The organism is Candidatus Rubrimentiphilum sp., from assembly GCA_035710515.1.
In the GTDB taxonomy this organism is placed as follows: domain Bacteria; phylum Vulcanimicrobiota; class Vulcanimicrobiia; order Vulcanimicrobiales; family Vulcanimicrobiaceae; genus Rubrimentiphilum.
The window spans coordinates 170111-227180 of record DASTDE010000003.1 but is presented as its reverse complement, the minus strand read 5'-3'; the positions used below and the strand labels follow the sequence as shown (position 1 = coordinate 227180).

General features: G+C 62.3%; 59 protein-coding genes (2 of these 59 cut by a window edge). 42 read left to right on the top strand and 17 right to left on the bottom strand.

The features are described from left to right. The 8 genes from VFO29_08445 to VFO29_08410 form a co-directional block, all read left to right on the top strand. Nucleotides 1–613, top strand: the 3' portion of a protein-coding gene (locus VFO29_08445) for an FhaA domain-containing protein (GenBank protein HET9393527.1). 56 nt of this gene lie to the left of the window's left edge; only the last 613 of its 669 coding nucleotides appear in the window; its start codon lies off the left edge, out of view; it ends in the stop codon at nt 611–613. Next, nucleotides 610–1038, top strand: coding sequence for an FHA domain-containing protein (locus VFO29_08440; GenBank protein ID HET9393526.1), 429 nt, complete (start codon nt 610–612; stop codon nt 1036–1038). The genes VFO29_08445 and VFO29_08440 overlap by 4 nt, the downstream gene beginning before the upstream one ends. Beyond that, entirely contained in the window at nt 1029–1712 is a 684-nt protein-coding gene (locus VFO29_08435) for a hypothetical protein (protein HET9393525.1), read from the top strand. The genes VFO29_08440 and VFO29_08435 overlap by 10 nt, the downstream gene beginning before the upstream one ends. Nucleotides 1713–1738: 26 nt before the next feature. Then, complete coding sequence (locus VFO29_08430; GenBank protein ID HET9393524.1) at nt 1739–2947, top strand: FtsW/RodA/SpoVE family cell cycle protein; 1209 nt, start codon at nt 1739–1741, stop codon at nt 2945–2947. A gap of 65 nt (nt 2948–3012) precedes the next feature. Then, nucleotides 3013–4137, top strand: coding sequence for a diguanylate cyclase (locus VFO29_08425; GenBank protein ID HET9393523.1), 1125 nt, complete (start codon nt 3013–3015; stop codon nt 4135–4137). Between the two features lie 11 nt (nt 4138–4148). Then, on the top strand, nt 4149–4598 hold the full coding sequence (locus VFO29_08420; GenBank protein HET9393522.1) for a cytochrome c: 450 nt from the start codon (nt 4149–4151) through the stop codon (nt 4596–4598). Nucleotides 4599–4679: 81 nt separating this feature from the next. Beyond that, nucleotides 4680–5231 (top strand): hypothetical protein, encoded by a 552-nt coding sequence (locus VFO29_08415; GenBank protein HET9393521.1) that lies wholly within the window; start codon nt 4680–4682, stop codon nt 5229–5231. 37 nt (nt 5232–5268) lie between these two features. After that, nucleotides 5269–6141 (top strand): DUF5996 family protein, encoded by an 873-nt coding sequence (locus VFO29_08410; GenBank protein HET9393520.1) that lies wholly within the window; start codon nt 5269–5271, stop codon nt 6139–6141. Nucleotides 6142–6145: 4 nt separating this feature from the next. On the opposite strand, the gene VFO29_08405 is transcribed toward VFO29_08410, so the two are convergent. The 4 genes from VFO29_08405 to VFO29_08390 all read right to left on the bottom strand — a co-directional run bounded on the left by VFO29_08405 (nt 6146) and on the right by VFO29_08390 (nt 8701). Then, nucleotides 6146–6724 carry a hypothetical protein gene (locus tag VFO29_08405; protein HET9393519.1) on the bottom strand — a complete coding sequence of 193 codons (579 nt, stop codon included), beginning with the start codon at nt 6722–6724 and terminating at the stop codon, nt 6146–6148. Between the two features lie 83 nt (nt 6725–6807). Beyond that, on the bottom strand, nt 6808–7293 hold the full coding sequence (locus VFO29_08400) for a hypothetical protein (GenBank protein ID HET9393518.1): 486 nt from the start codon (nt 7291–7293) through the stop codon (nt 6808–6810). A 95-nt stretch (nt 7294–7388) separates the two neighbouring features. Further along, complete coding sequence (locus VFO29_08395) at nt 7389–7961, bottom strand: dihydrofolate reductase family protein (GenBank protein ID HET9393517.1); 573 nt, start codon at nt 7959–7961, stop codon at nt 7389–7391. Next, nucleotides 7949–8701 carry a hypothetical protein gene (locus VFO29_08390; protein ID HET9393516.1) on the bottom strand — a complete coding sequence of 251 codons (753 nt, stop codon included), beginning with the start codon at nt 8699–8701 and terminating at the stop codon, nt 7949–7951. Before VFO29_08390 ends, VFO29_08395 begins: the two co-directional genes overlap by 13 nt. A 34-nt stretch (nt 8702–8735) precedes the next feature. On the opposite strand from VFO29_08390, the gene VFO29_08385 reads away from it, so the two are divergent. Next, entirely contained in the window at nt 8736–10046 is a 1311-nt protein-coding gene (locus VFO29_08385) for a cyclopropane-fatty-acyl-phospholipid synthase family protein (GenBank protein HET9393515.1), read from the top strand. Here the strand turns inward: VFO29_08385 and VFO29_08380 are convergent. Continuing rightward, nucleotides 9988–10431 (bottom strand): Fur family transcriptional regulator, encoded by a 444-nt coding sequence (locus VFO29_08380; protein ID HET9393514.1) that lies wholly within the window; start codon nt 10429–10431, stop codon nt 9988–9990. The two genes, VFO29_08385 and VFO29_08380, sit on opposite strands and share 59 nt — an antisense overlap. A gap of 54 nt (nt 10432–10485) precedes the next feature. Here VFO29_08380 and VFO29_08375 point away from each other — a divergent pair, with 54 nt between their 5' ends. The 3 genes from VFO29_08375 to VFO29_08365 are packed head-to-tail and all read left to right on the top strand — an operon-like array spanning nt 10486 to nt 14404. After that, nucleotides 10486–10647, top strand: coding sequence for a hypothetical protein (locus VFO29_08375; protein HET9393513.1), 162 nt, complete (start codon nt 10486–10488; stop codon nt 10645–10647). Then, a complete protein-coding gene (locus VFO29_08370; GenBank protein ID HET9393512.1) occupies nt 10647–12437 on the top strand; it encodes an acyl-CoA dehydrogenase in 1791 nt (596 codons plus the stop codon). Before VFO29_08375 ends, VFO29_08370 begins: the two co-directional genes overlap by 1 nt. Continuing rightward, nucleotides 12434–14404 carry a 3-hydroxyacyl-CoA dehydrogenase NAD-binding domain-containing protein gene (locus VFO29_08365; GenBank protein ID HET9393511.1) on the top strand — a complete coding sequence of 657 codons (1971 nt, stop codon included), beginning with the start codon at nt 12434–12436 and terminating at the stop codon, nt 14402–14404. The genes VFO29_08370 and VFO29_08365 overlap by 4 nt, the downstream gene beginning before the upstream one ends. On the opposite strand, the gene VFO29_08360 is transcribed toward VFO29_08365, so the two are convergent. Genes VFO29_08360 through VFO29_08350 form a run of 3 tightly spaced genes read right to left on the bottom strand, consistent with a single transcriptional unit; the run spans nt 14401 to nt 18369 of the window. Next, a complete protein-coding gene (locus tag VFO29_08360; protein ID HET9393510.1) occupies nt 14401–14937 on the bottom strand; it encodes a hypothetical protein in 537 nt (178 codons plus the stop codon). The two genes, VFO29_08365 and VFO29_08360, sit on opposite strands and share 4 nt — an antisense overlap. 13 nt (nt 14938–14950) lie before the next feature. Then, nucleotides 14951–16657, bottom strand: coding sequence for a PDZ domain-containing protein (locus VFO29_08355; GenBank protein ID HET9393509.1), 1707 nt, complete (start codon nt 16655–16657; stop codon nt 14951–14953). Next, nucleotides 16654–18369 carry a hypothetical protein gene (locus tag VFO29_08350; protein ID HET9393508.1) on the bottom strand — a complete coding sequence of 572 codons (1716 nt, stop codon included), beginning with the start codon at nt 18367–18369 and terminating at the stop codon, nt 16654–16656. Before VFO29_08350 ends, VFO29_08355 begins: the two co-directional genes overlap by 4 nt. Before the next feature lie 121 nt (nt 18370–18490). On the opposite strand from VFO29_08350, the gene VFO29_08345 reads away from it, so the two are divergent. Beyond that, complete coding sequence (locus tag VFO29_08345; protein HET9393507.1) at nt 18491–18757, top strand: WGxxGxxG family protein; 267 nt, start codon at nt 18491–18493, stop codon at nt 18755–18757. Here VFO29_08345 and selD read toward each other — a convergent pair whose 3' ends face one another. Then, nucleotides 18758–19801 carry a selenide, water dikinase SelD gene (selD, locus tag VFO29_08340; protein ID HET9393506.1) on the bottom strand — a complete coding sequence of 348 codons (1044 nt, stop codon included), beginning with the start codon at nt 19799–19801 and terminating at the stop codon, nt 18758–18760. Nucleotides 19802–19837: 36 nt separating this feature from the next. Between selD and VFO29_08335 the strand changes: the two genes are divergently transcribed. From VFO29_08335 to VFO29_08295, 9 genes are all read left to right on the top strand, one after another. Further along, a complete protein-coding gene (locus VFO29_08335; protein ID HET9393505.1) occupies nt 19838–20737 on the top strand; it encodes a PfkB family carbohydrate kinase in 900 nt (299 codons plus the stop codon). A gap of 5 nt (nt 20738–20742) precedes the next feature. Next, nucleotides 20743–21654 carry a pseudouridine-5'-phosphate glycosidase gene (locus tag VFO29_08330; protein HET9393504.1) on the top strand — a complete coding sequence of 304 codons (912 nt, stop codon included), beginning with the start codon at nt 20743–20745 and terminating at the stop codon, nt 21652–21654. Nucleotides 21655–21702: 48 nt separating this feature from the next. Then, nucleotides 21703–23196, top strand: a complete 1494-nt coding sequence (locus tag VFO29_08325; protein HET9393503.1) for a SpoIIE family protein phosphatase — start codon at nt 21703–21705, stop codon at nt 23194–23196. 93 nt (nt 23197–23289) lie between these two features. Further along, on the top strand, nt 23290–24603 hold the full coding sequence (locus VFO29_08320) for a S53 family peptidase (protein ID HET9393502.1): 1314 nt from the start codon (nt 23290–23292) through the stop codon (nt 24601–24603). A 23-nt stretch (nt 24604–24626) separates the two neighbouring features. Further along, on the top strand, nt 24627–25139 hold the full coding sequence (locus VFO29_08315; protein ID HET9393501.1) for a GerMN domain-containing protein: 513 nt from the start codon (nt 24627–24629) through the stop codon (nt 25137–25139). Beyond that, complete coding sequence (locus tag VFO29_08310) at nt 25111–26607, top strand: N-acetylmuramoyl-L-alanine amidase (GenBank protein ID HET9393500.1); 1497 nt, start codon at nt 25111–25113, stop codon at nt 26605–26607. Before VFO29_08315 ends, VFO29_08310 begins: the two co-directional genes overlap by 29 nt. A 7-nt stretch (nt 26608–26614) precedes the next feature. Then, the gene (gene murI, locus VFO29_08305) at nt 26615–27406 is read left to right on the top strand and encodes a glutamate racemase (GenBank protein HET9393499.1); all 792 of its coding nucleotides are present in this window, start codon (nt 26615–26617) and stop codon (nt 27404–27406) included. Then, a complete protein-coding gene (locus tag VFO29_08300) occupies nt 27403–28617 on the top strand; it encodes an FAD-dependent oxidoreductase (protein ID HET9393498.1) in 1215 nt (404 codons plus the stop codon). Before murI ends, VFO29_08300 begins: the two co-directional genes overlap by 4 nt. A 41-nt stretch (nt 28618–28658) precedes the next feature. Continuing rightward, a complete protein-coding gene (locus tag VFO29_08295) occupies nt 28659–29150 on the top strand; it encodes a hypothetical protein (GenBank protein HET9393497.1) in 492 nt (163 codons plus the stop codon). On the opposite strand, the gene VFO29_08290 is transcribed toward VFO29_08295, so the two are convergent. Next, the gene (locus VFO29_08290; GenBank protein HET9393496.1) at nt 29141–29791 is read right to left on the bottom strand and encodes a phosphatase PAP2 family protein; all 651 of its coding nucleotides are present in this window, start codon (nt 29789–29791) and stop codon (nt 29141–29143) included. The genes VFO29_08295 and VFO29_08290 overlap by 10 nt on opposite strands. Before the next feature lie 90 nt (nt 29792–29881). Here VFO29_08290 and dxs point away from each other — a divergent pair, with 90 nt between their 5' ends. The 9 genes from dxs to VFO29_08245 all read left to right on the top strand — a co-directional run bounded on the left by dxs (nt 29882) and on the right by VFO29_08245 (nt 39582). Then, on the top strand, nt 29882–31765 hold the full coding sequence (gene dxs, locus VFO29_08285; protein ID HET9393495.1) for a 1-deoxy-D-xylulose-5-phosphate synthase: 1884 nt from the start codon (nt 29882–29884) through the stop codon (nt 31763–31765). Further along, nucleotides 31762–32115, top strand: coding sequence for a preprotein translocase subunit SecG (gene secG, locus VFO29_08280; GenBank protein HET9393494.1), 354 nt, complete (start codon nt 31762–31764; stop codon nt 32113–32115). The genes dxs and secG overlap by 4 nt, the downstream gene beginning before the upstream one ends. A gap of 6 nt (nt 32116–32121) precedes the next feature. Next, a complete protein-coding gene (locus VFO29_08275; protein ID HET9393493.1) occupies nt 32122–33135 on the top strand; it encodes an ABC transporter ATP-binding protein in 1014 nt (337 codons plus the stop codon). A gap of 94 nt (nt 33136–33229) precedes the next feature. Further along, a complete protein-coding gene (locus VFO29_08270) occupies nt 33230–34312 on the top strand; it encodes an oligopeptide/dipeptide ABC transporter ATP-binding protein (protein HET9393492.1) in 1083 nt (360 codons plus the stop codon). A gap of 71 nt (nt 34313–34383) precedes the next feature. After that, complete coding sequence (locus VFO29_08265; protein HET9393491.1) at nt 34384–34842, top strand: hypothetical protein; 459 nt, start codon at nt 34384–34386, stop codon at nt 34840–34842. 57 nt (nt 34843–34899) lie between these two features. After that, on the top strand, nt 34900–35199 hold the full coding sequence (locus VFO29_08260; protein ID HET9393490.1) for a hypothetical protein: 300 nt from the start codon (nt 34900–34902) through the stop codon (nt 35197–35199). 45 nt (nt 35200–35244) lie between these two features. Then, complete coding sequence (locus tag VFO29_08255; protein HET9393489.1) at nt 35245–37332, top strand: prolyl oligopeptidase family serine peptidase; 2088 nt, start codon at nt 35245–35247, stop codon at nt 37330–37332. A gap of 10 nt (nt 37333–37342) precedes the next feature. Beyond that, on the top strand, nt 37343–38941 hold the full coding sequence (locus tag VFO29_08250; protein HET9393488.1) for a family 20 glycosylhydrolase: 1599 nt from the start codon (nt 37343–37345) through the stop codon (nt 38939–38941). Between the two features lie 320 nt (nt 38942–39261). Beyond that, a complete protein-coding gene (locus VFO29_08245) occupies nt 39262–39582 on the top strand; it encodes a hypothetical protein (GenBank protein HET9393487.1) in 321 nt (106 codons plus the stop codon). A gap of 3 nt (nt 39583–39585) precedes the next feature. Here VFO29_08245 and VFO29_08240 read toward each other — a convergent pair whose 3' ends face one another. From VFO29_08240 to VFO29_08225, 4 genes are read right to left on the bottom strand one after another with little or no spacing between them, the layout of a single operon-like run. Further along, nucleotides 39586–42372, bottom strand: a complete 2787-nt coding sequence (locus VFO29_08240) for a TonB-dependent receptor (GenBank protein HET9393486.1) — start codon at nt 42370–42372, stop codon at nt 39586–39588. A gap of 51 nt (nt 42373–42423) precedes the next feature. Further along, nucleotides 42424–42762 (bottom strand): 4a-hydroxytetrahydrobiopterin dehydratase, encoded by a 339-nt coding sequence (locus VFO29_08235; protein ID HET9393485.1) that lies wholly within the window; start codon nt 42760–42762, stop codon nt 42424–42426. Between the two features lie 3 nt (nt 42763–42765). Further along, nucleotides 42766–43272: a hypothetical protein gene (locus VFO29_08230; protein ID HET9393484.1), complete on the bottom strand. Its 507-nt coding sequence runs from the start codon at nt 43270–43272 to the stop codon at nt 42766–42768. Between the two features lie 12 nt (nt 43273–43284). After that, nucleotides 43285–44688: an aspartyl protease family protein gene (locus tag VFO29_08225; protein HET9393483.1), complete on the bottom strand. Its 1404-nt coding sequence runs from the start codon at nt 44686–44688 to the stop codon at nt 43285–43287. Nucleotides 44689–44691: 3 nt separating this feature from the next. Here VFO29_08225 and VFO29_08220 point away from each other — a divergent pair, with 3 nt between their 5' ends. From VFO29_08220 to VFO29_08175, 10 genes are all read left to right on the top strand, one after another. Continuing rightward, the gene (locus tag VFO29_08220) at nt 44692–44991 is read left to right on the top strand and encodes a hypothetical protein (protein HET9393482.1); all 300 of its coding nucleotides are present in this window, start codon (nt 44692–44694) and stop codon (nt 44989–44991) included. 92 nt (nt 44992–45083) lie between these two features. Then, nucleotides 45084–45440 (top strand): hypothetical protein, encoded by a 357-nt coding sequence (locus VFO29_08215; GenBank protein ID HET9393481.1) that lies wholly within the window; start codon nt 45084–45086, stop codon nt 45438–45440. Nucleotides 45441–45456: 16 nt separating this feature from the next. Next, a complete protein-coding gene (locus tag VFO29_08210; GenBank protein HET9393480.1) occupies nt 45457–46446 on the top strand; it encodes an ABC transporter ATP-binding protein in 990 nt (329 codons plus the stop codon). Continuing rightward, the gene (gene nagZ / locus VFO29_08205) at nt 46443–47951 is read left to right on the top strand and encodes a beta-N-acetylhexosaminidase (GenBank protein HET9393479.1); all 1509 of its coding nucleotides are present in this window, start codon (nt 46443–46445) and stop codon (nt 47949–47951) included. Before VFO29_08210 ends, nagZ begins: the two co-directional genes overlap by 4 nt. Next, nucleotides 47938–48966, top strand: a complete 1029-nt coding sequence (locus VFO29_08200; protein ID HET9393478.1) for a serine hydrolase — start codon at nt 47938–47940, stop codon at nt 48964–48966. Before nagZ ends, VFO29_08200 begins: the two co-directional genes overlap by 14 nt. Then, the gene (locus VFO29_08195; GenBank protein HET9393477.1) at nt 48963–50111 is read left to right on the top strand and encodes an anhydro-N-acetylmuramic acid kinase; all 1149 of its coding nucleotides are present in this window, start codon (nt 48963–48965) and stop codon (nt 50109–50111) included. Before VFO29_08200 ends, VFO29_08195 begins: the two co-directional genes overlap by 4 nt. Further along, nucleotides 50099–50998, top strand: coding sequence for a BadF/BadG/BcrA/BcrD ATPase family protein (locus tag VFO29_08190; protein HET9393476.1), 900 nt, complete (start codon nt 50099–50101; stop codon nt 50996–50998). The genes VFO29_08195 and VFO29_08190 overlap by 13 nt, the downstream gene beginning before the upstream one ends. Continuing rightward, the gene (gene murQ, locus VFO29_08185) at nt 50995–51882 is read left to right on the top strand and encodes an N-acetylmuramic acid 6-phosphate etherase (GenBank protein HET9393475.1); all 888 of its coding nucleotides are present in this window, start codon (nt 50995–50997) and stop codon (nt 51880–51882) included. Before VFO29_08190 ends, murQ begins: the two co-directional genes overlap by 4 nt. Continuing rightward, nucleotides 51879–53396, top strand: coding sequence for a DUF4127 family protein (locus VFO29_08180; protein ID HET9393474.1), 1518 nt, complete (start codon nt 51879–51881; stop codon nt 53394–53396). The genes murQ and VFO29_08180 overlap by 4 nt, the downstream gene beginning before the upstream one ends. Before the next feature lie 202 nt (nt 53397–53598). Further along, nucleotides 53599–54168: a hypothetical protein gene (locus VFO29_08175; GenBank protein HET9393473.1), complete on the top strand. Its 570-nt coding sequence runs from the start codon at nt 53599–53601 to the stop codon at nt 54166–54168. A gap of 7 nt (nt 54169–54175) precedes the next feature. On the opposite strand, the gene VFO29_08170 is transcribed toward VFO29_08175, so the two are convergent. After that, complete coding sequence (locus VFO29_08170; GenBank protein ID HET9393472.1) at nt 54176–55066, bottom strand: divergent polysaccharide deacetylase family protein; 891 nt, start codon at nt 55064–55066, stop codon at nt 54176–54178. Nucleotides 55067–55096: 30 nt separating this feature from the next. Between VFO29_08170 and VFO29_08165 the strand changes: the two genes are divergently transcribed. Further along, nucleotides 55097–55678, top strand: a complete 582-nt coding sequence (locus VFO29_08165) for an NADPH-dependent FMN reductase (protein HET9393471.1) — start codon at nt 55097–55099, stop codon at nt 55676–55678. On the opposite strand, the gene mce is transcribed toward VFO29_08165, so the two are convergent. Together mce and VFO29_08155 are read right to left on the bottom strand one after the other, a co-directional pair. Beyond that, nucleotides 55669–56070 (bottom strand): methylmalonyl-CoA epimerase, encoded by a 402-nt coding sequence (gene mce / locus VFO29_08160; protein ID HET9393470.1) that lies wholly within the window; start codon nt 56068–56070, stop codon nt 55669–55671. The two genes, VFO29_08165 and mce, sit on opposite strands and share 10 nt — an antisense overlap. Continuing rightward, nucleotides 56070–57070, bottom strand: partial view of a methylmalonyl-CoA mutase family protein gene (locus VFO29_08155; protein HET9393469.1) — the 3' portion only. 577 nt of this gene lie beyond the right edge of the window; only the last 1001 of its 1578 coding nucleotides appear in the window; its start codon lies beyond the right edge, outside the window — the gene reads right to left on this strand; it ends in the stop codon at nt 56070–56072. Before VFO29_08155 ends, mce begins: the two co-directional genes overlap by 1 nt.

The following is a 57070-nucleotide window of genomic DNA, read 5'->3' as shown; positions in this document are numbered from 1 at the left end:
TGCCAACATGTTTCCGAGCGACCTCGAGCCCGCGCAGATCGCGCGCAAGCTCGTCGCAACCATGGAAGCGCGAACGCGTCAAACTGATAACGTCACGGTCGCGCCCGCGCACTACACCGTGTACGTGCATGCCGCCGACTATGAACGCCTGGCTCCGCACCGCGCGTATCTCGAAGGCGAATGGTCGGCGCTGCTCGCCGACGTCGCCGAGCGCGTCGGGATCTCGTTCGAGACGCCGCCGCGCGCCGAACTACGGGAAGGCTCGGAGATGGTGGCCGGCGCGGTCGAAATTGCGACGGAAGCTGACGATGAGGCGCGCGATCGCAGCGCCTACGTCCTGCGCATGCTGGGCGGGATCGCGAGTGAATCCGAATTCCGGATCAACGGTGCGGCGCGCGTCGGGCGAAGCCCCGAGAGCGACGTGCATTTGCCGGATCCCAGCGTCTCGCGGAACCACGCGCTGGTAGACGTGCAAAACGGTTCGCTAGTCGTGCACGACGCCGGTTCGACGAACGGAACGTACGTGAACAGAGAACGCATCGATTCGGCGGTGCTCAAGGCCGGCGACGTAGTGGCGTTCGGCAAAGCCGAGTTGCGCGTGGAGCAGCCGTGACGTTCCCCGCGCAGATGCGCATCGGATCGTTCGAAATACTCTGTGCGCTGGCGGTTTTTGGCGCGATCGTTGGCCGAAGCCGCTTCGCGGCCGTGCCCCGCACCCCGCACGACCTGCGGGTGAATCTGGTTTTGCCGAGCCATACCGCGACGCTCACGGTCTCCGAAGGTCATCCGCCGCGGGTCATTGGGCGTTCTTCTGATGCGGACGTCGCGCTCGGCGACCCTGAGGTTAGCCGCCGCCACGCGACACTTCAGGCCGCGCGCGGCGTACTCTATCTGACGGATCTGGGCAGCCGAAACGGGACATATCTCAATGGAAAAAAACTGGGCGGCGAGGGTATTGAAGTCAAAATTGGGGATCATATAGACGTGGGGAACACCCGGCTCGATATAGCCGAGATCGAGGGCTTGCCGTGGACGTAGCGGTAAGCGGCGACCGCGGCTGCTGCGTTTCGGAGCAATTGGCGCCCGAGAGTTATCTTTTCGCGGTGGCCACCGGCTTCGGACGAATCGGCGGTGAGGCGGCGGCTCCGCTGGCGCTGGGAAAACTGCGGCACGAGCTCGAGCGACGGGTCCGCGGGGTGCTCTTCCGCCGCTCGCAACGGCGGCCGCGCGCGGTGACGGGCGCGCTCAGCGGCGCAATGGCGTGCGTCAACGACGAACTGCACGCGCGCAGCGCTTCGCACGAAGACTACGTCACTGCCGGCGTTTCGATGACAGCCGTGTTGCTCGTTGCGCAACGCGCCTATCTGGCGCACATTGGATCGACCGCCGCCTATCTGGCGCGCGACGGTTCGATGATGCCGCTCACCAAAAACGACGCCTTTGACGGCGAGCGCGGTTTGCCGATCTTGATGCGCGCATTAGGACTCACGCCGAGTCTCGATCTTGCCGTTTCCGCATTCACGCTTTTCGATGGGGACGCACTCGTGCTTGCGGGCCGTCCGCTTCCCGAGACCTCGGAACGGCTTATCGTCTCATTTAGCGGCGTTGCGGAACCGCAGGTTCCCGCGCCCGCCAAGGCGCACACCGCACAATCGATACTGACAGGGATCCTGGCGGCAGTTCTGTTTTACGCACTGCTCGCTTTACGATAGCGACCATCCTGCGGCGCGCTTTTCCCATGGCGGCGGCGCTGGCGGTTTCCGCATTGGCGCTTTCGTTTGCGCCGCCTAAAACTATCGGACCGCCATGGCTGTTGGCGGTTTTGGTCGTGCTCAGTCTGGTCTGGGTGTTGGTGCAGCCGCGCGCGTCCACGCGCGATGACGCACTGCCGGCGCTGGCCGTCGTCTTGTCGGCGTTTGGCCTGCTGGTAATCGCGCGCATTTCGCCGGTGCTGGCGCAGCGGCAACAATACTGGCTGCTGGCGTCGCTGGTGCTGGTGATTGCACTCGGTCCGGCGTTAGCGAACTTTCGCCGCATGGCGGCGATCAAATACTTGTGGGTGCTGCTGTCGCTGGTGCTCTTCGTGCTGCTGCTGACTCCGTTAGGACAGGAAGTCAACGGCGCGCGCCTGTGGATCCGCATCGGCGCGATTCAATACGAACCCATCGAACTGATCAAACTCTTCATCGTTTTCTTTTTGGCGGCGTACCTGGCCGAAACGGCGGATGTGATCGCGGCCGCGCGCGCGTGGTCGATTCGCGCTAACCTGAAATATTTGGGGCCGCTGATTTTGGGTTGGGGTTTGTCGATGGCGATCTTGGTGCTGCAGCGCGATATCGGTATGGCTGCGCTGCTGCTCGCAACGTTCGCGGTGCTGCTTTATGCGGGAACGCGGCGCATCGATCTGCTCGTCGGCAGTTGTGCGATCTTTATCGGCGTTGCGTTTTGGGCCGTGCGTCATTACAGCTACGTGAGTACGCGCATCGCGGTCTGGCGTAACCCGTTCGCCGATCCGCTCGGTTCCGGATATCAAGCCTCGCAGGGATACTACTCGCTCGCGGCCGGCGGCTTATTCGGCACGGGCTATCGCTTGGGCCACCCGACGTTTATCCCGGCCGCCGCGACCGACTACATCTACGCCGCGATCAGCGAGGAGTTCGGCCTGATCGGCGCGCTGATCTTGCTGTCGCTATTCTTGTTGCTGGTTTACCGGATCTTGGCCATTGCGAACGCGCAGCCGGACCTCTACACGAAGCTGTTGGCCATCGGGTTGGGTGCGACCATGGCCTTTCAGGTCTTCATCATCGTGGGCGGAGTCGTCGGGCTCTTCCCGCTCACGGGCATTACGCTGCCCTTCATTTCGTACGGCGGCAGCTCGCTCGTCGCTAACTTTTTGTTGGTAGCGCTAGCTTGGGCCATGAGCTCGGAACGAACCGCGCCTCGATAGTCCGAAAGGCCCGTTTGTTACGCTTGTGTTCAGGCTGGAGGCCCGGGCCTTAAACACCTGAACAAATGCCCATGGTAATCGCCGGGCTCTTTTTTGGGGTTCTGCTGGCCTTAGGGCTGGGCAGTTTGTACGTTGCGGTTACCGTGCGCGATCGCAGCGCCTCATGGTTCGTCGGGTTCGTTGGCGCGCTGATCGTCCACGGGCTGGTGCTCGCCGGGCACGGCAACGATTACCTGGTACTGGCCACCGAGATTCTGTCATTCGTAACGTTCCTGGGTTTCACGCGCAGCTTTCTGCAAACCCGATCCGCCGCGCCGGCGTGGGATCGAGCGCTTCTCGCCGCTTTCGCCGTAATCGTCATTGGGGACGTCGCGCGCCATGCGTTTTCGGCTAGCCAGATCCTCACGGTAGGCGCTTTCGTCGCGCGGCTCGCCGCCGTGGCTATCACGATCGGTGCAGGCATCACACGCGCGCGCGCGGGCTATCAGCCCGCCCGTTTTTTCGTGCTCGCGTTTGTGCCGGCGGTAATAGGCAATTGGGGCTTCGCCGAAAACGGCATGGGATTCGGGGCGATGGCCGAGTGCCTCATCTTGTCGTTCGGTCTGCTCGATCGCATGCGAATTCTCGATCGCGAACGATTGAAGGCGCAGGCGGAACTGGCGCGCACGGCGCAGCGCAATACGGAGCTGAAAACGCTGGCGACGCGCGACCCGCTGACGGGAATCGACAACCGTCTGGCATTCTTTGAAAAATTCGAGGACGAGATCGAATATGCGCGCCGTACGGGCTTGCTGATCGGCGTTCTCTACATCGATTTGGACGATTTTAAAGTCGTCAACGACCGGTATGGTCACCGGGTCGGTGACATCTTGCTGCAGATTTTCTCGCGGCGCCTGAAAAACGCCGTGCGCCCGTCGGACACGGTGGCGCGTTTAGGCGGAGACGAATTCGCGGTCTTGGCCAATGGGCTGGGGGATGCGGGGATTTTGGATTCCGTCAAGATCAACGTCGAGCACATCCTCGACACTCCGATCGTGGTTGACGGAGCGCTCGTCACCGTCGGAATGAGCATCGGCACCGCGATCTATCCGCGGGACGGTGAAGAGGCGGACGCGTTAATCGAATCTGCCGACCGGCGTATGTACCACGCCAAGCACGCGGGCGCGCAGGCCCCGGCCGGGGAGGGCTAAAAGCACGGCGGATGCAGCGAATAATCGGCGGCCTCTTGTCCGCGGCGCTCCTGGCGAGCGGTCTCGCGGCGTGTTCCAGTAGCAACAGCGCAAGCACGTCGAGCAGCACCGGAGCTTCGACGAATAACACGGCGAAGACCATGACGGCGTCGAACGGCGCGGCAGTCTTCAATACGAATTGCGCCAGTTGTCATCAGTCCGACGGGAAGGGCGGAGCCACTGCTCCGGCACTCGCGGGCAACCCGCTCGTTACCGGCCCCGCGAACAAAGTCATTCACATCGTGAAGAACGGTTTGACCGGAGCGGTGACGGTGAACGGCAAGTCCTACAACGGCATCATGCCGGCTTGGAAAGGCGTAATAAGCAACGACGACATCGCGGCGGTCATTACGTACGTGCGATCGTCTTGGGGCAATAAAGCGAGCGCGGTAACTTCGGCTCAAGTCGCGTCCACGCCGTAACGCGGGGTTAACGAGGGTTCGGCAGCTTAGCGTTTACGATAGGCGCTGAGCGGGGAGCTATGCGGCAAAGGAGCCCACGATATGAAAACTGCCGCACTTTTCCTGGCCATGGCCGTAGCCGTCTCGGCGCTGACCGCGCAGGCGAAACCGCCGAAAGCCCACCATGACAACGGACGCCACATCGGTGAGATGCGCAAACTGCAGTTTGCGACGCTCTCCGACGGGCAGATCGCCTTCGCGCTGAATCACCGGCAGCAAGCCATCGCGCAGCTTCGTTCGATGCGCAAGATCGATGCAAGCCGCATCCGCATCGTGCGATTGACCGCCGTGCAGAAGGCGCGTTTCCATGTCTCGCTACTGGATGGCGCAATCGCGTACGAGCAGTTCAATATGCCGGACACGCATTCGGACGTCGCCCAGATTTTCAATACGAACAATCCGCTGCTGCAGCAACTGCAGAGTCTTCTCGCGGGCGTGTTGGTGACCAACGCCATCAATAACGCTACAGGCGGCTCGAGCGGCGGGGCGACCGCGACGTTGGCGCAGGTGCTCTTGAACAGCGGGATCCCGCTCAGCGACCTGCTCGGAGTCTTCTTCGATCCCTCCGGTTTTTTGAACGCCATCGTCGGCTAGACGGGGACCCATTCGCGCGCCGCAGAACGGCGCGCGAATGGACGATCCGCGCTGGCCCGCGCTTCCACTGGAAGAGTGGAAGGACACCTGTGACACGCTCCACCTCTGGACGCAAGTGCCGGGGAAAGTGCGCCTCGCACTCTCACCCGAAGAGCCGGAGTGGCAGCAGGTTGTGCTCTATACGAACGCGCGCGGATTAACGACGGGACCCATGCCCTATCGAGGGCGCACGTGTGAGATCGCATTCGATTTTCTCGCGCACAAGGTTTTCATTTGGACCAACGAAGGCCCGACGCGCGAGATTGCGCTCGTCCCGATGAGCGTTGCCGCATTTTACAACGCGATGCTGAACGCGTTGAAGGAGCTGGGGATTGCCGTCCAACTGAATCCGGCGCCACAGGAAGTCCCGAATCCCATTCCGCTGGACGAAGACACGACGCATGCGTCGTACGATCGCGATGCCATCGCAAAGTTTTGGCAGATACTCTCGACCGTTGACATGATCGTGCGTGAACATCGCGCGCCGTTCCGTGGACGGCATACGCTCGTGCAGTTTTTCTGGGGGACTTTCGATCTCGCGTACGCGCGGTTCTCCGGGAAGCCCGTTGTGCTACCGCCGGACGCGAATCTCATGATGCGCAAAGGCGGCGACGCGCAGGAAGTCTGCACGGGCTTTTGGTTTGGCGACGATCGCCTGCCCGAACCCGCGTTCTACTGCTACGCCTATCCGAAGGTGGAGGGTCTTGAAACCGCCGGTGTTCGCCCGGGCGCGGCCGGTTGGAACACCGATCTCGGCGAGTTTATCATGCGCTATGAAGACGTTCGCACGGCGAAATCGCCGCGCGACGCCGTCACGGAATTTTTGAAGAGCACGTTCGACGCTGCTTCATCGAATTGGGCCGCTTCGTAGTCCTTTAAGCTGCTGCGGCGAGTTCGGTTGCAAAAAGCCGCGCCACGTAGTCGCACATTCCCGGATCGATGCGCGCCAGGCGCGTGCGCGTCGCGCGCGGCCAAAATGAGTGCGGATCGTTTGCTTCGACGTACGCCCGCATACACTCGGCGAAATACTCGTCGGCGCCGGTCGCCGCATACGGCGTGATGAAGGCGCGTGCTTCGCTGAAGAGCCGGCGCAGTACCGGATCGACGCCCGAACGGTAGACGCCGCCCCCTAGGGCGCAGTCCAATGCGTGGCCGAATTCGTGGGCGACCGTCATCGCGCTGCGCGAACGCAAATAAACCGTACGTTCTTCGACCACAAAAAGGCCCGCCGGCGGAGCGGGCCATGCATCGACGTCGATCGCCAAGCGTCGCAGCGCGGGCGATCGAGCGCTGTAGGGTTCACGCCGGCGCAGCGGCACGACGCGAATGCCTTGGCGTTGCGAAAAACGCAGCGCATCGGGACCGAATTTTAAGAGGGTCCGCACGACGCAGGCATGTTCGTAAGGCCGGCCGTCAAGAAGCGCGAGTGCGGCGTCGCGCGCGGATTGCAACATCCGCACCACTCTGCCCCCCGGCTATGAACTGCGAATGTCCGGTTCGTTACTGATTTACGGCGTGCACTGCTGCAGCGCGTGATTCATAGGTGGCCTGCGCCGACGCACGCATAAGAGAATGTTGGAAGCGGACCCACTTCGGAAATTGGGCCTGTTGAGGTTTCGGTCACACTAAGGCCGGATGGACACGTCACCGCGTCTGTAGCGCATGTATACCAGATCTTGTCTCCCGCCGCTATGTAGCCTTTGCCGGTTTGGTGGAAGCCCGTCGCGCAGGCGAGGTTTTCTAGCTCTCCGCCGCTGCGGCTACACATATAGCCGAACACGGTTTGGTTCACGCTGTACTTGCTGCCGGTAAACTGCGCAGAACAGAGCGCCGTTGCGCTGCACTTGTATTTCACATTTTGAGATAACGCCGGATAGGTGGCAGGATTGGGATTGAAACCCATGTAGCACGTAGCGTTCGTGTATGCCGCGCGGGTAGCGCCGCCCGAGGGCGGCGGTGCAGCGCTGGCGACAGTGACCCCCGCAATAAAAGCGCCGGTTGCTAGAATTGCAAAAAGTCGCATGCGATTGCTCCTTACTCTCGGCTCCTAGTAACGCCGTTGGCCGGTTGAATAGTTCGAAGACTGCGGGGAGCGGACCCCTCCCGGTGCCCGCTTTGTTACGGATTTACGGGGCGCGCTGCCGTGCGATAGTGCAAATGGATTACTCCACTGCGGAAACGGCGCGTGCCGAGAAGCTCTAGGCTCCGGTGTAAGCCGGACCGGAACGCCGGCTTTCCGCCGCCGACGATCACAGGATTGAGAAACAGATGACATTCGTCGACCAGATCGGCTTCGAGCGCAAGCCCCGCAAGCTCGGCGCCGCCAATGGTGATGTCCCGCTCGGATTCCCGCTTGAGCTTCCGGATGGCCTCGGGGTCGAAATCTCGCACGATTCGCATGTTGGTCGTCGTAGCGGTCGTCAGCGTTCGTGAAAAGACGATGTTCTCGGCGTTTTGCCAGACCCGAGCGAAGTCACGTTGCTCCGGTGGATAGCTGTCCAGAGGCGCGTCCCAGTGGGACATCGTTTGGTAGAGTCGCCGCCCGAGAAGATGGGTTCCGATTGGCCGCACGAGCTCGGTGATGAACTCGAACACCTGGTCGGGACTTACCCAGTCGAAATTACCGGTTTCGTCTTCAATGTAACCGTCAACTGACAGATTGGTGATGTAGATGAGCTTTACGGCGTGCACTGCTGCAGCGCGTCGGTCACGAGTTTGGCGGCGTCGGCTTCGGCGCTGCGCGCAGCTGCGCGTTGTTGTTCGATCTGTGATGTGACGGGCGCGAACGGGTTGTAGGTCGGACCGACCGTGCCGGCGTCATAGGCCGGGTCGCGAAGACCGGGATTTCGATTGTGGACGCCGGCCGCGAACAGGTTGCCGGCCGCAGGCGCCAAGTTCGAAATCGGAGCGGGTTGCGACGATTGCGCATTGCCCAGGATAAACGTGCCGGTCCAATTGCCGGGCGGGCCCGCGCCTTGCAGTTCGCCGAGCTGCGAAGTCGCCACAAAACCGCTGATAACATTGAGCGATGCTTTTTGCTGCACTGCGACGGCTTGAAGCTTCGCGCGGATGGCCTGCAGCTTCGGGTCGTCCGGCTTGCGTTCCAGCAATGCATCGACGCGCTTCACGTTCGCAATAATCGGCGTTTCGAGTTTTTCGAGCCGGTAGAGATCGAAGTGCGCGCGTGCTTCCGAGCCCGCCAAGATGTCGTCGTGATAGAGCGTTGCAAAGGCCGGTTTGCTCGACGCGATCAAATCGTCGTTCGCCAAAACGCTCACGATCGCGGGCCCGATGATTTCATACAGCTCGGTGCAGAAGGGCGTCGAGCGTACTGAGCCGATGACTTTGAGCGCCGGGAGCGGCGTGGGCGAGGGGCTTGGAACGGGCGGCGCCACGGCCGTGGCGGCGAGCACTAGCGCAAGGAAGTGCATGAGGGCTTTTCTTCCACACCGAACCTCGACGGGCATGCAAATCGCCACCGAACGCTTTGCTAGCGAAGACCCGTACGCGCGTATCGCGGCCGCGGTGCTACGTATGCTGTTCGGCCAAGCGTACGCGCGCGATTTTTCCATCGCGCTGTGGGACGGCACTGCCGTTCCCGCGTCGAGTTATAGCCGGTTCACGCTGCGCGTGAACGATCCCGGAGCGCTGCGCGCCGCCTTCACGCCGCCCGTGGATCTCAACGCCGGGCGAGCATTTGCGGCCGGCCTGCTCGACGTCGAAGGCGACATGGAAGCGGCGGTGGACGAGATGCTGCATATCGTCCAGCATCCGCCGCCGGCGACGCTCGTACGATTGGCGTTGCTCCTGCGCCGCTTACCGCGCGTGCAATTGCCGCAACTGCGAGAAGCGCACTTACGCGGAAGACTTCACTCGCTCGCGCGCGACCGCGCCGCCATCGGGTTTCACTACGATCAGCCCGTTGAGTTCTACCGCGCGTTTCTGGATCGCAATTTGGTGTACTCGTGCGCGTATTTTGACGACGGCGTGGAGGACTTGGAGAGTGCGCAGATTGCCAAGATCGATCACACGCTGCGCAAGCTGCGGTTAGCTCCGGGCGAACGGCTATTGGATATCGGCTGCGGCTGGGGTGCGCTCGTCGTCCGGGCCGCGAAGAAGTTTGGGGCGCAAGTCCTGGGCGTCACGCTTAGCGAGCGCCAGGCGCGCGAAGGCGTTCGCGCGATTGCAGCCGAGAGCTTAGGCCACCGCGCGCGCATCGAGCTGCTCGACTACCGCGAGCTGCCGAAGACCACATTCGACAAGATCGTCAGCATCGGCATGTTCGAACACGTCGGCCGCAATAAACTTTCGGAATATTTTGCGACAGCATACCGGCTGCTGGAGCCGGGCGGACTTTTTCTCAATCACGGCATTGCCATGCACCAGCGCGATTCGCGCGACGGAAAGTCCACCGGCTTTATGGGACGCTTCATCTTTCCCGACGGCGAACTCGTGAACGTCGCGCAGAGTTTGCAGATCGCCGAGGAGGCCGGCTTCGACGTGCGCGACGTCGAGAATCTGCGCGAGCATTACGCGCGCACGCTGCGCGAATGGGTGCACAACCTCGAGCGCAATCGCAGCCAAGCGGTCGCGGCGGCGGGGGACCAATCGTATCGCGCGTGGCGCTTGTATATGGCTGCCAGCGCGCAAGGTTTTCGAAGCGCGCGGATCGGCGTGTATCAGGCTTTGCTGGCGAAAACGAAGGATGACGGCAGCGTTAACCTGCCGGCGACGCGCCGCGATCTGTACACTGACGGCACGTCCCATGCAAGCTGATCGAGACGTCGTGAACGTTCAAGCGATGCTTGCGCGCAAGTCCGTCAACGATATCGCTCGATAGCGAATACTCGACGTCCTTGATGCCGCCGCAAACGTCGCAGCGAAAGTGTGCATGCGCCGGCCAAGCCGGCTCGTAGTATGCGCTTTGGGCGCCGGGCAGCGATATCTCCGAAACCAACCCAAGTTCGCGCAGCCGGGCTAATGCGCGGTAGACAGTCGTGAAGCCGATGCCCTTGTGCTTGCTCTTCGCCAGAGCAAAAACGTCGGCGGGCGCCAGATGCGTGCCGCGAGCTTGTTCGCGCACGATCTCGTAGACCAGCCGGTAATTCTTGGTCAGGGAGGTTTGCGATTCGGTGGGCATGCGCCCGAGATTGTACCACACGCCCGGCTAGGCTGCCTCGTTCTGCGCGGCGAAGCCGCGGAGCCGGAGGGATACATGTACGAAGTCACCGTCGATGAACTGGCCGGCCTCTTGCGCCAAGCCGAAAGCGCGCACGCCGACTACGAGAAGCAGCTCGGTCACGCCGACGCGGATTGGCCGGCGTGGTACGCGCGCTTCGTTCTAGAGAAACTCGAGAAGGACGAAGTCGACCTCTAATGTCAGCTTATCAGGCTCCCCTGCGGGACATGCAGTTTGTCTTGCGGGAGCTGGCCGCGCTCGATGATATCGCCAAACTTCCGGGATTCGAAGAAGCCGCCGAGATGGCGGATCCGATTCTGGCGGAGGCGGCGAACTTTGCGAGCCAAGTCCTCGATCCAATCAATCAGAGCGGTGATAAAGAGGGCTGCACGTGGCGCGACGGCGCGGTGACGACGCCCAAAGGATTTAAGGAAGCGTACGCGCAGTTCGCTCGCGCCGGCTGGATCGGTTTGCCGGTTGCGCCCGAACATGGCGGTCAAGGTTTGCCGACGCTGATCTCGGGCGCGACGCTGGAGATGTGGAATGCCGCCAACGTCGGTTTTGCAAACGGTCCGCTGCTCAATCAAGGCGCGATCGAAGCCATCGAACTGATCGGTTCCGACGAGCAGAAGAAACGTTACCTTCCAAAACTCGTTTCAGGCGAATGGATGGGCACGATGTGCTTGACCGAGCCGCAAGCGGGTTCGGATCTGGCGCAAGTGCGCACCAAGGCCGTGCCGGAAGGCGACCACTATCGGATCAGCGGCCAAAAGATTTTTATTACGTTCGGCGAGCACGACATGGCGCCTAACATCATCCACATGGTGCTGGCGCGCTTGCCGGATGCGCCTACGGGTACCAAGGGCATCTCGATGTTCATCGTGCCGAAGTTCCTGATCGGCGACGACGGGAAACTAGGTGAGCGCAACGACGTGAATTGCGCCGGGATCGAACATAAGATGGGGCTGAACGCCAACCCGACATGCACATTGAACTACGGCGAGCACGGCGGCGCGTACGGCTATTTGATCGGCAAGCCGAACGAAGGCCTCAAGAACATGTTCATCATGATGAATGCCGCCCGTTTCAGCGTGGGCGTGCAGGGTTTGGGCATCGCGGATCGGGCTTACCAGAGCGCATTGCAATACGCGAAAGAACGGTTGCAATCTCGCGACATCGGCGCGCAAACCAAGGAGCCAAAGCACATCATCGAGCATCCCGACGTGCGCCGCATGCTCATGTCGATGAAATCGCAGATCGAGGCGATGCGTGCGCTGGCGTACGTCACGGCTGCCTCGCTCGATCTCGCGGCCAAACATCCCGATGCGAAGGTTCGCGAGCAGCACAAAGCATTTTGCGGGCTGATGATCCCGATCGTCAAAGGGTGGTGCACCGAGGCCGCGGTCGAGATTTGTTCGACCGCCCTGCAAGTCTTCGGAGGCCTGGGTTTCGTTGAAGAGACCGGCATCGCGCAACAATATCGCGACGTGCGCATCACAACCATTTATGAAGGCACGACCGGCATTCAAGCGCTGGATTTGGTCGGCCGCAAAATCGCGCAAGACATGGGGGCAACGGCAAAAGCCGCGCTGGCGGCGATGCGTGCGGACGCGGTGGGCCCAATTGGTCCGGCGCTCGCGCAGGCGGTCGACGCGCTCTCGGAGACTTCAATTTGGGTGGGCAAGACGGCCGTGGGGGACCTCCGCGTCGCCGTGGCGTGCAGCGTGCCGTATCTCAAATTGTGGGGTATTACGGCCGGCGGCTGGCAGATGGCGCGCGCCGCCAAAATTGCGGCGGATAAAATTGCTGCAAACGATCCGGAGAGCGAGTTCTACAAAGCGAAACTCGCGACGGCGAAATTCTACGCAACACACATCCTTTCGCGGGCTGCGGCACTGGCGCGCGAAATTGTCGAGGGTTCGGCAGACGTTTTGGGACTTAGCGAAGCGCAATTCGGCCTCGATCGAAAGACGACGGTGAACGCTTGAATCGCGTCATTACGCTCGACAATCCGCCGGTCAATGCGCTTTCATCGGCGTACTCCGAAAAAATCCTCAAAGAGATCCAAGCCGCCGAGAGTGATGCATCCGTAACCAGCGTTACGATCGCCGGCGCAAACGGATACTTCAGCGCGGGCGTGGATGTCAACGACTTTCAAAAAGGGTGGGATCCGAACGCCACGACCGTGCGCGACATCATCGACGCGGTTGAACGAAGCGAGAAGATCTACACGGCCGTGATCGATGGCCTCGCACTCGGCGGCGCGCTCGAACTCGCGTTGGCATGCGACCGGCGGGAGGCGACGCCGCGTTCAAAACTCGGCCTGCCCGAGATAAAACTCGGGCTCATCCCGGGCGCCGGCGGCACACAGCGTCTACCGCGACTGATCGGCGTGCAAGCAGCGCTGCAGATGATGCTCAAGGGCGATCCGATCGACGCCGACGCCGCAGCGAAGCTCGGGCTTATTGACCGTGTCATCCTGAGCGGCGCGCAGGATGCGCGCCCAGTCGAAGAGCCTGCCCTGAGCCTGACGAAGGGGCGCCCGAGCGAAGTCGAGGGCACGCACGAGAAACGCCGCATCTCGGAAACGAGTGCGAAGATCGATGCGAACGCGATTGAGGAGGCGCGCAAGTCGCTTCCGCCCGTCGAGAACGGCGGACTCGCAGCGCACAAGCTCATCGAAGCCGTGCAAGCATCGGAACTACCTTTCGAGCAAGGGCTCGCGCGCGAATACAAACTCTTTGACGAGCTCGTGAACTCGGCGCCCTCGCTTGCGTTGCGTCACGTCTTTTTCGCGGAGCGGGAGCTATCAAAAATCCCTGGCCCCTCGATACCTCGGGGTCCTTCGATACCTCAGGATGACAAAATAGAGACCGTAGGTGTCGTCGGCGGCGGCACGATGGGTACCGGAATATCGCTCGCGTTTGCGAATGCCGGCTTCCCGGTAACCATCGTCGAGCCGGTCGCCGAACAGATCGAACGATCGCGGCAGATGATTTCCACGATGTTCGCTAGCCAAGTCAAACGCGGGCGGCTCACAGAAGACGAGGCCCGGAAACGCGAATCGGCGATCACCTTCGCCGGCGAATACGCCGCGCTCGCGGATCGCGATCTGGTGATCGAAGCCGTTTTTGAGAACATGGACGTAAAGAAAGAAGTCTTTGCTAAGCTCGACTCCATCGTAAAGCCGGACGCAATTCTTGCCTCCAATACGTCCACACTCGATATTGACGAAATGGCCGCGGTAACAAAGCGTCCGGAAGAATTCCTCGGCCTGCACTTCTTTGCGCCGGCCAACATCATGAAGCTGCTCGAGATCGTCCGCGGGAAAGCGACGTCCGCGCAGACGCTCGCAACGGCTTTCAAACTCGCAAAACGGCTGCGCAAAGTAGCGGTCCTCTCGGCCAATGCGTTCGGATTCATCGGCAATCGCATGTTCTTCGAATACACGCGCGAAGCAATCGCGCTGGCAGAGGAAGGCGTTGCTCCGGCTCGCATCGATGCGGCGATGAAGAAATTCGGCATGGCGATGGGTCCGTTCGCAACCTTCGACCTCTCCGGCATCGACGTGTTTTGGCTCGTCGCGCAAGGACGGCCACAGCTCACGCTGGCGCGGACGCCGATCCTGGATACGCTTTACGAGCAGAAGCGGCTCGGACAAAAAACCGGCAAGGGCTTTTACACGTACGCGTCCGGCAGCCGCGAGGCGACCCGCGATGACGAGATCGAGTCGCTGTTTGCAGGATTGGCGAAGGAGGCGGGCATCGCTCAGAACGCGGGTGTGAGCGACGAGGAGATCGCGCGGCGAATCGTGCTCGCGCTCATCCAATCAGGTGAGGAGATCTTGCGCGAAGGCGTCGCGCTGCGGCCGGGCGACATCGACATCGTTTGGATTTACGGGTATGGCTTTCCGGCGTACCGCGGCGGTCCGATGTGGTACGCGAAAGCAGTTTAGCGGGTTGGCGAGGGCGAGGGAAGGCTGCGCGGCGACGTTGACGCAGCTGGAGAAGCCTTGCCGCTGGGCATCGGTGATGGCGATGGTGTCGCCCGTAATGTAACGGCCCAAGCGGGATACGATTTCAGCGCAACGCCGCGCGAAAGTTCCGAAGCGGCCTGCTTTGAATATCGAGTGTTCTTAAAAGTTCGACGCACGAACGTCAGCGCGCGAATCGCTGCAGTGCGAGCCGAAGCGCCGGGCAGATCCTCGTAGAGCTTCGCCAAGTTGATGCCCGTCGATCCCAGCCAGCCGTCTCTCGGAAACTGCGCCGCCCACTCGTAGTACGACTCGGCTGCAAACGCAGCGAGGTGCTCCGCTTCTTCCGGCAACAGTTTGTGATTGTCGTAGCGGCTTTTTATCTGCGCGATCTCGTAACGAATGCGCAACGCGCTCATCTTTAGCCGTCCGAAGTATTTGTCGGCGGGTGCGTTATCGGCGGGAGCGACCGCCACGACCAGGCTCAAGAGTAGGAGTGAAGCGATCGCCCTCACTCCCGCAGTATTCCTAAGATGGGACCGCTTGTAACGATCTCAGCTTCAAGATTTCTTCGCGCAGCGCTTGCGCTTCGATATGATCGTAGGTAACGGCTGCATTGTTGACCAGCGGCACGAGCGCTTGCTCGTCGTCGGTATCCAAGTCGGCGCCGTCTTCATGCACGCCGTAAAGGGCAAAGCCCGCAAGTTCCCGGCGGAATACCAAAGGAATGGCGAGTACGGGCACATCGTGGCGGTCGGGCGGAGCCTCGCGCATGGGCACATCGCTGACGCGCACGCAGTCAAGCTCCGAACTCAAAAAAGCAACCAGCGGATCGGATGTGGGAAGCGACGCGGCGGGCTCGTGTTTCCAACCCGCCCAGCGTTCCAACGCGAAGCCGTTGCCGCGGCGCAGATAGAGTGCCGCACCGGTCAGATCCAAGACCTCGACCGGCAGTCGAGTGAGATAGTCGGCAATCGCACTCGGATCGTCGACATGCACGACCGCCTTGGCGGCTTTGGCCAGACGCGTCTCCGCAATGTGCCGCTTCCGAAAAATCACGCGGTCGACCCCGGCATCGATGCGGTTGCGCATTCCGTGGAAGAAGAAGCCTAAGACGAGCGCGACGACGATATCGACGGGGAGGCTGAATCGCGCTTCCATGGTGCGCGATAAGAACAGATCGATGAGCGCGAAGACACCGACGATTGCGGTCGTCAGGATTCCGTACGCGACCGTGCGGCTAATGACGAAGTTGATGTCAACGACTCGCTCGCGGAAGATGGCATAGGCGACGACGAGTGGGAAAATCACTTGCGCTGCATCGATGGTCGTGTGAACCCAATATGGCTCGTACGCGGGCCACAGCAAGGCGTCGACGACATCGATCGCCACCCAGAAAATAAACCCCGCGGTTATCCAATGTAGGCGTTGGCGTAAGCGCATCGTTACGTGCGAGTACGCATCGAATAGGCCAAGGAGCGCAATCGCGTATGCGGCTATGTCGCACCAAGCCGTGAGCTGAGGCCAACCGATAGTGTCGTTGAAAACATAAAATGGAACGGTTGAAATAATTCCGAGCGCTGCAACGGCTGAAATCGCCGCGGTGCGCCAAGCGCCAAGCGGCCGGCGCGCCAGCGCGAAGGCAAAAAGCGCGAGGCCCGTCTTCGGAACTACGTTGAACAGCAGTATGTAAACGCGGAACCAGGCAGTGGAGACCGACCAAGGGAGGAGCCTGTCAGGCAGCACGGCGTTCGGCGGCGCGCCTCCGGCCGCCAGCGAGAACAAAAAGAATCCCCATGTTATCGGGCTTGGCCGCAGCAGCACCAGAAACACTCCGATGACCAGGGGCAGAAGAAACGCGAGTTCGCGAATGACGATGAACGCCGCTACGTTGCGTTCCGCAATGGCCCGCAGGGCTACATCCTCGAAGCGCCCGTGTTTCCAGATCTTGAACGTCAACGCGTCGCCGGGTGCGATTGCCAAGCCGCCGAGCGTTGCCCAACGGATTTTTTCGGGGAATGCGCTGATATCGATGCGGTCGCCAGGCCGTATTCCTGCGCGCTGCGCCGGAGAGTCCGGTCTTACGACTGTGACGATGGTTCCGTTCGTTCGAAAACCCCAGTCCCCGTTGGGATGCCCGACGACCCGAAGAAGATCCGGAAAATACGATACGCAAAAAAACAGCGAGAGCGCGACTACGACGGTGACGCGAAGTGCCGGGTGCGACGTTTTCATGAAACCACCACCTGCAGCGACCGCAACTGCCGGTTTTCCTCTCGCAATGCTTGCGCTTCAATGTGATCGTACGTGACGGCCGCGTTATTGACCAGCGGAATCAGCGCGCGTTCCTCATCGGCGTCCAAATCTGCGCCGTCTTCATGGGCGCCATAGAGCACAAATCCGGCGAGTTCCCGCCGAAACACAAGCGGCACCGCCAGGACCGGCGTGTCGTGGCGATCGGCCGGCTTCTCCCGCATCGGCAGATTATTGACGCGCACGCAGGCTAATTCAGAACTGATGAATGCAACCAACGGATCCGAAGTACGAAGGAGTGATTCAGGTTCGTGCTTCCACCCGACACAGCGCTCTAAAGCGAAGCCGCCGCCGCGGCGCATGTAGAGCGCGGCTCCGGTAAGTTCGAGCACTTCGGCCGGGAGGCGCGTGAGATAATCCGCGATGGCATCCGGCTCGTCCACGTGCACGACCGCCTTCGCCGCCTTGTCCAGCCATATTTCGGCGGCGTGCCGCTTGCGGAATATCACGCGGTCTACGCCGGCATCGATGCGGTTGCGCATTCCGTGAAAGAAGAAGCCCAGCACCAATGCAACGACGATGTCGACCGGCAGACTGAATCGCGCCTCCATGGTGCGCGACAAGAACAGGTCGATGAGCGCGAAGACGCCGACGATTACGGTCGTTAGGATTCCATAAGCCACCGTTCGGCTGATGACGAAGTTGATATCAACAACGCGTTCGCGGAAAATCGCGTATGCAACGGCCAGCGGAAAGATTATTTGCGACGCGTCGATCGCGGTATGGACCCAATAGGGTTCGTACGTCGGCCAGAGCAGCGCGTCGATCACGTCGATGACGATCCAATAGACGAAGCCGGCCGTGATCCAATGGAGCCTTTGACGCAAGCGCGGAGCGACGTGCGAGTAGGCATAAAAGAGTCCGGACAAAGCGATGATCGCGGCCAAAATATCGCAGATGGCGTTCAGGGCGGGGAACCCGAGCGCGGCAGTATCCGGAAATAGAAATGCCGGCACCGCTTCAGCTATTCCAAGTAAAGCGACCGCTGCGATGGCGCTCAACGGCCAAAAGCGGAGGGGGCGCCGCGCGAGGCTGAACGCGAACAGTACAAGGCCCGCCTTTGGAAGCGTCGTGAGGAGCAACGTGGCAAGGTCGCCCCACGCGGTTTGCCACTGCCAGCTGGTGATGACCCGCGACGAAAACACCGAGGTTGGCGGCGATCCTCCGGCGGCCAAGGAGAACAGAAAAAATCCCCACGTGATTGGGCTCGGCCGCAAGAGAACCAAGAAAATGCCGATCAGCAGCGGTATGAGAAACACCACTTCGCGGATGATGATGAAAGCGGGCGCGGTCGTTTCCTTCACGGCGCGCAGAGTCACGGGAGTAAAGCGGCCAAGGCGTTCGAGCCGGAATGAGATCGCATCGCCCGGCAAAGGCAGATAACCGCCCATAACATCCTCGCGGAATGCGGGAGTCAGCGCCGACAGATCGAGGCGCATTCCCGGACGAAGCCCGGCGCGCTGGGCCGGCGAGTTCGGCAAAACCGTCGTTACAATCTTACCATTTGTTCGGAAACCGAGGTCGCCGTTCGGATAGCCGGCGACTCGTATAAGATCTGGTAGATCGCTCAAGCAAAAAAAGAGCGCGAGCGCGATGACCGTGACGACGCGAAGCGCCGGATGCGAAGTCTTCATACGATCCTCCGAGTGTGGCGTTGGAAACGCCTTTTGGCGGGCAAGCGGCTGCCTCCCGTTCGACGGTTTGCCTCGCGGGTAAGAACCATGCAAACTTTCCTAAAGCTTTTTGGAGGAGTCAATGAGAATATCGATCGGCAAGTACGTCGCAGGCGCTGTTTTGGCAGTAGGTCTGGCAATGACGCCGGGCGCCGCTCTTGCTCAATACGCGCAAGCGACGACTGGTGCCGCCCCGTTAGCGAGCCCGGCGACAACGACAACGACCGGAACGACGTCCAGCGCCACGACGGCCTATACTGCGAATCCGCAAACCGGATTATGGGGATTGCTCGGATTGGTCGGATTGGTCGGCCTGTTCGGCATGCGCCGCGACACGACCATCAGCTAACTAGGCGACAACTAGAATCACGGGCTCCGGCGTAAGCGATCCGATTTCGCTTGCGCCGGCCAGCCCCGCATTCCTTAACGCGTGCACGAGTTCGGTGGATCGATCCGGCGGCACGGCGAGCAACAGCCCTCCCGACGTTTGCGCGTCGCACAACGCCAGCTGCATAGCGGCCGAAATACCCGGCGCGAACTGCACGCCGCGCTCCAACGCCAGCGTAAGATTTGTCCGCGTTCCGCCCGGAACGACATCAGCCGCTGCCAGCGCTTCGACGCCATCGAAAAACGTCACGGCTTGCGCCGAGATTTCAGCGCCCGCTCCGCCGGCTGTCATCTCGCTGAGGTGACCGATCAAACCGAAACCGGTGACGTCGGTCGCCGCGTTCACGTCAAATGCGGCCGCGATTTCTGCAGCTTGCCGGTTTAAAGTGAGCATCGACTCGATTGCGGGCCGCAGCGCGAAGTCATCGATCGCGTCGCTGCGCCGCGCGGTCGTCAGGATGCCGGTGCCGATTGGTTTGGTTAGGACAAGTGCATCGCCCGGTTTTCCGGTGTCGTTGCGCCAGATGCGATCGGGATGCGCGACGCCGGTTACAGCCAGGCCGTATTTCGGTTCGTCGTCTTTGATCGTATGGCCGCCGATGATCTCGATGCCGGCCTCGCGCGCCTTTTCTGCGCCGCCCGCCAAAATCGCGCCGATGATCTTCGCGTCCATGTTCTCGGGGAACGCGCCGATCGCCAATGCGCTTACCGGCCGGGCCCCCATCGCGTAGATGTCCGAAAGCGCGTTGGCCGCGGCGATGCGGCCGTAATCGCGCGGATCGTCCACGATCGGCGTAAAGAAATCGACGCTCTGCACCAAAGCGATCTCGTCCGTGAGCCGATAGACTCCGGCGTCGTCAGCGGTCGCCGTGCCTACCAGCACGTTCGGATCCGCTATCTTAGGCAGCTCGCGCAGGACCTGCGCGAGGACGGCTGCGTCCATTTTGGACGCTCAACCGGCGCAGCTGGAAAGATGCGTCAGCCGAAAGATGTCCTCTTTCGTCATGCATGGCTCTTCGCGCCGGCGGGCGAAGCGCCTCGCATGCAGGTCATGTGCATCGGCGGAGCATGCGTCGATCGCGGTTACAACGTGCACGGCAGCGTCGTCTTTAACTCTTCGAATCCGGCCGCACGCGGCGACGCCGTCTTCGGCGGAGTTGCGCGCAACGTTGCCGAGAATTTAGCGCGTTTGGGAATTCAGACGTCCCTGCTTACTGTCGCCGGAAACGATCGCTCCGGTCAGGCGATGCTGAACGAATTGAAAGCGGCCGGCGTTGACGTCAGCCTTTCAAAAACGATCGCGGGCGCAACAGACGAGTATGCCGCCATCATGGAGCGCGGCGAGCTGGTCGTCGGCGCAGCCGACATGCGCGCAATCGAAACCTTGACGACGGGCGATCTGGACGGCCGGTGGGAGTCGATCGCGGCAGCGCCCTGGCTGTTCATCGAGTGCAACGTTGCCGAGGCCGTCCTGCGCGCCTGCGCCGATCGCCGTTCGATCGCGCGTTACAAGCTCGCGGTCAATGCCGTCAGCGCGCCCAAAAGCCACAGACTGCCTGAGCGATTGGACGCCATCGATCTGCTCTTTATAAATGAAGGCGAGGCGCAGTCGTATCTGGACGACACGGGCAACACGCAGGAAGAAGAACTGGCCCGCCTCCTGATGGCTCGCGGCGCGCCGGCGGTCGTGCTCTCATCCGCGGAGCGCGGCATCATCTGCGCTCAGGGCGGCTCCTTCATAAGGGTTCCCGCCGCGCAAGCGCGCCGCGTGAGCGCTACCGGAGCGGGCGACGCGTTGATCGCCGGCACCCTGCGCGGACTTATCGCCGGTCAAGATTTACCCGAGGCGGTGCGAACCGGCGCGAACTTGGCCGCGCTCACGCTGGAGTCGGAGCGCAGCGTGCGGCCCGACCTCTCGCCTGCGCTCCTGGACGCGCGATGAATGCGTTGCCGGAATTTTTCGATCTCTCCGGCGAGGTGCGCGACGCACTAGCGCGCCGGAGTCCGATCGTTGCGCTCGAGAGCACGATCATCTCGCACGGCATGCCGCACCCGCAAAACGTTGACACGGCGCGTGCCGTCGAGCAGATCGTGCGCAAAGCCGGTGCGATCCCGGCGACGATCGCAGTGCTGCGCGGACGCGTGCTCGTCGGCTTGGATGACGCGCAGCTGGAGCGGCTGGCGAATTCAAACGATGTTCGCAAACTCAGCACCGCCGATCTTCCCTACGCAGTGTCGCAGCGTCGCGACGGCTCGACGACGGTGGCGGCGACGATGCGATGCGCGCATGCGGCCGGCATCGGTATTTTTGCGACGGGCGGCATCGGCGGCGTGCACCGCGGAGCGGAGCGTTCGTTTGACGTGTCGGCGGATCTCTACGAACTTGCGCGTACGCCCGTGGCGGTCGTCTGCGCCGGCGCCAAAGCGTTGCTCGACCTGCCGAAGACGCTCGAAACGCTCGAGACGCTCGGCGTGCCTGTCGTCGGATATCGCACGAACGAGTTTCCGGCATTTTGGAGCCGTGCAAGTTCCTTGGTTCTTAGCCTGCGGATCGACGAGGCTGACGGAATCGCGGAGTTTCTCCGGGCGCAGCGAGCGCTCGGATTGCAAAGCGGCGCCGTTATTGCGAATCCAATTCCGGCGGAGAACGAGATACCGCGTGATCAGATGAACGGCTGCATCGAAACGGCCGCGCGCGCGGCGGAGCAGGCTTGCGTCACCGGCAAGGCCGTGACGCCCTGGTTGCTCGAACGCATAAACGCGTTGACGTCGGGCCGCAGTTTGGAAGCGAACGTCGCGCTCGTAAAGAGCAATGCCCGTCTCGCGGCGGAGATTGCGCTGAGCCTGGCAGCGCGGTGAGATAAGGCAAAACCCGGCGCGGCGGCGAAGAAGCCGCGCTTGCGGCTGGTGCGCTCGAAAATACAATCGCAGGCGATTCTTTTAAGCATCGTCCCGCTGGCGTTTTTGCTGGTCTTCCTCGGCGTGGTCGCCTTGCTGGTCGATCGTACCGCGGAGATGACGGTCTGGACTCAGCACGCTTCGAAAGTCCTGGACCTCTCCGATACGATTTACAGAACGGTGAGCGACGCAAATCGCGCCGCCGTTGATTACACGACCCATCCGAATAAGCGCGCACTCGATCACTACGCGGCAGCAAAGAAAACGTTGCTCGCGCGATCGCAGGAACTGGTGGCGCTTACCGAAGGCTCGCCGCAGAAGGATCCGGCGGTGGCCTATGCAGGCGCGACCGCCCGCATTATCGGCGTGCTGGACACCTACCTGGCGGACTTGCGAGCGGGCCACGGCGCGCAGGCGCGGGCGCTGGTGGCAGCGCCGTCGACGCGGGCCGCGGCGACCAACTTTCAAACGGCAAAAGCGGATTTCGACCGCGCCCAAAGGCAAGCGACCAGCGCGCATTTCAGAGCGCTCCGCGACCAGATCCGCAACTATGGTTTCGTTCTGCTCATCGGCACGTTTGCGGGGATCATCATGACGCTGCTGACGACCGCACGGTTCGGCCTGCGCATTGCCGGCCGGTTACGTCAGCTTGCCGACAACGCAGAGCGTTTGGGGTCCGGACAAATGACGATCCCCGTGCAAGGTGAGGACGAGATCGCCGAGCTCGATCGCGTCTATCATGAGATGACGCAGCGCATTCAAGAGACGCTTTCAGCGTATAGGCGCGAGCATTACATCGCATCGACGCTGCAGCGTGCGCTCTTGCCGCAAGAACTGCCGCGGCTTCCGGGGCTGCGCATCGATACCGCGTACGCGGCCGCCGCGCATGCCATCGACATCGGCGGCGACTGGTACGACGTCTTCACGCTGGACGATCACGTCGTTGGGATCAGCATGGGAGACGTCGCGGGCCACGGCCTGCGCGCGGCCGCCATCATGGGGTCGCTGCGCCAAGTCATCCGGACCGCTGCGCGCGTCGACAGCGAGCCGGCAACCGTGCTTCATCGCGCAAACGTCGCGCTGTGCGCCGACGAAGACGTTGTCGTGACCGCATTTTTTGCAACCCTCGATATGCGCACCGGAAAAATGCTGTACGCGGTCGCCGGTCATCCGCTACCGTTGGCCGTCAGAACCAACGGCGACGTCGAGCAGTTGAGCGGCGAGGGCCTCATGCTCGGTGTGGAACCGCAGACGCGCTATCAAACGTTCGAAGCCAGTCTGCGCGAGGGGGAAGGCATCATCTGCTTCACGGACGGGATCGTCGAGGTCGAGCGTGACTATCTGAAGGGTATGGAGACGCTCATCGAAGTCGCGAAAGCCGAATACCGGCGCGGGTCGACAGAGAACATCGCGGAGCGCATCAAGAGCCGCATTCTCGCCCAGGCCGAGCCCGTAGACGACTCCGCCATCCTTTTCGTTGGCATCACCGACCTCGTCGGTTAAGACTTGGATCGGTGTAGCCGAAATACGAAAGAAGGACCCCCCGGCAGGGCAAATTGCCCAACTGTTTTTCTTCCTTCATTTAAGGAGACACCGTTGCAGAAGAAGCTTGCACTCATTCTTGGAGCGGCCGCCGTATTTGCGATGGCCGCATGCTCGAATTCCTTAAACGGTTCCATCCCTGCCACATCGTCTTTGGCTCAGCCGCAATCGAACGTAACCCAATCGTGCGGTGACGTAGCGGAAGGCTACGCGCGCTGCTTCTCGCTGGTGCGCACGGACGTCGGCGGCGGCGATCCCAACGGTTACCACGGGATCTACCGGGGCGTTTCTATCGAGCCGCTGAGCGTGAACCCCGACCGCAGGCCAACACCGCCGCCGGGTCCGACGCCGACGCCGGTTCAATCGCCGACGCCCACACCCGCGCCGGGAAATCCGTCGGGCTATGCGCCCGCCGATCTGCAAGCCGCTTACGCACTGCCGTCCTCGGCGAACGGTGCGGGCCAAACGGTTGCAATCGTTGACGCGTACGACGCGGTAACGGCCGAAAGCGACCTGGGAGTCTATCGCGCGCAGTTCGGATTGCCGCCGTGCACGACCGCGAACGGGTGCTTCAAGAAAGTCAATCAAACCGGCGGCAGCACGCCGCCCGCCGCGAACGCCAGCTGGGGTCAAGAGATTTCGCTGGACCTCGACATGGTCTCCGCGATCTGTCCGAACTGTCACATCCTGCTGGTTGAAGCCAACAGCGCCAGCTTTGTCGACCTCGGCACGTCGGTGAACACCGCAGCCAGTCTTGGCGCCAATGCGATCAGCAACAGTTACGGCGGCAGCGAAGTCTCCAACGAGATGACTTACGACGCCTACTATAATCACCCCGGACATGCCGTCACGGTGAGTTCCGGCGACAGCGGTTACGGCGTGGAATACCCGGCGGCGTCGCCCTACGTTACGGCGGTCGGCGGCACGTCGCTGTCGCGCGCGAGCAACGCACGCGGCTGGAGCGAAACCGTTTGGAGCGGCGCGGGATCGGGTTGCAGCGCTCTCGAGGCGAAGCCGTCGTGGCAAACCGATACCGGTTGCACGCGGCGCACGGTCGCCGATGTGTCGGCCGTCGCCAATCCCAATACGGGCGTCGCAGTATACGACAGCACCGCGTACCGGGGACAATCCGGCTGGATGGTCTTCGGCGGCACGAGCGTCGCTTCACCGGTTATTGCATCGGTGTATGCGCTTGCCGGAAATGCGGGCAGCGTGAACTACGGCTCGTTCTCGTATGCGAATCTCGGCGCGTTGTTCGACGTGACGAGCGGAAGCAACGGGAGTTGCGGCACCTACCTTTGCACCGGAAGGGCCGGTTATGATGGCCCGACGGGCAACGGCACGCCGAACGGCATAGGCGCGTTTTAGCGCTCTGACGAAGGAGTGGACCCGTGAGATCTTCACGGGTCCTGCTTCTTCTAGCGCTCCTGATCGCCGTCGCCGCGATCGCGTGGTATTTTACGTCACATCGTACGGGCGCCGGCGGCATTACCGTGTACTATACAAAGGTTGACGGCGGATCGGAGATTCCGTGGACGATTTCGGTGCGTCCTCAGAACGCCAAAGAAAGCTCCGCCGAGTATACGCAATACCTGGCCTTGTACGCCGCGTCTCAGGCCGTGGCGGGCCCTCCGCAAAACATTTCGGCCGTTCGCTTTCCGGCTGGAACCCACGTGCTCTCCGCAACCGTTGACGGAACGACGGCAACGGTCGATCTTTCGGCCGACGCGAACAAAAGCGGCGGAACGTTGAACGAGAGCGGTGAGTTCAAGTCATTGGTGTGGACGCTCACGTCCCTTCCCGGTATCGATCGCGTGGCCGTGCGGATTGCCGGCAGCAAAGTTGCGACGCTGCCCGGAGGGAGTTTCGAAATCGATGAACCGTTACGCCGTTCGGATTGGTAGCGTCCTCGCGCTCGCGCTGAGCGCGATACTCTGCGCCGCGGCCGCCGATGCGGCCGACAATTCATACATCTACAACGGCAAGCGGATCGTCTTTCAAACGCTGATCGAGCGTCCGGCCGGGCCCGCGGTTTCGGCGGACGATCCCGGCTTGCACGCGTTAGTCAGCGCCAAGGGCGCCACGCTATCCTGGGATTCGGAGAATCAGTACATTCTGATCACATTCCCCGGACCGACCGTCATCAGCTTTGCGATCGGCGATCCCCACTATTTGGCCGGGTCGGTTACCCAGACGGCTGCGTTCGCGCCGTTCATGCGCGACGGCCATCCGTACGTTCCGTTAAACGACGTGCTCCACGCGCTGAAGTTGCCGCCATTTTCTACGGTTTCGCCGGCCGCGGCGCCGGCTACACCTTCGCCGCTGCCTGCGGAGCTCGCGCCGCCGCCGACGCCTATACCGTTCGCAACGCCGATGCCCTCGCCGCAGCCCGTGCAGGTGACGGCGGTGGACGTGCAAACGCAACCGGGCAGCGTCACGATTCGGATCGCGGTGAGCGGAGACGGCGCGTTCGACTGGCACCGGCTGCGTCCGCCCGACAACCGCTGGTGGATCGACATTCACGGCGCTCGCTTAGGTATGCCGCCGTCCGATCAAACCGCGGGCGATCCGGTAACGTCCGTTCGCACGCGCCAGCAGAGTGGCGATGCGGTGCGCGTCGCGCTCTCACTCACCGACTTCGATCAGGTGGATGTGGTTCCCGACGACGGCGGCATCACCATTACCGTGGCAAGTCGCAAACTAGCCGACGCGCCGCGCAGCGGAACCGGGACCTTCGGTTCAAACGCCACGGCCCAGGCTACGCCCGTCGCCTCGCCGGTTGTCTCCCCGAGCGCGCGCTACGTTCCGACGAACCCGAATTTGATCGCGATCGATCCCGGGCACGGCGGCAGCGATCCCGGCGCGGGGCGCGGCGACGCGCAAGAGAAGAAAATCACGCTCGACATAGCCAAGCGCGTGCGCGACATTTTGGTTGCGCGCGGCTGGCAGGTCATCATGACGCGCGACACCGACAAAGACGTCTACGCACCCAACGATTCGGCCCGCGACGAGTTGCAGGCGCGCGACGACGTTGCAAATTCGCGTGGCGCGCGGCTGCTGATCAGTATTCACGTCAACAGCTACGTCAACTCCGGGCCGCACGGCGTCACCACGTTTTATTTCAAAGCCGGAGACTTCGCGCTCGCGCAGGCTGTCAGCCGCCGCGTCATCGCCGAACTCGGAGTCAAGAACAACGGTGTCGTCAAGGATAAGCTGTACGTGATCAACCACGCCATCATGCCGGCCGCACTGGTCGAGACGGCGTTTATTTCGAATCCCGACGACCTCGCGCTCCTGCAATCGAGCAGCTGGCGGCAGAAGATGGCGCAAGCCATCGCCGACGGCATCGTAGATTATACCGAGAGCAATTGACCAGCTCGTGTCCCTAGGTTTATTCGATTCGGGACTCGGCGGGCTGACGGTGCTGCGGCGGCTGCGCGAAAAACTGCCGCACCAGGACGTCGTGTTCTTCGCCGATCAAGCGCACGTACCGTACGGTGACCGCAGCACGCCCGAGTTGGCCGAGTTGCTGAGCGAGAATGTGGCTTTTCTCGACGCGCGAGGTGTAGATGCCATCGTCATGGCGTGCAACACGTCGTGCGCGACCGCTTCACAGCGGGGTTGGCCGCAATCGCGCGCTCCGATCGTCGATCTCATCGAATCCGCGGCGATTGCGATCGAACGCGCCGGTTTCAAGCGCGTCGGCGTTATCGCGACCTCGGCGACTGCGCGGAGCGGCGCGTACACGAAGGCAATTCACGCGCGCGTTAAGGGTGCGGACGTTTTTGAAGTCGCGGCTCCCGCGCTCGTTCCGCTCGTCGAGGCCGGAAAACTGGAAGGACCCGAACCGCGCGCCGCCGTCGCAGCCGTGTGCGCGGAGTTGCCGAGCGATCTCGACGCAGTCATCTTGGCGTGCACCCATTATCCGTTGCTGGATTCGCACTTCGAGGCGGTGCTCGGCGAGCGCGTGACGCGCGTGGATCCGGCGATCGTGCAGGCGGAGCGCGCCGCCGAACTCGCAACGCAGCGCGGCTACACGGCGGGAAGCGGTGCGACCGTGTGCGTGACGAGCGGCGACCTCGAGCACTTCCGCGCAGCCGTGGCGGCGACGCTGGGGCGGGTTCCAAATCTCTCGTTCGAACGCCGCGAACCGTCCGTGCTTTCGTCGTGAACGTAAGAGTCGTCATAGCCGGCGGCGGGCCGGCCGGTATGATGCTGGGATTTTTGCTCGCGCGCGCCGGCATTGAGGTTGCGGTGCTGGAGAAGCACGCGGATTTCTTTCGGGATTTTCGCGGCGACACGATCCATCCGTCAACGCTCGAACTGATCTGGGAACTCGGCCTGCTCGACGCATTTTTGGCGCTTCCGCACAGCGAAGTCACACAGTTCTCCGGCATCGTCAACGATCGCGTCTATCCGTTCGTCGACCTGACCCACGTTCCGACGCATTGCAAGTTTTTGGCTTTCATGCCGCAGTGGGACTTCTTGAATTTCCTGGTTCAGCAAGGGCGGCGCTACCCGGGGTTTCATGTGCTGATGCAAACCGAAGCGACCGGAACCCTAATGGACGGCGCGCGGGTGACCGGCGTTCGCGCGACGACGCCGCAAGGCGAGATCGAGATCCGCGCGGCTCTCACGGTCGGTGCGGACGGCCGCCACTCGACGTTGCGCGAGGCAGCGCACATGCGTTCCAAAAATTTCGGCGTACCGATCGATGCACTTTGGCTGCGCCTGCCGCGGAAGCCGGACGACCCCGCGCAAGTTTTCGGCTACATCAAGAACGGCAGAATCTTCGTGATGCTTATGCGTGAGGAGTACTGGCAGTGCGCATACGTCATTGCGAAGGGAAGTTTCGAGACGCTGAAAGCGCGCGGGCTGGAGGCGTTTCGTGCCGGCATCGCCGATCAAGCGCCGTTCGTGAGCGATCGCGTCGACGCTCTGCAAAGCTGGGACGACATCAAACTGCTCACCGTTCAAGTCGACCGCCTGGAGAAGTGGTGCAACGAAGGCTTGCTCTTCATCGGCGACGCAGCGCATGCGATGTCGCCGATCGGCGGCGTGGGGATCAACCTGGCCGTTCAAGACGCGGTTGCGGCCGCCAACATTTTGTATCCGGCACTGGCCGCAAACCGTGAGCCGGATTTGGCGGCGGTACAGCGCCGGCGCACATTTCCGACCGTCATGACGCAAGCGCTGCAGCTCGTGTTTCAAAATCTGATCATGAGAAGAGTTTTGGCCGCGCAGCCGGCGCAGACGCCGAGGCCCAGCAAGCCGCTGCTGCCGCTCATGCTTTTCACGTGGTTTCCGCTCTTGCGCCGTATCCCGGCGCGCGTGATAGGCGTTGGGTTTCGCCCCGAACACATCCACACGCCGCAAGTCTGAAGGCTAGACAGCCTCCACGCGGCGTGCTACAGTAACTTTGTATGGCAAAGTTATTGTATACGGCGGCGGGTGCCGGTCTGCTTGCATTCGTGATGTTGGGTCCGGCTGCGTACGCGATGTGCGTCTTTGGCCGGCCGCCGATGCCCGTGCCGTTGGGTGCGGTATTGCGCGGTTACGAAACGGGGTTCACGGTTACGAAAGTCATCCGGCGTCCCGCGTCAAGCGGTCTGACCGCGTACGACGTGACGGCGCGCGTGTTCTGTCCGTACGGGGAGCGCTATCATTGGACGCTTCGCAGCGCGCATGTTTTCGATAACGACGGACGCACGTATTACGCGTCGTCGGGTACGCCCGCGCACCGGGTTCTCGGCGCAAGCGACACCGAGCACATGACATTCTTGCTCCCGACAGACGCCGAACAGCCGGCGCTCGTCTTTGACGAGACACTTGGGTTCTGGTCCGTTATTGAGGCACTGCGCGCCGGCCCTCCGGAACTCTACGAGCCGCACCGCTTTAATCTGCGCTACGATTGAGACAGAGCTTTAATGTGAAACAGCCAGAAGAAGAACGTTACGCTGAACGTGGCCAGCACGGCGCCGGCGACCACTTGCGCGATCGTGTGCGCGCGCAAATAGACGCGGGCCCAGCACACCATCGGGATCAGCACCAAGAACGGCAGCGGCTGGCGGCCGTACAGAAAGCTAAGCGCCACCAGCGGCGCAGTGATGCCGACGGCATGCGTGCTGATCTTCCAGTACCGCGTGATGTATTGCACGATCGCGGTTGCGAGCGTGTAGCCGGCAAGCGAAGCGATTAACAGTTTGGGAGCGTGCGTGAGCCACAGCGTTGCCGTACCGGCCAGATAGAAGACGACGAAGACGCCGAAGACCCGCTCGCGTTCCTCGCGGATCGACATGTCGAGATCCGAGATGCGATCGGTCGCGTAGAGCCAGAAGATGAACAGCATCGGACCAATCGAGGTGAAGAACGTGGTCAAGAAGAGCAACTTCCAAAACTCGTCCGTGCGGCCGTGCGCGAGCACGTACGACAGGATGACGAAAAGCGCCAGCGCAGTCAAGAACGGATTGAGGATCGTGGAAAGAATCCGCGCCAGATCGCGCCAGACTCGCCGGTTCCGAACCGGCACTGGCGTGAGGACCGGATGCTCGAGCACCTACCGTACTCACCCCGGCCCAGCCCGAGTTCCTTCCTCCGGCGGCGGGGGACACCGATTCCCGGTCTGTCGAAGGGTGGGAGTCCGCTCATGGTGATTGAACGCATCGACTCTCCCGCCGACGTCAAAACCCTGTCCCGCCCGGAGATCGATCGGTTGGGTCGCGAGATTCGCGAACTTCTGGTTGAGGTCTGCGCGCAGAACGGCGGCCATCTGGCTCCGAACCTGGGCGTTGTCGAGCTGACGATGGCGCTGCATCGCACATTGAATCTGCCGCAGGATCGCGTGGTCTGGGACGTGAGCCATCAGACGTACGTCCACAAGCTGCTGACCGGGCGGCGCGATCGATTTTCGACGTTGCGTAAAGGCGGCGGTCTCTCCGGCTTCGCCATGCGCAGCGAATCCGAATACGACTGCTTTGGCGCGGGGCATGCAAGCACCGGCGTCTCCGCGGCGCTCGGCATGGCGCAAGCCCGCGACTTGACCGGCGGCAAGGAAACGATCGTCGCTGTTATCGGCGACGGCGCGCTTACGGGCGGGCTGGCGTATGAAGCGCTGAACAACGCCGGCCAGATGCGCACGAATTTTATCGTGATCCTTAACGACAACGAGATGTCGATCGCGCCCAACGTCGGGTCGATGGCTTCCTATCTTTCCGTCTTACGCAGCAAGCCGTTTGCGAATCAAGTTCGCGAAACCGGCAAACAAGTATTGAATCATCTGCCGCTCGGCGGCATGGCGAAGAAGGCGATCGAGTCGGCGGAGATCGGCGCGATGCGCTTCATCGCACCTTCGGAAAAAACCGCGGTCATCTTTGAAGAGCTGGGCTTCCGCTATATCGGCGCGATCGACGGGCACAACTACGACGCGCTGGTCGATGCGCTCGAGACGGCCAAAGCGATTCCGCGGGCGGTGCTCCTGCACGTTCGCACGGTGAAGGGCAAGGGCTACGAGCCGGCGGAGCGCGATTCGCGAACTTTCCACGGCATCGGCGCCAACGCGTTCGAGCCGCGTGACGGCAGCAAGAAACCGTCGGCCGGCGCCGCACCGAAGTTTCAGGATGTCTTCGGCGATGCGATGATCGCGATCGCGGAAAAAGATCCGCGCGTGATCGGAATCACCGCCGCGATGCCCGACGGCACGGGACTCTCGAAGTTCGCCAAACGTTTTCCGGAACGGTATTTTGACGTCGGGATCGCCGAAGCGCATGCCGTCTGCTTCGCAGCCGGCGCGGCGACCAACGGGTTACGTCCGGTCTGCGCGATCTATTCGACCTTTTTGCAGCGCGCGTACGACCAAGTCGTGCACGACGTCTGCGTACAGAATCTGCCGGTCGTGTTCTGCATGGATCGGGCGGGCGTCGTCGGCGACGACGGCCCCACGCACATGGGGCTCTACGACATCGCCTACATGCGCACGCTTCCCAATATGACGTGCATGGCTCCGCGCAACGAGGAAGAGCTCCAGCCGATGCTCGAGCACGCGCTGTCGCTCGAGGGGCCGGCCGCAATCCGGTATCCGCGCGGTTCGACCAGCGGCAAGCATTGCGATCCGGTCGCGCCGATCGTGCACGGACGCGCGGAGGTTTTGCGCCGAGGTGCAGGCGTGGCGATTCTGGCGTACGGGAACAGCGTTGACATCGCGCTGGACGCGCACGAGCAGGCGCCCGATGTCACGGTCGTCAACATGCGCTTTGCCAAACCGATGGATGAAGCGCTGATCTTAGAGCTGGCCGAGTCGCACAAGCACTTTATTACGTTAGAGGAGCATTCGCTGGCGGGCGGGTTCGGCTCGGCGGTTGTCGAGTTCGTTTCAGATCGCGGCCTGAAAGTCACGGTCGAGCGCATCGGCGTACCGAATGTCCTGGTGCAGCACGATTCGCAGCCGAAGCAGCGCGCGCAATTCGGACTGACCGGCGAATACGTCGCGGCGAGAGTTGAAAGCGCGCTTGAGCGCGTGGAGGAACCTGTATGACCTGGCTGCTCGCAGCCGCTACAGCCGCGCCGGCCGCAGTGCCGACCGGCGTACCGATACAACTTACGCAAAACGTCGCGAGCACGCCGCACGTGAACACTTGGTTTCAGCAGAACGCCAGCTGGCTGACGCATGGACTCGCGGGCTTATTCGTCATCTCCGCAGTCGGGCTCGTGACGCTGCTCGCGATTCAAACGACCAAACAAGAGGGTCTCTCCGGAACGCTGGGCGGCCGCGTCGAGTCCGCGTACAGCCGCCTCGGCGCCGAAGAACAGCTCAAACGCATCACCGGCATCTTTGCCGTGGGGTTTGTCGTTCTCGGCACGATCTTGTCGCTGACCGGAATCTAAGCGCGCATGCCCCTGCTCGAAGTCAAAAACCTCCGGACGACGTTCAACACCGAGGACGGACTGGTCACTGCCGTCAACGGGCTCTCGTACTCGCTCGAGGCAGGCTCGACGTTGGGCATCGTCGGCGAATCCGGCTCGGGCAAATCGGTGAACGCGCTCTCGATCATGCGGCTGATTCAGCGGCCCGGCTTGATCGATCCGAGCAGCGCCATCTATTTTAACGGCGAGAATCTGCTGACAAAGTCCGAGACGGAGATGCGCAAAATCCGCGGCAACAAGATCGCGATGATCTTTCAAGATCCCATGACGTCGCTCAATCCGGTGCTTACCGTCGGCGAGCAAATCTCCGAGGCGGTCCAGCTGCATCTGGGCTACAATAAGAAAGAAGCGACCGAAAAAACGATCGAGATGTTCAAGAAGGTGCGCATCTCGCTTCCAGAAAAGCGCATTAAGGAATATCCGCATCAATTTTCCGGCGGCATGCGGCAGCGCGTCATGATCGCGATGGCGCTATCCTGCGATCCGCAACTCTTGATCGCCGACGAGCCGACCACGGCGTTGGACGTCACCATTCAAGCGCAGATTCTGGAACTGATGAACGAGATGCAGCACGAGACGGGCGCTGCGATCATCTTGATCACACATGACCTGGGAGTCGTGGCGGAAGTCTGCAAGAACGTGCTGGTGATGTACGGCGGCAACATGGTCGAGTACGGAACTGCCGAGCAGATCTTCGACGAACCGAAGATGCCGTACACGCAAGGACTGCTGGCCTCGCTGCCGCGCTTGGACATTCGCGATCGCCAGCGGCTCGAACCGATTCCGGGTCAGCCGCCGAACCTGCTTCGTCTGCCGCCGGGATGCGCGTTTGCGCCGCGCTGCAAGTACCGCATGCCGATCTGCGCCGAGCCCGTTCCGGTCTACGATTTCGGCGAAGGTCACGTCGCGCGTTGCTTCCTCTACGACGAACGCGCGAAGGATCAGCGTACGATCCAAGTCGAGACGGTGGGTCACTCATGACAACTGTCATCCCGAGCCTGTCACTTCGACCCGGCTCAGTACAGGCTTCGGACCCCCGAGCAGTGCGCGAATGCGCACGTGACGAGGGGCCATTATGAGTGCCCAGCCCATAGTTGAGCCAACCACCGACAATCTGATCGAAGTCACCGATCTCTACAAATATTTTCCGATTCACGCCGGGCTGCTCTCGCAGCACGTCGGCGACGTCAAAGCCGTCGACGGCGTAGATTTCACGATCGCTCGCGGCGAGACGCTGGGGCTGGTCGGCGAGTCCGGCTCGGGTAAGACTACGGTCGGACGCGTGATCTTGCGCCTGCTGCCGGCGACCAAAGGCGAAGTCTGCTTCGACGGCAAGCCGATCCTGGATCTTTCGCGCGGCGACATCCGGCGGCTGCGGCGTGAGATGCAAATCATCTTTCAGGACCCGTTTGCCTCGCTGAATCCGCGCATGACCGTCGGCGACATCGTCGCCGAGCCGCTGAAGATTCATCATCTGGCAGAAGGGAAAGCGGTTGAGGCGCGCGTCCAGGAGCTCTTGCGCCTGGTCGGCCTTCAGCCGTATCACTCGAACCGGTATCCGCACGAGTTCTCCGGCGGACAGCGGCAGCGCATCGGAATTGCGCGCGCGCTGGCCGTCGATCCGAAGTTCATTGTCTGCGACGAGCCCGTGTCGGCGCTCGACGTTTCGATTCAAGCGCAGGTGATCAATCTGCTTGAGGATCTGCAGCAGAAACTCGGCTTGACCTATCTCTTCATCGCGCACGACCTGTCGGTCGTTCGCCATATCTCGACGCGCATCGCGGTCATGTACGTCGGGAAGATCATGGAGTTGGCGGATCGGGACGATCTGTACGAACGTCCGCTGCATCCGTATACGATCTCACTGCTGTCGGCAATTCCGATTCCCGATCCGCACGTCGAACAGCGGCGCAAACGCATCGTTCTGACGGGCGACATTCCCTCGCCCGTAAACCCGCCCTCGGGCTGCCGCTTTCACACGCGCTGCCCGGTCGCATTCGAACGCTGCAAGCTGGAAGTGCCGCCGTTCACCGAGTATGCGCCGGGACATTTCGCAGCCTGTCACTGGGTTGAAGAGCACGGCGGGCAAGCGCCGGACCTGACCGGTTCGCTGCCTGCTCCGGGCGCGTCGGTCGTTCCACCGGGCAGCTTGGCCTAGCGGGCGACGCCAAGCGTCAAGTTCTGGTAACCCCCAAGGAATTCTCAGCCACGCCCTGTAGCGTCTCGTTCATGCGAAATATTTTTCTCGTTTTACTTTTTGCCGTGTGCGCGCTTCCGGTCGCCGCCCCGGCCCAATTCATGCCCACCCTGACGCCGGATCAGCAGGCCCAAGTCATGAAACTGCGGGCCGATACCAAGACCGCAAGCTTCAATGCGCTCAGCGCCGATCATCAGACCAAGGTGCAAGCCGTTATCACGCAGTTCGACAGCGGCTCCGTTTCGATGCCCGACGCGATCACGCAGATCGATGCGATTTTGACTCCGGATGAGTCAAAGGCCGTGATTGCGCAGAGCCAGCAGATGCGCGATGCGATGCGTAAAATCTTCGAAAGCGCAAACGGCGGATCGCCGCCGTCCGGGCCGCCCGGCGGAGGCCAGGGACAGCCGCGCCGCGCTCCCGACGCGGGACGCATTTTGCTGCAGCTCGGCGCTTCACCCGAAGCCTTGCGCGCGGCCATGCAGCCGTAGACTTCGCCAGCTCGCCTTGCTATACTGAGGCCCTCTTTACCAAAAAGGGGGTCTTTTATGTTCCTCGCTATTCGCCGTTACAACACGAGCGACGTCAACTCCGACGAACTCAAAACCAGCCTGGATCGCAACTTTCTGCCGAAAGTCTCCGAAGTGCCCGGCTTCTGCGGATACTACGCCATTGATGCAGGCTCGAATCAACTGACGACGGTAAGCATCTTCGAAACGCGCGAAGGCGAGCAGGCCTCGACCAAAATTGCCGCGGAATTTGTCGCGCAGTATTTTCCCGGGAAGTTGAATCGCGTGGGTCTGGAAGAGGGCAACACGATCGTCGATAGAACGGTCGCCCGCGTTTAAAGACTAGCGCAAGGGTAGGTTCAAGACCGGGCGAATGACGGGGCGATGTTCCGTCCATTCGCCCGCGTTTTTATTGCGATCGCTTTGGCCTTGCTTGTTTCCACGCCCGTTCATGCGGCCTCACCGTTTACGATGGCGCAGGTTCTTTCCGCGCCGTTTGTGGATGACCTCACGGCTTCGCCGGATGGGAAGGCCATAGCGTTCACCGCCAACGAGCGGGGAATGCACAACATCTTTTTCTCATCGGGGTCGGAGGCGCGGAAGATTACGCCCTATTCGGCCGACGATGGTCAAATCGTAGGATCGCTCGCGATCGTTCCGGGAAATCGCGCGGTGGTGTACGTACGCGGCGAAGGCACGAACCGGCGCAGCGAATATCCCAACCCACTCTCGCTTGCGATACCGCCGAAGCAAACGATCTGGGTCGTGTCGGCTTCGGGCGGTCAGCCCGTGCGCGTCGGCGAGGGGAACTCGCCGGCGGTTTCGCCGGGCGGCGATCGGATCGTATGGATTCTTGGCGGACAGCCGTATTCGGCGACTCTCGAGACGTCGGGCGCGATTCGCACCGGAAAACCATCGCGGCTCTTTTCGATCCGCGGCTCGCTTTCCGATCCGCAGTTTTCGCCGGACGGATCGCGACTCGCATTTACGAACTCGCGCGGCGATCACAGCTTTATCGCGCTGTACGACTTGCGCTCGAACCGGATCTCGTACGCGGCGCCGTACTTTGCGCACGACATTGCGCCGGCGTGGTCCCCGGATAGTCGCCAGATTGCGTTCATTCGTACGCCGGGCACGCTGGAAAATGAAGATCCGTACGTTGATTACGTCAAGGAGCCGTGGTCGATCTGGATCGCGGGCGCCGACGGTTCGGGCGGACACCAGATCTGGCAAGCCGATCGCGGCATGGGAAGCGTCTTTTACGGCACGGACAGTGCGGCGCAACTCTTCTGGTCGAATAACGGGCAAATCGCCTTTCCCTGGGAGAAGGACGGTTGGCGGCATCTCTATTCGATCGCGTCAAGCGGCGGCAGCGCGCAGCTCCTAACGCCCGGCCAGTTTGAGGTAGAAAACGCTACCGTCGCGCTCGATCATTCCCGGGTGATCGTTTCCAGCAACGAAAACGACATCGACCGGCGGCATATCTGGAGCGCCGGCTTCGACGCATCGCCTCCGGCGCAAATAACAACCGGCTCAGATAGCCAGTGGACTCCGGCGGCTCTGGCGTCCGGCGCGGTTGCGTACGTCAATGCAGGCTACAAGAATCCGCCGGCCGTGTTCGTCATGCGCGGCGAAGCGGCGACGGCACTAGGCGGTCCCGCCGTTCCGCCCGAGTTTCCCGCAAACGATTTGGTAGAACCGCAGCTCGTCACGTTTCACGCGCCGGACGGCCTGCTGATTCACGCACAGCTCTTCGTTCCGCAGGATGGTCTCACGAAACATTGCGCCGTCATCTTCGATCACGGAGGCTCGCGGCGGCAGATGCTGCCCGGATTTCACTATCTCGAGTTTTATACCGACCTTTACGAGTCGAACCAATACTACGCCAATCACGGTTGCGTCGTTCTTTCGATTAATTATCGCAGCGGGATCATGTACGGTCACAATTTCCGCGAGGCGAAGAACTACGGCGCAGAAGGCGGCAGCGAGTATCAGGACGTGCTCGCCGGTGCGGCGTACCTCCGGAATCGATCCGACGTCGATCCTGCGCGCATGGGGATCTATGGTTTGTCCTATGGCGGCTATCTGACGGCGCTCGGCTTGGCGCGCAACTCGGATATCTTTAAAGCGGGCGTCGATATGGCGGGCGTCCACAATTGGGCGACGACGCGTGACGCGGATTACGGCCGTGCGGTTGGTACGGCCGCCGAGCGAAAGATCGCCGAGGATTCGTCGCCGGTCTCGGCGATCGATACGTGGCGTTCGCCGGTCTTTATGAGCCAGGGCGACGACGATCGCAACGTGGAGTTTTCGCAGGGGGTCGATCTGGCCACCCGCTTGCGTGCCAAGGGCGTCGAAGTCGTCGAGATGGTCTTTCCAAACGAAACGCACGAGAATCTGAAGTTCGCGGATACGCTGCAGCTGTACGACACGTCGGCGGCTTGGCTGCTCAAGAAGCTCGGCGCACCGTAGAGGACGGGCGATGATCGCTGCTTTCATGCTGGCAGCGATACCGTCGATCGTTCCCTGGCCGCGCTCGGTCCATGCCGGCGCGAACATTCGCTCTTGGCCGGGCTCTCCCGCAGTAGCGCAACGTATTCTTTCGCCGGCCGATAAGCGCTTGGGTGATGAGGGCTATACGCTGTCCGTTACCGCGCAAGGCGTCACCGCCGAAGCGAATACGCGTGCGGGTTTGTTTTACGCCATGCAGACGTTCAAACAACTCAGGGCGACCTCGCTGGCGCGTGAAATGCAGATCCGCGACTGGCCGGCGTATCGCTGGCGCGGAGTGCATCTGGATACCGCGCGCCATTTTTTCGATGTGGCAACCGTCGAACGGTATATTGACGTCGCCGCGCGTTACAAACTCAATATCTTCCACTGGCACCTCACGGACGACCAAGCGTGGCGGCTGCCGGTGCCAGGCTATCCGAATCTGATCTCCGGACGGCCGTCATACACCGCGGCGCAGGTGCGCGAGGTTGTAGCGTACGCCGCGCGGCGATTCGTGACGGTACTTCCGGAGGTGGAGATGCCGGCGCACGCCTCGGCCGCAATCGAAGCGTATCCGCAATTTGGGTGTGGGCGCAGCGACGTTTTTTGCGCGCGCGCGTCAACGTTTGCGTTTCTGCAAGATGCCCTCGCGCAGACCTTCGATCTCTTTCCGGATCCGTACGTCCATATCGGCGGCGACGAAGTCCCGGCCGGCTACAACGAGCCCGCCTTTATTTCACGCATCGAACGTTACGTGCGAACTCGCGGGCGCCGGATCGTGGGCTGGAATGAAATTCTGAGTCCGCAGCTCTCGACGAGCGCCGTCGTGATGGCCTGGAACTCGATGCGCCGCGCGGCGGATGCCGCCAGACGAGGAAACGACGTCGTCGTTTCGGGTTGGCCGCTCTATTTCGACGCCGCGCAAGGCGACCCGATGCAAGAGCCGCGCGCGACGCGGCACGTGAGCACGTTGGACGAGGTCTATTCGTGGGACGTCGTTCCGCCCGGCTTGGCCGGAGATCAGCGAGCGCGAGTGGTCGGAGGAGAGGCCGCGCTTTGGACCGAGCGCATTCGAACGCCGCAGCATCTCTTTTACATGTTGTTGCCGCGCGAATTGGCGCTCGCCGAGATTCTTTGGACGCCCCGCGCACAGAAGAACTGGCCAAACTTTTTACAGCGATTACCGGCGCAATTCGCGTGGCTGGACGCGCAAGGCTATCCGTTCCGCATTCCCAATGCATCGATGAGCGTCGAGGGCGATCGCACGGTCTTTACGGCGCTGCCCGGTGAAATACAAAGCGTCGACGCGTGGACGACCGCAGCTCGAGTCAAGCTTGCGCTTTCCACGCCCATCGATGCGACGATACGATACACCTTGGATGGAAAGACGCCGGCGCGAAGTGCGCCGGCGTACCGGGAACCTGTGATCCTGAATCTTTCACCGGGTGCGCGCCTCGACGTGCGCGCAGCGGCGTTTTTCGGCGGACGGCGCGGCGCCGTCACGGAGTGCCGGATTCACCGCGTCGGTCCCGGTGCAATGCCGCGAACGAACGTCGCGCGTTCGTGGGGTGCGCTCGTTTCGCCCTAGCGCTTCTTGCGGTTGCCCGCTACTTCGTCGGTAAGGTCGGCGCCTTGCTCTAGGATTGCGCTGGCAACTTTCAGCCCCGTAGCAACTTTGCGCGCCGTCTTCGCCGCCTTCTTGGCGACCTTTTTCGCTTTCGGTTTTGCGCGCTTCGCAGCCCGCGCTACTTTCTTAGCGCCCCTCACCGATCGTTTGACCGCCTTTTTTACGGCCTTTTTTGCAGACTTTCGCTTACGAGTTGGCATTCAAATGATGCTCCTTTTCGAAATGAAGCGTTCCCCGATCCGGACGCAGGCTAACCTTGCGGCGGAGCGAACGCCGGGGCCATGTCCGATCAAAACGGCGACATCCGGCTGCGCATTTTGGATGGCCGGACCGCGGTGGCCGATCTCGGTTCGGCAATTATCGCGTATTTGGCAACCGTCGAACGGGTCACCGAAGCGGCCTCCACGGCCAGCAGCCGCTATCAGGAGCTGGTGGGATTAGCCGACGTCCAACTTTCGGAGGAGCTTGGCGGCAAGTTGCGCGAGTCCGTCGCGCAATTCGCGCGCGGTTCCATCGCGATGGCCACGACTTTCTCGCAGATTATGCGCACGATGCAGGACGCCTACGAAAAGTTGGAAGGCCAGACGAGAGACGAAGGCTAGGGCTTAAAGACTCCGCACCAGCATCACGCGCAGCGACGCCGGCCCGTACGGGACGGCGCTGCGAACTCCGAACTGTCCATTTGCCAGCGGCGCGCCGATGCCGGCCCCGTACGAGACATACGAGCCCGAGTCGGTGTTGAAGATGTTGTCCGCGGAGACTTGCAGTGCCAGCGCCGGCCCGAAGATCGGCTGACGGTAGGAAGCGCTCGCAATCATGAATGCGGGAATGTTGTACGTGTTGTTCGAGCCGTAAAACGTGAACCCGAACTCCCCGTACTGTCCGTTTCCGCCGCGCGCATGAATGCCGGCGTACCCTTGCGAGTAGGCCTCGCTCTTGTTCGATATGCCGTTGAAGAACGGCGCGTTGAACGCATAAAAGTTCGTTCCGTTGACGACGCCCAAGTTCGTCGTGTATGGACCGGCGGCGCTGGAATAAAACGACGCGGGCAAATTGTACGCGTATGCGCGCTGCAACGCGATCGAGAACGTGTAGCCGATCCCGCGCGCCGGATCGCGGCGCCAGGTCGCGTCGATTCCTTCGAAACGGCTCTGCGCGAGGTTTTGGTTCGTGCTGACGTAGACCGGAACTTGCGCCGTTGTTCCGGGCGGATTGTACGTCGTGCCGCTCGGATAGACGACGGCCACAAACTGATTGCGTAGATTCGTGAGGTACGCGTCGACCGAAAGGATGTCGCCCGAAGGTGTGCGCCAGTCGGCGCCCAGATCGTAACCGAACGACGTTTCGGGCCGCAGCCCGCCGGAGTTGTTTCCTATTGTTACCGTCTGCGCGCCGGTCGTGTAGACTTGGGCAGGCGTCTGCGTCAAGTTATCGATAAGCGCGGGATACGGAGGAGCGATGGCGGATCCCATGGAGAGTCGCACCGAAAGATCCGGATTGGCGCGGTAGGTTAACCCAAGGCGCGGGTCGTCGTGGGTCGTCGTGCTGGTCACAAAGACGAAGTCTCCGCCCGAAAGTTGCGGCGTGTACGTGTTGCGGTACGTGTTGAAATAGTTCGCCAGCGTCAACTGCGTCTTGTCGTTCAGGGCGAATTGCGCGCGCAGGAGATAGGTTGTAAAGTCCTGGCGTGTACCGGCGGCAATCGTGGTGGACAGGTTCCCTTGCGGATTCGTTGCGCTGCCCGTCACGGAGTAGGCGTTGGTCAGCGAGGAGTTGCGATCGAAGGCGAACGTGTAGACGTTCGGTCCGGCCGGATGGTCGTACTCGAATGAGATGCCGCGCAGTGCGTCATGCTCGACCGTGTTCGAGTATGGCGTCGGAATCGTCAGGTTCGCCGGTGTTCCATTGAACGCCGTTACGGCACCGCCGACGGTCGCCGTCCCGTAAAGCGCGATCGGTCCGGTTACGTAGTTGGCCGAGGGCGCGCTCAAATCGGACGTCGTTTGGCGCGCGAGAATCGCGCTGTAAAAGCGCGCCAGCACGGTATCCTGGTGTAACGTCGTGCGCAGCTCCGCCTCGAACATCGGCTCGTTGTCGTAGAGGCGCTGGTCCGGAAGCGTCGTGCGGTTGTTCAGCAAAACTGTTTGGCCGGGCGCGTAGGTCGTTCCCGAGTACGCCGATGTTGGCGCGAAGATCGATCCAATCTGCGTGAAGCCCGCAGCCGGCCCGTCGTACTGCGATTGAATGCCCACATACGCTACCGTGAGTTGCGTCGCACTTGAAAAACGGTACTGCAGTTTAGCCAACTCGCCATGATTGAGAAAGCTCGAGTTCACGGCTTGGCAGCAGCCGACGAGCGTAACGTATGCATTCGGCGGATTGCCAAGTGCGCCGGCGATCGGATACGGGCCTTGCTGGCCGTTGATCGGGTTTCCGCTCGTAGTAGAACCTGAAACCGCTGCGCCGTTAATGCGTGTGCCGGCCGGCAGCGAAAAGAGACTCGGATAATTATTGAGCGGTCCCTGCGAGCCGTAGCTGGCAATCGTGAAAAGATATCCCAGACGTCCGTTTGCGACCGTATCCGAAAGGCGGAGCTGCCCGAACGAGCCGGACATGTTGTCGAGTCCGTAGATCACCTGTCCGGTCCGGTGCAGCGTCGGATTGCCGGTGCGAAAATTCAGCGTGCCGCCGATTCCATAGTTGATCTGCGGCGCGTAAGCCGTCGGGCCTTCCACGACCTCGATGCTGTCGAAGAGCAGCGAGTTCACGAGCATCGTCGGGTAATCGCCGTTTCTTCCATTGATCAGCGGCCGGCCGTCGAGCAGCGTGGCTTTTTCATAGTCCAGCGCGCCGCGCAGATTCGGCGATGTGATCGAACCGGGAACGGCCGCGTCTGCGCTCGCGGGCCGCGCCGAAACGACGCCCGGCGTTTGATCGAGCACGTGCGCGATCTGCAAGAGGCCAGTGTCGGCGAAGCGCTGCTGCGTCAGGACGCTAATCGCGGAAGGGCTGTCGTTGAACCGTCCGGCGACGCTGCGAACTTCGGCGATCTGCTTGAGCGTTGAGAACGTGGCGGCTTCAAGTACAAGGTCGACGCGCTGCGCGTTCTCGTTGACGGCGATGCCGTCGACGCCGGCCGCGCGAAAGCCGCCCTTGTTTGCGTTGACCATGTACGTCCCCGGTGCCAGACCGCCGAAGCGGAAGGCACCGGCGGAGTCGCTCTGCGTGGCCGCGCGCTGGGGACCGCTGAGGACGACGCGCGCCGCGGCCAACGGCCGACCGTCGATGTCCCGAACCGAGCCGGAGATTGAACCGTTTGCGGCGGCCCGGGACGGGATTGGGAGCGCCAGGGCAAGGCCGGATAGCAAGGCGACCGTGGTAATCAGGCGCACGCTACTGCAACGTCATCCTTTTGAAGTATGGTTCCCGCTCTGTTCGCGGCTTCAGGCGTTCTCGCATTTGGCTGCGAAGATGAAGTCGCTCTCGGTGAGCCCCTTGATCTTGTGCGTCCAGATCTCGACGGCCACGCGCCCCCAGGACAGCGCAATGTCGGGGTGATGCCCTTGCTCCTCGGCAATTGCGCCGATGCGGTCCACGAAGTCGAGCGCTTCGCGAAAATCCTTGAAACGGTACGTTTTGCGCAATCCGGTGACGCCCGGCGAAACCTCCGCCAACTCCCAGCCGCCGCCTAACTGCGAGAGAAGCTTCTCAGCCTCGGCGCGTTCCATCGGCGGGACGCCGCCCCGGCACGGAACGCACGAGCGCCGCGCAAGTTCGATCATGGGCTAGTCCCCGGTGTCGAAGAGCCGGTCACGGGCCAAACTAATCTCACGGTGCTCCACTCGAGCCGCGATCGCTTCGGCGAGATCGCTAAGCAAGTTCTCGAGTGATTTTTCGGCGACGTTGCGCGCAATGAGTTTGTCGAAGAATGCGCCCAGCGTGCGCATCGGCACCTCGTACGTTCCGCCCAGCCAAATCTCGGAACTCGATGGGCCCGAACTGTCCACCCCTAGCGCGCCGTCAAAAACCGGAAAACCTTCGGGGCCGCGCTTCGCGCGCATCGTAAAACGAATTTGATGGCGCGGCTCGAGTTCTTCGCTCGCAATGGCGATGCGGACCGGGATGACGATATATCCGACGTCCGGCAAGCCGACGTCCCCCAAACCTAAATGCGGAGAAAGACGGGCCGATTGGCGATCGCCGGCAGCCATCTTTTGCAGAATCTCCGAGGCCGCCACGCGCGCCGGCACGGCCGGGACGTTCAAGGCTCTCTGCAGGTTAACTTTCGGCATCGTCCTCCTCGCTCACGTGTGCTTGGGAAGCAGTACCATACGCTGGCGCGCGTAGTCGAGCACGACTACGAAACTCGAGAGAAAGCCGGCTCCCAGGTGTCCGTTGGCGGTGCCTTTGAGGGTGCGCGTCGTTCCGATCGTCTGCGGGCCGGTCGTTATCGTCCCGATCTGGAGCGAGGGAATCGTGCCCATCAGCTCCACGCTGCTGCCGCCGATGCCGCCGACGCTCTCGGTGCGCGTCGGCGTGAAGAGCGTCGGATGCCCGGTGTAAAAGTCGTCGGCGAGATTGACGGTTGATTGGTCGCCGGTGTCGACCGCCAAACGCGCCATTTGTCCGGCCAGCGACACGTCAACCACCGGAACAAAATTCTCGAATGTGAGGTCGACCGCGGAACCGTTCTGCGAATCGTTGTTGCCGAATGCGATCGAGTGACGCCCGTAGTCGATCGTCAGCGGCGCAGCCGCAAAGACATCCGCGCCTAGGACGAGATCGTAACCGTAGCGATGGATGTCGCTCAGCACGACGTACTCCGCGTCGCCGAATCGTACGTTTCCGATCTGCAGCGGTCCGGTCCGGACGACTTCGGTAGCGTAAAATCCCAACCCGCGAACGCTAAAGACCCCGACGGGATTGAGGTTGAGTTGCTCGGCTAATTCCAAGCTCATCGCCAAGCCGGAGTTGCCGGTGTCGAACAAACAGCGCACGCTGACGCCGCCGAGCGAACACGTCGCATCCGGCGTCGTGCTCGCCGGATCCAGTGAAACGGACGCGGGCGCCCCGCCGAGCTGCACGCTCAAACCTTGCGGCGGCTGCAGCGGCGTAGCGACGACGTTGCGCGTCGTGTACTCTTCGATGGGCGCACCGTCGCGATCGATGCGAAACGGCAGCCAGTACGTTCCGACACGGCGGTAGTCACGCATTCTGTAGGCCGGTCCGCCGCCGGTGCTGCGCGCGCCGGTTACGCGCCAGGTCCGCTGATCGACGTACACGTCCATCGGCACGGCGGTGGGATCGGAGACGATCAGGCGCACACACGTGCACTCCGGGAGCACGATCGTGCCGCCGTCCAGCACGCGTCCGCCTTTCTGCGCGAAATCGGGAGCGAGAAAGTTCAACGCTCCGACGATGCGCAAGGCGCGCATGTATGCGTCTATCGGCGCGCTGCGCGGCAAGGCCGTGCTGTTGATCGTCACGCCATACAGGCGTTCTCCATCGAAATAGGTTCCCGGACAGACGGCTCCGCTGCACTGGCGCAGCAGAAAGCGCAGGCCTTGCGTGTCGGTTTGCTGCGTCGCGGCCTGCCCGTCGATCGTGACGGCGGCCGTGCTTGCGATGTGCGCGGCATAGACGTCGCCGTTCGCTTGACGCATATGCGCAAGGACGGAGAAGAGCGCGAGCGCCGCGGCGAACTTCATGCTGTGGACTTCCCCCTGCTCGACCGCTACCTTCTCGAATCCAAGCCATCCAAGGACGAGGTCGTCGCGGCGCTCCTGGCTGAGCGGCCGCAGGCCCCAGGCGCCGATCCGTTTTACGAGGGGATGAAGATTCTCGGGGCCCGGACGCCGGATCTCTCCCTGATGGCGCTGCGCCTGGTGCTGGCCGGCAAAAAGGCGGACGATGCCTCCGTCAAACGCTTTCGCGCGATCGTCGAGCAGGCGCGAAAGGACGGGCCGGATGCCTCCGGCGCGATTGCTTCCTATAAGAAGGAACTGAGCTGAACTTGCAGGGCAGGCGACCTCTCGACGGGATGCTGGCAAAAGCGGAGCGTCGAAGGGAACGCGGACTTGGGCTCATCCGTTGACTTAACGACATGGTTTGGCTGCGAATTTTTGCATCGGCGACATTGGCCGCGGCTCTCGGAGCTGCCGGCACGAGCATTGCTGTTGCCGATCCGCCGCCGTGGGCGCACGTCTTGCCGCTCGTCGGCGGATCCGCTCGTTCGCACGCGACGGTTTCGGGGCGCGTTGTCGGCGTGGACTTTGCAACGAACAGTATTTTGGTTGAAACGTCGAACGGGCGCGTGCCGATCTCGGTCACACCGAGCACCAGCATTTTCCGCGGCACGAGTTTCGCTTCGTTCACGGAGCTCGGGCGCGGCTCGCACGTGGACGTTGACGTCAGCGAGATCGACGGCCGGCTCGTCGCGCAGATCATCCGCATCCGCTAGGGAACGTTAGCGCGCCGTGGCAATCGCCGCGCGCGACCTCAAAAAAAGTTATTCGCTGAAGGGAAGCCGCCGGGCTGCGCTCGACGGCGTTTCTTTATCTGTCGCCGACGGCGAAACGCTCGTTATACTAGGTCCCAGCGGCGCCGGCAAAACGACGCTCTTGCGGGTGATCGCCGGTTTGGAGAGCGCCGACGCCGGGTCGATCGTCATCGACGATCGCGATGCGACGAATCTTCCGGCCGAACGCCGCGCCGTTGCGATCGTCTTCGATCAAGACGCGCTCTTTCCGCACCTCAGCGTCGCCGAGAATCTAGCCTTTGCCATGCATCTGCAACGCCGGGAGAAGAACGCGATCGCGGAACGCGTGGCGCAAACGGCGCACGGTCTGGGGATTACCGCGCACTTGAAGAAAAAGCCCGCCGCATTGTCAGCCGGAGAACGCCAGCGCGCGTCGCTGGCACGCGCCGTGCTGAGCGATCCGCGCGTGCTGCTCCTCGACGAACCGTTAGCGCATTTGGAGCCGGCTTTGCGCGCACAGGTGCGGCGCAGCTTCGCCGAGTTCTCGAAAGCGTTTGGCGGCGCGGCAATTCATGTGACGCACGATCACACCGACGCCTTGAGTGCGGGCGACCGGCTGGCAATTCTGATCGAGGGCAAAATCGTCCAGTGCGACAAACCACAGCGCGTGTACGATTATCCGGCGACGACCGCAGTAGCTAAATTCTTCGGCTCGCCGCCGATGAATCTGCTCGAGAACGGCGCGGAGACCATCGGCATCCGCCCGGAGCACGTTGCCTTGAATAACGGCGGGACGTTGGCCGGGCGCGTTCGCACGGTGGAATCAACGGGAGCGGACACTTTCGTGAGCGTGGCGACATCGATGGGCGAACTACTGGCTCGCGTCGCTGCCTCGGCTGCGCCGCGCGTCGGCGACGACGTGGCGGTGAGCCTTCCCGAAGCGCACGTTCGCCGGTTCGACGGGCAAGCGGGAGTGTTGCACCAGTGAGCGATCTGCGCCGCTTAGCGGCGGGCGTCATGTGCGCGGGTTTCGACGGCGTGCGCGTCGGCGGCGATCTCGAGGCGCTGCTGCGCGACTTGCCGCCGGCCGGCGCCATCCTATTCGGCGGCAACATTGAATCGGTAGCGCAGACGCGCGAGCTCACCGGCGCGCTGCGCGGCATCGATCCGGAGCTGATCATCGCTATCGATCAGGAAGGCGGCCGTGTGGCGCGGATTCGCGCCGGCGTCGAGGAGATTCCGTCCATGCTTGCGATCGGCGCGGCGAACGATCCGGAATTGGCGGAAGCGGCCGGAACGCAAGTGGCGTTCGACCTGCGCCGCGCCGGCGTCAATCTCGATTTCGCGCCGGTGCTCGACTTAACGCTGTTCCGCCTGAATACGGTTATCGGAACGCGTGCATTCGGAGACGACCCCGAGCGCGTCGCCGAGCTTGCCGGCGCTTTCGCCCGCGGACTCGAAGCCGGCGGCGTCGTGCCGACCTTGAAACATTTCCCCGGGCACGGCTCGACGGCGGTGGATTCCCATCTGGACCTGCCTGCCATCGATCTCGACGAAGCAACTCTGCGCGCGCGCGACCTTATTCCGTTTGCAAAACTTCTACCCAACGCGCCCGCCGTCATGACGGCGCATATCGTCGCGCGGGCATTCGACCGCGACCGTCCGGCAACGATCTCGTACCGGATCCTGACGGAGCTGCTGCGTGACGAGCTGCACTTTGCCGGCGTCTGTTTCACCGATTGCCTGCAAATGGATGCGATCGCCAAGGGCGTCGGCAGCGAGCGCGCTGCGGTCGAGGCGCTGGCTGCAGGTGCGGATTGCGTGTTAATCAGCCGCGACCTCGAGTTGACGAAGCGCGTTGCTCTGGCGATCGCGCGCGCCGTCGAAACCGGACAACTCTCGCGCGAGCGGCTGGAAGAAGCGCACGGACGGGTGTCGCGCCTGCGCTCGCAGCTTCGCTCGCCGCTTCCGCTCGATGCGGCCGCGCCGTTCGCAGGAATCGGCGAAACGATTGGGCGTCGCGCCGTGACGTTGCTGCGCGGCGAAGCGCATGCCGATGCGTCTGCGTGCGTGGTCGTGAGCTTCGAGAGTCCGACGGTTGAAGGCGTGCAGGGCAAACACGAGCACCACGCGGCGCTGGCGGAATTCGTTGCGATAGAAGAGATCCGGCTGCCGCTCGAGCCCGAAACGCCGTCCGTGGAAAGCGTTCTCGAGCGCACGCGCGGGAAGCGGCCGATCGTGCTGATGCGGCGCGCGCACGTGTACCCGAAGCAAAGACTTGCCGTGGAGCGGATACTCGATGCGCATCGGGACGCCATGCTGGTTTCGCTGCGCGAGCCGTTCGACGCGTTCGATTTTCCGCAGGCGAGTACGGTGCTGTGCACGTACGGCGACGACCGGCCGAGCCTTGCGGGTTTGGCCGCGGTGCTGTTCGACGGCGCGCCGGCGCAAGGAGTATTCCCGCTGCACGGAGTGCCGGTTGCCGGCAGCTGATCCAGCCTTTGCGCGCGTGGATGCGATCTTGCAAGAAGCGTGCGGCAAGCAGTTCACCGGCGCCGTGGCGCGCATCGAACAGGGCGGCGTCGCGCGTTTCGAACGCGCGTACGGAGCGACGCGCGACGACGCGCTCGCGCGCCCGGTTTCCGTGGACACGCTGTTCGATCTCGCTTCGATTACCAAGCCGTTCGTTTCCACGCTGGCGCTGCGCGCGGTTGCGGCGGGCCGTCTGGATTTAGATGCAACACTCACGGAGATCTTTCCCGAGTGGCGTGACAAGCCGCACGCCGGGATCACGTTGCGAATGCTGTTGGCCCACGATTCGGGCATGAACTCGGGGGCGGATTACCGCGAGCTGCTCGATCACAACGTCGTGCGCTTTGCGCTGGAACGCGAACTTGTCGCCGCTCCCGGCGAGCGCGTGATCTACAGCGATCTCGGGTTTATCGCGGTAGGCGAGTTCTTGGAGCGGCTCGAGCACTGCAGTCTGCGCGCTCAGTCGAGGCCGGCGCTTTTTGCGCCGCCGGCGCGCATGCGCGAGCTGATTCCGGCGACGGAGGATGACGGCTGGCGCGGCCGCGTGCAGGGCGTCGTGCACGATGAGAAGGCCTATCTGATGGGCGGTACCGCCGGGCACGCCGGACTTTTCGGAAGCGCGTACGATGTTGCGTGGCTCGCCGAACAGTATTTGGCTGCCGTGCACGGACGAAGTAAGGGAACCCTTCCGGACGAACTTGCGCGCGAAGCGATCTCCGAACAAGCTTACGATCCGGTGCTGCGCCGGGGATTGGGGTGGGCCCTGAAGACCAGCGACGAGAATTCGTGCGGCACCCGGGTATCGGCCGCGACGTTCGGGCATACGGGATTTGTCGGCAGTTCAGTGTGGGCGGACCCGGAGCGCGACTGCAGCGGCGTCCTGCTTACGAATGCGGTCTATTTTGGACGTAACGACTCGCGCGATCTGCGCGCGGCATTTTACGAAGCCATGATTGAAGATTTGGGGATGCAATGATCGTCGTTGGTTTGATGAGCGGCACGTCGCTCGACGGGATCGATGCGGCGTTGGTGAGGCTCGTCCCGCGCGGCCGGTCCTATGAAGTGGACCTGCTGAACTTTCAAACGACCAAGTTCGAGGATTCGGATCGCCAGGCGCTGCACAACGTGCTGCCGCCCAACAGCGGATCGACCCGCGCGGTCGCCGAGCTGCATGCCTCGCTGGGCGATGCGTTCGCGCGAGCCGCGTTGCGGGTGGCCGGCGAGACGGAAGTAGATTTCGTCGCGTCGCACGGGCAAACGGTTTATCACGACGGCAACGCGCACACGACCCTGCAGATCGGCGACCCGTTTCGCATCCGCGAAGCGTTGAAGCGAACCGTCTGCTACGATTTCCGCAGCGCGGATTGCGCGGCCGGTGGTCAAGGCGCTCCCTTGGTGCCGTACGTGGACGCGTTGCTGCTGACCAGCGATTCGGAAGATCGGGTCGCGGTCAACATCGGAGGGATTGCGAATCTCACCGTCATTCCGCGCAGGGCGGTTCCCGCTGACGTCGTCGCGTTCGACAGCGGTCCGGGAAACATGCTGATCGATGCGTTCGTGCAAAGCCGTACCAACGGCGACGCACCGTTCGATCGCGACGGAGAGCTTGCCATGGCCGGAAAAGTTGACACCGCCGCGCTGGAGGCCATGCTGACGAATCCGTATTTCGCGCTGGCTCCGCCGAAGTCAACCGGACGCGAACGGTTCGGCGCGCAATTCTTGCGCAAGCACGCCGATCACCTCGACGCTCTCTCGCTTGAAGACGGCGTTGCGACGCTCACGGCGTTGAGCGCCGCCGCGTTAGCGGATGCGATAAAATCGAGCGCGCCGGAGCGCGCGCGCGTCTTGATCAGCGGCGGGGGAGCGAAGAATCCGGCGATCCTGCGCGAGCTCCAGCAGCGTCTGCCGCAGCACCGCGTCGAACTCTCGGATTCGATGAACGTTCCCGCGAACTCAAAAGAGGCTGTGGCCTTCGCGATTCTCGGATACGAGACGTTGCGCGCGCGCGCGGCGAACGTCGCGCGGGTTACCGGCGCGAAAGGGCCGGTCGTGCTGGGCGCGATCGCGCCGCACGATCTCTTTGAATTGATAGAAAAAGTGCGGCTCGAATGCCGAGTATAGCGGTCGGCGTGGATGCCGGCGGTTCGAAGACCGCCGTCGCGTATTCGCTGGATCGTCAGTGCAAGGGCGTTTGGTACGGTGATGCGGCCAACGCCACGGTACGCGGACCCGAACGCGCGGCAGCCGCGATTGCCGAAACCATCGAGCTGGCCTTGGATGGCGCTCTGCCCAACGCAATCTTCGTCGGCGCCGCGGGCGCCGGACGCGACCGCGTTGCCGAATTGCTGCGCGATTTGCTCGGTTCGCGTTTTGCGGGCGCGCGCATTGAGGTGCGCGACGACGCCTACATCGCGCTGCGCGCGGCCGTTCCCACCGGTGACGGCGCCGTACTGCTTGCGGGCACCGGCGCGATCGCGTACGCGGAGAAAGGCGAGCGCGGATTTCGGGCGGGCGGATACGGCTATCTGCTGGGCGACGCCGGATCCGGTTTCGGCATCGGCGCTGCCGCGATCTCATGGCTGCTATCCGCTTATGACGGACGCAAGCCGCGCGATGCCTTCGTCGAAGAGCTCGAAGCAGCGCTCGAAGTTCGCTCGCTTCATGAAACACTGCAGAAGTTTTACGGCGCCGAAGCGCCCGTTGGCGCCGTCGCGGCTGTTGCGCCGGTCGTCCTCGATCTCGCCTCGCGCGGCGATCGCAGCGCGAGCAAGATCGTGCAACCGGCCGCGGCCGAGTTGACGGAGCTGGTGAAGACTGCGATAAAATCGGCGGGTCTGGCCGGCTCGAGCGCGCCGATCGCGTTTGCCGGCGGTCTGCTCCGGTCGAGCAGTCTGCTGACATACTTGATCGAGACGCGCCTGCTCAACGATTTTCCGAATATGCCGATGCTCAAAGATACTCCCGAAGCGTACGCCGGTGCGCTCGGCGCCGCGGAACGTTTACTGTGAACGATCTGCCGCAGACCGAGGCGCGCAACCCGAAAACCGCCTCGCTCGACGAGATGCGCACGGTCGAACTGGTCGAGGTGCTCGCGCGCGAGCAAAGCGACTCGGTTGCTGCCGTTGTAGCCGTTACAGATCAACTTGCCACCGCGGTCGACGAGATTTCTATGCGTCTGAGTTCCGGCGCGAGACTGCACTACGTCGGTGCGGGGAGCAGCGGGCGGCTCGGCTTTCTCGACGCCTCGGAGATGCCGCCGACATTCGGAACGGACCCGTCGCTGGTGTGCGCTCATATCGCCGGCGGCCGCGAAGCGCTCACGCACGCGATCGAAGGCGCCGAAGATGACGGCGACGCGGGCGAGCGCGAGATGCGCGGCCACGTGAAGTCCGGCGACGCGGTGGTCGGCATCAGCGCGAGCGGCGGCGCGCCGTTTGTCGTAAGAGCGGTGGAGACTGCTCGCGAGATCGGCGCCTGGACGTTGGGCGTTGCCAACAATCCCGGATCGCCGCTTGGAGAAGCTGCGGATCTCGCGATCGTTCTGCAGACGGGGCCGGAACCGCTCACGGGATCGACGCGTTTGAAGGCCGGCACCTCGCAGAAGATCCTCTTGAATACGCTCTCCACCGCGACAATGGTGCGCTTGGAGAAAGTCTACGACAATCTCATGGTGGACGTCGTCACGTCGAACATCAAACTTCGTAAGCGCGCGTTGCGCTTGGTGATGGAACTCGTTCCGGCGGACGAAGCGGAAGCCGCCAAATTGCTGGACGCCGCGCAAGGCCTTGTCAAGGTTGCGGTTGTCATGGGCCGTAAGGGCCTGACCGCCGAGGAAGCAGGGACTGTTTTGGAATCGCACGGCGGCTCGCTCCGCCGCGCAGTCGCGCAATGATCGGTGCGCTGCTGCTTGCAAGCATCGCGTTCGTGCCGCTGGACGACCGGCCCGTAACTCGCCAACTTCCGCAACTCTTGGGCCGAATCGCGGGCGTGCCTGTTCTCGAACCGCCGAAAGAGCTTCTGGGCAACTATCTTGACGCCGGCAAACCCGACGCGATCATGGCATGGCTGAACGGGCCGGAAGCCACGCGCGCCAACTCGTTTGTCGTGAGCACCGACATGCTGGCGTACGGCGGTCTTATCGCCTCGCGCGTTCCGGGCGCATCGTATGCCGACGCGTATTTTCGTTTACGCAATCTGCAGCGGCTACGGTCTCGACACGCCGGCGGATGGATCGGCGCATTCGGGACGATCATGCGGCTGGCGCCCACCGGCATTCCGCCGGTCGGACGCGCGCAAACGTTTTTCGCGCCGTATCCGATCTGGACGTATCTGCAGGAGTACGCCGGTCTGCACGACCCGCCGCTGCCCAAAGAAGAAGCGCGCGCCGCGCAGCTGCGCACGCTCATCGGCGAGCCGGTGCTGCAAGCGTATCTCGACACGCGTTATCGAGACTACGCCGTCGACAACCTGTTAATTCAGCTCACCGCGAGCGGCGCAATCGATACGCTCGTGCTCGGACAGGACGATGCAGGACCCGTGGGCCTGCACGTCAAGGAAGTACGCGCGCTGCAAGACGCGGTGACGATGGCACGCGTCGAGGATCGCGTCGCGATTGAGCCCGGCGCCGATGAACTCGGGATGGCGATGGTCTCTCGCGCGATCGCGCGCAGCATCGGCTGGACTCCGCGCGTGGCCGTGCGCTACTCGATGCCGGATGGCGCCAACGTTGCCGATCCGCTCGAATATGCGCCGATCCAAACCGCCATCGGCGGATTGATCCGGCTCTGCGGCGCGGTGCAGGACGATGCGTCGCCGGATATCATTCTGTACGTGCGCGTTCCGAATACGGACGCCGCACACGACGACGCCCTGCTGTCGAGTCTGAAAGATGATGAATCGGCCGGGCGCCGCGTGGCGCTGGCCGACCTGACATTTTTGGAGAAGACGTTTACATCGCAAGCGGGTTTCGCACAGCGCCTACTCGATAGCGGCATTGCAAGCAAGCTCGAGGCGTACGCGTCTTGGAATACGAATGCGAACACCGTCGGCACGGCAGTTGCTGAATCCGTCGCGGCCGGCGCGGGCCGGCGCGCCGGGACGTACGATCCGGTCGCGCACGCCGAGTTTACCTTCGACCGGATCGTTGACGACTATGCTTTTCACGACTTCGTTCGCCCGCAGATCAACGCCGCGCTGAACGCGCAAGGGATTACGGATCATACCTTCCTGTTAGCCGAACAGGCAGCTCCGATAGCCCAACTCAACACCACCGAGCTGTGGAACCGGGCGGACGCGATCCTCAAGCAGCTCTATCCCGGCTACCACATCGCTGCGGTTCAAATCACCCTGCCCTGGAACCGCACGTTCGAGACCGGGATAGAGATCGCGCTCGCGCCGAACCTTTGAAGGGAACGCAACGCCTTCTGCGCCAAATCCGTGGGGCCGGTTCATCCGTTAGGAGATTCCGATGTTCGTATTTCTTCGTCGCACAATCATCACGTCGGCCGCGCTCGCCCTCTTCGCTTGCGCCCCCGCACTAGCAGTCGACTACGGCCGGTGGTTCTGGTCTACGGCCGGGGACGCAAAGCCGTTACCTGCGAGCGAGTGCGTGAAGCGCGCGCCGGAGGCTTTGACGTCGCAAGGTTTCTCGCCGCACGTCTCCGGGACGAATCCGGCGTACATCGACGCATCGACCGGTCTCATTTCGGTGACGATGTTCTGCGTCGCGCAGCCGAAGGGGTTCTACGCGATCATGGTCGTGATGAGCGATGACGGCACGAAAAGCGCGCTCAGCGTCGGGAATGCGATCAGCACCGCGTTCTGGGGCGCGAATGTGGGCGCGGGCGGCGGCGCGACTGCAACCGGAGCGGGCGGAAGCTGGCAACTGAGTTCCAACTGCGCGTTCGTCGGCAGCGGATGGCAGAGCACACTCGATCTCAATCAGGCGGCCAATGGGGCGCTGAGCGGATCCGTGCGTAACGATCCGTTAACGCCCGCAGTTGTCGGCGGACAATTCACCGGAACCACGATGACTTTGACGCTGCGGCCATCCGACTGGGCTTCGAACCTGGAATTAACGGGCGACCTGAGCGGGTCGAAGATCGCCGGTAAAGTGCATCATCTCGGCGCCGACGATTGCACGTTTACGATGGTACGGATAGCCGGGTCGAGCGCGTAACAGCTAGCTAGTGCACTAACTCCGAGGCGAGCACGAACTGCACGCCCTCGGCCTGCATTTTAGGATACATCGCTTGCAGCGCGGCTAGCGTCGTCGGCCGGGGATGACCGATCGCGATTGCCGATCCGTTCCGTTTAGCAACCGCCACCGTCTCCTCCAACATTTTTTCCGTGTAGGCGACGTCCGCTTTATTATCCAGGAAGACGCTGCGCGCAGCCGCCGGGACGCCGGCATCTTGCGCAACCCGCTCCCCGACCGATTGCATGTTCGTGCGCGAATCGATGAAGAAGAGATCGTGCGTTTTCACGACGGCCATTACGTCGCGCATAACGCGCGGGTCGGCGCTGGCCTTGCTGCCTTCGTGGTTATTTAAGCCTTTTGCCAGCGGCACTTGGGCGATGTCATCCTCGGCCTGCGCAGCGATCTGCGCATCGCTCATCGCCGTCGTGATCTCTCCGGGGCCGGCGGTGTCGCGTCCCAGCGGTTCCATGGGAAGATGCAGCATAACGCCTTTCCCGGCATCTGCAGCTTCTTTGGCAATCTGCGAAGTGTAACGCACGTGCGGCAGCACCGAGAGCGTGAGCGGAATGGGAAGCGCCAAATACCCGCGTTCGGTGGTAGGCCATTGGCCGGCGTCGTCGATGATGATCGCGACGGTGAATGCGCCGGGTGTGGCATTGGGAACCGAACTGGCAAGCGGCGACACTGACGCGAGCGGCGCAGGCGAGGGCTGCTCGGTTGCTAGCGGAGTGTGGGGAGAAGCCTGCGGCGGCTCCGCTATTCGCACCGGTCTGCGCGGCATACTGTACATCTGGCCGAAGAGCGCCCACGAAACAAACGCCGCCAGCAAAAATGCGATCAAAAGGAAGAGCAGCCGGCGCGCCATTGCGGCGGGCATTCTTCAATCGCATGTCGGATACCTCAACGCATGGCGCTAAAAGTTCCGGTATTGTTTGGCTCGGTGCGGACGCACCGCCGTGGCATCAAGGCTGCTCGCTACGTTGTAAACGAGCTGAAGAACTACGGATGCGATCCGGTCTTGGTCGATGCCAAGGAGTGCGACCTGCCGATCCTCGACAAGATGTACAAGGAATTCGATCCCGGTACGGCGCCGCCCAAGTTGGAAGAACTCGCGAAGCTGTACGAATCGGCCGACGGTTTTGCGATCGTGGCGGGCGAATATAACCACGGCATGCAACCGGGTCTAAAAAACTTGCTGGACTATTTTCTGGAGCACTATTATTGGCGGCCGTCCGCCATTATTTGCTACTCCGGCGGATACTTCGGTGGCGTGCGCGCAGCGGTGCAGTTGCGGTCGGTCCTCGGCGAACTAGGGATGCCGTCGATCTCCTCGATTCTGCCGATTCCGCGAGTGGGCGACGCGTTTACCGATGACGGCACGCCCACAGATCCGAAATTCCACCATCGCAACGAGGAGTTCTTCAAAGAATTCGTTTGGTACATGGAAGCCCTGAAAGCGCAGCGCGCCAAAGGCCCGCCCTACGAGTGAGTTTTTTGGCAGAGCTCGATCAGCACGCCGGCCGTGCTTGAGGGATGCAAGAACGCAATCATATTTCCGTGCGCGCCCTTGCGCGGCTGTTCGTCAATGAGCCGAACGCCGTCCGCTTTGAGCCGAGCTAGCTCTGCGCGAAGGTCAGCCACGCGATAGGCCGTGTGGTGCAGCTTCGTTTCTGCATCGCCGCGGTAACGGGCGATCGATGAACTCTCGTCGAGCGGCCGCAGAAGTTCGATAACCGAGTTTCCGGCTTGCAATCCGACGGCTTCAACGCCTTGGTCGGCGATCGTCTCGCGGTAGATCTCCTTAAAGCCGAGCGTGTTCGTATAAAGATCTAAAGTTTTCGCCATATCCTTGACGACGATGGCGATGTGGTCGATCTCCACTATGCTACGCCCTGCGGAGCCCGGTAGACGCCGAAAACTTCCCGAAGAACGTTGCAAATTTCGCCGAGCGTCGCTCCCGCATCCACGGCCTCGACGAAATGCGGCATGAGGTTCTGCGAGCCTTGGGCAGCGGTGCGCACAGCATTCAAGCGTTCTTCGACGTTCGCGGCGTCTCGAGTCTCGCGCAACTGCTTGAGGCGGTCCGCTTGCGCGCGTTCGATCCCGGCGTCAAGATGCTGTAACGGAATAGTTGTTTGTGAAGCGCCTTCGGCAAACTTGTTGACGCCGACGACGATCTGTTCGCCTCTTTCGATGGTTTGCTGCGCGCGATAGGCGGAGTCGGCGATGCGCGATTGCATCCACCCGCTCTCGATGGCGGCGACGCTTCCGCCCAACGCATCGACTTCCGCAATCAGCGCCGCAGCGCGCTCGATCAGCTCGTTCGTGAGGGATTCGACGTAATACGAACCGGCTAAGGGATCGGCCACGTTTGGAACGCCGCTTTCGTAGGCGATGATCTGCTGCGTGCGCAGGGCGACCTTGGCTGATTCTTGCGTCGGTAAGGCGAGTGCTTCGTCCTTGCCGTTCGTGTGTAGCGATTGTGTCCCGCCCAGAACTGCAGCGAGAGCCTGGAGCGTTACACGCACGACGTTGTTGTCGGGCTCCTGCGCGGTCAGCGTCGAGCCGCCGGTTTGCGTGTGAAAGCGAAGCATCTGCGAGCGAGCGTCTTTGCAACCGAATTCATCGCGCGTTATGTGCGCCCAGAGGTACCGTGCCGCGCGGAACTTGGCTACCTCCTCAAACAGATCGTTATGCGCGTTCCAGAAGAAGGAGATGCGCGGCGCAATCGCGTCCAGTTCCAGCCCGGCCGCCCGCGCCGCTTGCAGATATGCTTTGCCGTTTGCTAGCGTGAACGCGATCTCTTCGAGTGCCGTCGAACCCGCTTCGCGAATGTGATAGCCGGAGACCGAGATCGTGTTCCATTCGGGAACGTGCTCGG

Excerpts from the sequence above, each read along its gene's own strand:
- VFO29_08430 (HET9393524.1), top strand. The coding sequence starts at position 1,739 with ATGGCGGCGGCGCTGGCGGTTTCCGCATTGGCGCTTTCGTTTGCGCCG.
- VFO29_08425 (HET9393523.1), top strand. The coding sequence starts at position 3,013 with ATGCCCATGGTAATCGCCGGGCTCTTTTTTGGGGTTCTGCTGGCCTTA.
- VFO29_08420 (HET9393522.1), top strand. The coding sequence starts at position 4,149 with ATGCAGCGAATAATCGGCGGCCTCTTGTCCGCGGCGCTCCTGGCGAGC.
- VFO29_08415 (HET9393521.1), top strand. The coding sequence starts at position 4,680 with ATGAAAACTGCCGCACTTTTCCTGGCCATGGCCGTAGCCGTCTCGGCG.
- VFO29_08410 (HET9393520.1), top strand. The coding sequence starts at position 5,269 with ATGGACGATCCGCGCTGGCCCGCGCTTCCACTGGAAGAGTGGAAGGAC.
- VFO29_08405 (HET9393519.1), bottom strand. The coding sequence starts at position 6,724 with ATGTTGCAATCCGCGCGCGACGCCGCACTCGCGCTTCTTGACGGCCGG.
- VFO29_08400 (HET9393518.1), bottom strand. The coding sequence starts at position 7,293 with ATGCGACTTTTTGCAATTCTAGCAACCGGCGCTTTTATTGCGGGGGTC.
- VFO29_08390 (HET9393516.1), bottom strand. The coding sequence starts at position 8,701 with ATGCACTTCCTTGCGCTAGTGCTCGCCGCCACGGCCGTGGCGCCGCCC.
- VFO29_08385 (HET9393515.1), top strand. The coding sequence starts at position 8,736 with ATGCAAATCGCCACCGAACGCTTTGCTAGCGAAGACCCGTACGCGCGT.
- VFO29_08375 (HET9393513.1), top strand. The coding sequence starts at position 10,486 with ATGTACGAAGTCACCGTCGATGAACTGGCCGGCCTCTTGCGCCAAGCC.
- VFO29_08370 (HET9393512.1), top strand. The coding sequence starts at position 10,647 with ATGTCAGCTTATCAGGCTCCCCTGCGGGACATGCAGTTTGTCTTGCGG.
- VFO29_08355 (HET9393509.1), bottom strand. The coding sequence starts at position 16,657 with ATGAAAACGTCGCACCCGGCACTTCGCGTCACCGTCGTAGTCGCGCTC.
- VFO29_08350 (HET9393508.1), bottom strand. The coding sequence starts at position 18,369 with ATGAAGACTTCGCATCCGGCGCTTCGCGTCGTCACGGTCATCGCGCTC.
- VFO29_08345 (HET9393507.1), top strand. The coding sequence starts at position 18,491 with ATGAGAATATCGATCGGCAAGTACGTCGCAGGCGCTGTTTTGGCAGTA.
- VFO29_08335 (HET9393505.1), top strand. The coding sequence starts at position 19,838 with ATGCAGGTCATGTGCATCGGCGGAGCATGCGTCGATCGCGGTTACAAC.
- VFO29_08310 (HET9393500.1), top strand. The coding sequence starts at position 25,111 with ATGAACCGTTACGCCGTTCGGATTGGTAGCGTCCTCGCGCTCGCGCTG.
- VFO29_08295 (HET9393497.1), top strand. The coding sequence starts at position 28,659 with ATGGCAAAGTTATTGTATACGGCGGCGGGTGCCGGTCTGCTTGCATTC.
- dxs (HET9393495.1), top strand. The coding sequence starts at position 29,882 with ATGGTGATTGAACGCATCGACTCTCCCGCCGACGTCAAAACCCTGTCC.
- secG (HET9393494.1), top strand. The coding sequence starts at position 31,762 with ATGACCTGGCTGCTCGCAGCCGCTACAGCCGCGCCGGCCGCAGTGCCG.
- VFO29_08275 (HET9393493.1), top strand. The coding sequence starts at position 32,122 with ATGCCCCTGCTCGAAGTCAAAAACCTCCGGACGACGTTCAACACCGAG.
- VFO29_08270 (HET9393492.1), top strand. The coding sequence starts at position 33,230 with ATGAGTGCCCAGCCCATAGTTGAGCCAACCACCGACAATCTGATCGAA.
- VFO29_08265 (HET9393491.1), top strand. The coding sequence starts at position 34,384 with ATGCGAAATATTTTTCTCGTTTTACTTTTTGCCGTGTGCGCGCTTCCG.
- VFO29_08260 (HET9393490.1), top strand. The coding sequence starts at position 34,900 with ATGTTCCTCGCTATTCGCCGTTACAACACGAGCGACGTCAACTCCGAC.
- VFO29_08255 (HET9393489.1), top strand. The coding sequence starts at position 35,245 with ATGTTCCGTCCATTCGCCCGCGTTTTTATTGCGATCGCTTTGGCCTTG.
- VFO29_08250 (HET9393488.1), top strand. The coding sequence starts at position 37,343 with ATGATCGCTGCTTTCATGCTGGCAGCGATACCGTCGATCGTTCCCTGG.
- VFO29_08245 (HET9393487.1), top strand. The coding sequence starts at position 39,262 with ATGTCCGATCAAAACGGCGACATCCGGCTGCGCATTTTGGATGGCCGG.
- VFO29_08235 (HET9393485.1), bottom strand. The coding sequence starts at position 42,762 with ATGATCGAACTTGCGCGGCGCTCGTGCGTTCCGTGCCGGGGCGGCGTC.
- VFO29_08230 (HET9393484.1), bottom strand. The coding sequence starts at position 43,272 with ATGCCGAAAGTTAACCTGCAGAGAGCCTTGAACGTCCCGGCCGTGCCG.
- VFO29_08225 (HET9393483.1), bottom strand. The coding sequence starts at position 44,688 with ATGAAGTTCGCCGCGGCGCTCGCGCTCTTCTCCGTCCTTGCGCATATG.
- VFO29_08215 (HET9393481.1), top strand. The coding sequence starts at position 45,084 with ATGGTTTGGCTGCGAATTTTTGCATCGGCGACATTGGCCGCGGCTCTC.
- VFO29_08195 (HET9393477.1), top strand. The coding sequence starts at position 48,963 with ATGATCGTCGTTGGTTTGATGAGCGGCACGTCGCTCGACGGGATCGAT.
- VFO29_08190 (HET9393476.1), top strand. The coding sequence starts at position 50,099 with ATGCCGAGTATAGCGGTCGGCGTGGATGCCGGCGGTTCGAAGACCGCC.
- VFO29_08180 (HET9393474.1), top strand. The coding sequence starts at position 51,879 with ATGATCGGTGCGCTGCTGCTTGCAAGCATCGCGTTCGTGCCGCTGGAC.
- VFO29_08170 (HET9393472.1), bottom strand. The coding sequence starts at position 55,066 with ATGCCCGCCGCAATGGCGCGCCGGCTGCTCTTCCTTTTGATCGCATTT.
- VFO29_08165 (HET9393471.1), top strand. The coding sequence starts at position 55,097 with ATGGCGCTAAAAGTTCCGGTATTGTTTGGCTCGGTGCGGACGCACCGC.